Raw genomic sequence first — 56,137 nt, 5'->3', positions numbered from 1 at the left:
GATCGGCGCCTTCTACCTGTTCACCCTGGTGCTCGGCTACGGCGCGGCCGCGATCGTGGGACCGGACCGCATCCTCGGCGCGGCCGGCGGGCAGAACGCCGCGGCACCGCTGCTGGCCTTCGAACTGGGCGGAGTCGTCCTACTGGGCATTATCTCGGCGGTGGCGTTCGCGACGATTCTCGCTGTGGTCGCCGGTCTCACCATCACGGCGTCGGCCTCGTTCGCGCACGATATCTACGCCAATGTCATCCGGCACGGCAAGGCCGACGATGCCGCACAGGTCCGGGTCTCCCGGATCACCGCGGTGGTGATCGGGATCCTGGCCATCGCGCTGGGCATCCTGGCCAACGGCCAGAACATCGCCTTCCTGGTGGCACTGGCCTTCGCGGTCGCGGCCTCGGCGAATCTGCCGACGATCCTGTACTCGCTGTTCTGGCGGCGTTTCAACACCACCGGCGCCCTGTTCAGCATGTACGGCGGGCTGATCTCCACGGTGGTGCTCATCGTGTTCTCCCCGGCGGTTTCCGGCTCCTCGACGGCGATGCTGCCGGACCTCGATTTCGACTGGTTCCCACTGTCCAACCCGGGGATCGTGTCCATTCCGCTGGCGTTCGTGCTCGGTATCGTCGGCACCTACCTCGGTGGCAAGGACACCGAGGACCCGGTGAAGGCCGCGGAAATGGAGGTGCGGGCGCTGACCGGCGTCGGCGCCGAGAAAGCGGTCGCGCACTGAAATCTCCTACCCGGATGCCGCGGCGGCGTCCGGGTAGGGCAGTTCTCGGTGCAGGCCGGCCGGTCCCCGCTCTGTGAGGGTGAGCGGGGCCCGGCCGTTCCGCTTCACGGCCTGATTCCGGGCCGGAATTTGGGCACCCGCATACTCACTTTCGTCCCGGCTCCGGGGGCGGTGTCCACGACCAGCCCGTAATCGTTTCCGAACGCGGCGCGCAGCCGGTCGTCCACGTTTGCCAGGCCGATATGCGCGCCCTCCGCGGATACGGCTCCGGCCGCGTCCAGCGACCAGGACCGCAGCAGGTCGGGGTCCATCCCGGCGCCGTCGTCCTCCACACTCAGCACACAGTCGGTACCGGTGTCGAGCGCTTCGATGGTGACCGTGCCGCCGCCGGGCGTGGCCGCCAGGCCGTGCCGCACGGCGTTCTCCACCAGCGGCTGCAATGCCAAGAAGGGCAGCGTCACACCGAGCACCTCGGGAGCGATCCGCAGGCGCACCTGTAGCGCCTGCCCGAACCGGGCGCGTTCGAGTTCGAGATACCGCTCGATATTGCTGAGTTCGTCGGCCAGCACCGTGTACTCCCCGGCGTCCCGGAACGAATACCGGGTGAAATCCGCGAAATCCAGGATGAGTTCGCGGGCCCGATCCGGGTCGGTACGCACGAACGAGGCGATGGTGTTGAGTGCGTTGTAGATGAAATGCGGGCTGATCTGTGCCCGTAGCGCGCGCACCTCGGCGCGGTCGAGCCGGGCGCGGGAGGCGTCGAGCTCGGCCAGTTCCAGCTGACCGCAGGCATATCGAGCGACTTCGGCCAGGGCGCCCAGCGCGCCGGGCCCGGGCCGGCTACCGGTGACCATCCCCAGCGCCCCCACGACGGTGCCGCTGTCGCTGAGCAACGGCTGGGTGACCAGGGTGCGTCCCGGATGATCGGTATCGGGCAGCTGCGCCAGCACGGGCCGCTGCGTCGCGACGGCTCGCCGGGCCGTACCGGTGAACTCGGCCGCCAGTATCTCGTGGGTGCCGTCCCAGGCGAGAAGTTCACCGTCGGGATCGCTGACCCCGAACCCCTCGGCCCCGACCAGCGCCCGCAGATGCGGCGCGGCCTCGTGTGCGGACTCCCGGGTGAGACCCCGGCGTAGCGGCCGGGCTGCCAGGGAGGCGGTGTGCAATGCCGTGTGCACGGCGCGTTCGGCGGGTGTGGTAACCATTCGCCGGGGTCGAGCCCAGATCAGCAGCGCCGCGGCGATGAGTACCGCCGCACCGGATACGGTGAGCAAGGTCGCGGTCATCGCTGTTCCCGTCCCGGCCGTCCCGCCGTTGTACCGATCGCCCGGTCCGCCGATCTTCCGCGCCGCCGCATCGGATATCACCGTGACTCGGACGAAATGCTACGAGCCGGCTCGCGGGCGTCCGCGGTGACCCGGCGCCGCCCAGACCCGAACGACCCAGCTCGTCCGTGATACGGCACGAGCCGGGTCGTCGGAAACCGGGGTGAACAGGCCCGCCGTCATCGATACGACCCGGCTCGCCGGTGTGGGCCGGCCATCGTCTCATGCTTCCCGCGGCAACCGCCATTGCCGCGAGAAACCTTCTCCGGAAGCGATGACCGGCCCGCACCGGCGAGCCGAGGTCTGGAACCCGGCATCGCGATCGCGCCGGGTAGGAGGTCGATGGACGGTCGGTCGGGGACGCCCGGTACGGTCATACCGAACGGTCCGGGTGCTCTCTGCGTGGGCCGGTGATCACCCCTGGTATTTCTCGACGACGAAGTCCACGGACCCCGATTCCGGAATATGGGCCGCGCCGACGGAGACGGTCGCGGTGAAGCGGCCGATTCCGGGATGGAACAGGGATGAGCGGCCGTCGTTCATCCAGTAGCCGGGACCGTTCGCGGTCCGGGTGGTCGACCCGGTTTCGCCGGTATCGAGGTTGCGCCAGTTCAGGGTGACCGGCAGGCTGCACGAACCGACGCCGAACATGATGGTCGAGACGGTGAACGACGCGTGCTCGGGATAGCCGGGGCCCTTGACCGAGGTGTCGACCTGGGCCACGCACGGTCCGTCGGTGAGGGAGTAGACGGTCTGGAACGAACCGCCGTCGGCCGCGGCGGGCGCGGCGGTGGCCACCAGCGTTCCCACTGCCAGTGCCGCGGCCGCGGGCAGCAGGAGAGCGGTAGTACGTGCTGTCATCGTTCACCTCGCTGGTCGATCGTGCGTTTGCGGGGGTCGATCATGGTGTGGTCATCCGCCGGACGGGACGCGGCACGACCCTACCAGTGACCGAGCGTGCCGGTGGCAGAATCGGTTTCCCGCGCCCGGCGTCCGGTGCGACACGCCCGGTCCCCGCGGGCACGCCCATCCCGCGCCGAACCGGTCGGACCGTGCGCATAAACTCGCTACACCAACCCCCGCCGAGCCATTGGGAGGAAGGACAGATCTTGGCCGCCTCGTCCGGATTCGTTCATCTGCACAACCACACCGAGTACTCGATGCTCGACGGTGCCGCCAAGATCTCACCGCTGTTCGCGGAGGCCGACCGTCTCGGGATGACCGCCGTGGGAATGACCGACCACGGCAACATGTACGGCGCGGCCGAGTTCTACAACTCGGCGAAGAAGGCCGGTATCAAGCCGATCATCGGGATCGAGGCCTATATCGCGCCCGGCTCCCGGTTCGACACCAAACGTATCCAGTGGGGCGATCCGAGCCAGAAGAGCGACGATGTCTCCGGCTCCGGCGCCTACACCCATATGACCATGGTCGCCGAGAACGCGACCGGCCTGCGGAATCTGTTCAAACTGTCCTCGCTGGCCAGTATCGAGGGCCAGCTCGGTAAATGGGCGCGGATGGACGAGGAGCTCATCGCCGCGCACGCCGAGGGCATCATCGCCACCACCGGCTGCCCGTCGGGGGAGGTACAGACCCGGCTGCGACTGGGGCACGAGCGCGAAGCGCTGGAGGCCGCCGCTAAATGGCAGGAGATCTTCGGCCGCGACAATTTCTTCCTCGAGGTGATGGACCACGGTCTGTCCATCGAGACGCGGGTCCGCCAGGGCCTGATCGAGGTCGGCCGGGCGCTCGACATCCCGCCGCTGGCCACCAACGACTGTCACTACGTCACCAAGGAACACGCGCGCAACCACGAGGCGCTGCTGTGCGTCCAGACCGGTAAGACCCTGTCCGATCCCACCCGGTTCAAATTCGACGGTGACGGCTACTTCCTGAAATCCGCCGGCGAGATGCGCGCGCTGTGGGATGCCGAAATACCCGGTGCCTGCGACAACACCGTCTGGATCGGGGAACGGGTCCAGTCCTACGCCGAGGTGTGGGAACACCGCGACCGGATGCCGGTCTTCCCGGTACCCGAGGGCGAGGATCAGTCCGGCTGGCTGCGCAAAGAGGTACACCGCGGCCTGGAACGGCGTTTCCCGAGCGGGGTGCCGCGTGAGTACACCGAACGCGCCGAATTCGAACTCGACGTGATCATCGAAATGGGTTTCCCGGCCTACTTCCTGGTGGTCGGTGACCTGATCAACCATGCCCGCGAGGTCGGTATCCGGGTCGGCCCCGGACGTGGGTCCGCGGCCGGATCGCTGGTCGCCTACGCGATGGGGATCACCAATATCGACCCCATCCCGCACGGGCTGCTGTTCGAGCGCTTCCTCAATCCCGAACGCGTCTCGATGCCCGATATCGATATCGACTTCGACGATCGCCGCCGCGGTGAGATGGTCCGCTACGCGACCGATCGCTGGGGGAGTGACCGGGTGGCCCAGGTCATCACCTTCGGCACCATTAAAACCAAGGCCGCCATCAAGGACTCCGCGCGTGTCCAGTTCGGCCAGCCCGGGTTCGCCATCGCCGACCAGATCTCCAAGGCGCTGCCGCCGCCGATCATGGCGAAGGATATTCCGCTGTCGGGGATCATGGACCCCGAACACGAGCGGTACAAGGAAGCGGCCGAGGTCCGCGATCTCATCGGCAGCAATCCCGATGTCGCGAAGATCTACGAAACCGCCCGCGGCCTCGAGGGCCTGATCCGCAATGCGGGCGTGCACGCCTGCGCGGTCATCATGTCGTCCGAGCCGCTGATGGACGCGATCCCGCTGTGGAAGCGGGCGCAGGACGGCGCCATCATCACCGGCTGGGACTATCCGTCGTGCGAGGCCATCGGCCTGCTGAAGATGGACTTCCTGGGCCTGCGAAATCTCACGGTCATCGGCGACGCGCTCGACAACATCTCGTCCAATCGCGGTATCGACCTCGATATGGACAATCTGCCGCTCGACGATCCCGCCACCTACGAATTGCTCTCGCGCGGGGACACTCTCGGCGTCTTCCAGCTCGACGGTAGCGCCATGCGCGATCTGCTGCGCCGGATGCAGCCCACCGGCTTCGAGGATATCGTCGCGGTGCTCGCGCTCTACCGCCCCGGCCCGATGGGCATGAACGCGCACAACGACTACGCCGACCGCAAGAACGGCCGTCAACAGGTCAAACCGATCCACCCGGAGCTGGAAGAGCCCCTGAAAGAGATCCTCGCCGATACCTTCGGCCTGATCGTCTATCAGGAGCAGATCATGCAGATCGCGCAGAAGGTCGCCGGGTATTCGCTCGGCCGAGCCGATATTCTCCGCCGCGCGATGGGTAAGAAGAAGGCCGAGGTACTCGAGGCCGAATTCGAAGGCTTCGAAGCCGGTATGCAATCCAACGGATTCTCCAAACCGGCGATCAAGGCATTGTGGGATACGATTCTTCCGTTCGCCGGATACGCGTTCAACAAATCGCATGCCGCCGGCTACGGGCTCGTCTCCTTCTGGACCGCCTATCTCAAGGCCAATTACAAGGCCGAATACATGGCGGGGCTGCTCACCTCGGTCGGTGACGACAAGGACAAGGCCGCGATCTATCTCTCGGATTGCCGCAAACTCGGAATCACCGTGCTGCCGCCCGATGTGAACGAATCGGAGACCAACTTCGCCTCGGTCGGCGCCGATATCCGGTTCGGGCTGGGCGCGGTGCGCAATGTCGGCCAGAACGTCGTCAATTCGATCATCAACGCCCGCACCGAGAAATCGAAGTTCACCGATTTCTCGGACTATCTGAACAAGATCGATACGGTGGCCTGCACCAAGAAGGTCACCGAATCGCTGATCAAGGCCGGCGCGTTCGACTCGCTGAATCATCCCCGCAAGGGCCTGCTGCTGGTGCACTCCGACGCGATCGACGCGGTCATGTCCACCAAGAAGGCCGAGGCCATCGGCCAGTTCGATCTGTTCGGCGGAATGGACGACGACAGCGGAGATTCGGTGGCGTCGGTATTCGATGTGAAGGTCCCCGACGAGGAGTGGGAGAGCAAACACCGCCTCGCCCTCGAGCGCGAGATGCTCGGCCTCTATGTGTCCGGCCATCCGCTCAACGGGGTCGATCATGTGCTCGCGGCCCAGGCCGACACCCAGATCCCCACCATCCTCGAGGGCGATATCAAGGACGGCACCCAGGTGACCGTCGGCGGCATCCTCGCCTCGGTGAATCGCCGGATCAACAAGAACGGTCTGGCGTGGGCCTCGTGCCAGATCGAGGATCTCACCGGTGGGATCGAGGTGCTGTTCTTCCCGCAGGCCTACTCCGTGTACGGCATGGATGTGGTGGAGGACGCCGTGGTGCTGGTGAAAGCTCGGGTCTCCATGCGCGACGACCGGATCTCACTCATCGCCAACGACCTGGCCGTACCGGATCTATCGGCGATCGGGGTCGCGAAACCGCTGGCGGTGACCATTTCCACCCGGATGTGCACCCCCGACAAGATCGGCGAGTTCAAGCGGGTGCTGTCGCGGCATCCGGGGACCTCGGATGTCCACATCCGGCATGTGGGTGCCCGGGAGAAGACGACTCTGCTCAAACTGGACGACAGTCTGCGGGTGGAGCCGTCGTCGGCGCTCATGGGTGACCTGAAGGCCCTGCTCGGCCCGGGCTGCCTGGCGAGCTGAGCGCGGCGGCGGTTGTCGCCGCCGCACGGCCTCTTCCCGGCAGGTCGAGCCGGGCGTTCGTCACAGGAAGGCGGAACCGGCGGGACCGCCGCTGAACGCTACTGCGCGGCCTGTTGCACTCCCGTGGAGTTGTTGTCGTCCTGAACGCCGAAGTCCGTCGCGACCGCGCCCACTCCGTCGCCCACCCCGTTCACCGCCTGCTGTAGCAGGTCGAGACCGGTGAGGCCTTCGGCGGCGGCCGGCGAATACTTACCGGCGAACTCCTGGCCGATCTCGTCGGCGCCCCAGCATTCGCCCTCCGCCTCGATAACCGCGCGCGCGGCCCGCACTGCGTCGGCGACCTTGTCCGCCACCCTGGTGATCGCGGGGCGGCTCGCCTGCAGGGCTTCCTCGTCGACCCGGATGGTGCTCATCGGCCGCCTTCCAGATAATCGCGGTTGCGGTAGAACTCGTCTTCTTCCTCCCGGCCCATCGGGGCGGCGGGCTCCGCCTCGGTGACGGGATCGGGAAAGAGTTCGCCGGTCAGCGTTTTGATACTCGGCATACCGGGGGCGATATCCGGCAGATCCGGGATTTCGCCCGCCATCTCCTGTATCGGCGCCCAGGCCTCCCGGGAGAGGTCGCCCGCCTGCCGGGCCGCCTGCTGCACCGCCTCGAGGATCGAACGGCCGAGTTTCTCCGGAGTGGACCGTTTGAACGCCTCGGGGGTGAGATGCACCTCCACCGGCACCCCCGCGGTGTTGGCATCGATCCGCACCAGGTTGTCCGCCGACCAGACGCTCACTGTGGTGGCCGCGAGCCGCTGCCGCACCTCCGCCATGGCTTCCCGCTGCCGCTCGAACGTACTCAGCAGCTGATCCACACTGTCGCGCAACATTCCGGTGGCCGCCCGGGTGGCCGCGCGGTCGTCACTGCTCATCGATCCCTCATTTCCACGGAACTCCCGCCCTACCCTTCGACGCGCCGCGATGCCGAACGGTTCCGGCGCACTCGTCCGAATTCGGTCGGGTCGAGATATATCACTGTGCCGCGCCCGGTTGCCGGGCGGCGACGGAGAACCAGCTTCCGCGAGAAGCTCAGGGGCTGACGACCACACCCAGCGACTGGGTATCGATGAACGCTGGTCCCCGCCCCCGGAATACCTCCAATACACGGATACCGAAACCCGCCGTTTCGAGGAGCGCGCGGATGTTCCTGTCCAGATGGCAGCCACCCGCGATGCGCTGCTGGAGCGGGTCGAGGCGGTGTTGCCAGCGCTGCACCGACGGATCGGGGGCCAGGCCGTGCTCGACGAAATGCAGAGTGCCGCCGGGCACCAGTACTCGCCGTATCTCGCCGAGCGCGGCCTCGATATCGGGGATGGTGCACATCGTCCAGGTCGACAGGGCGGTATCGACACTGCTGTCCGAGAACGGCAGCGACTGCCCGTCCAGGCCCGCGCGCTCGATCGGGACCCGCGATGCGGCGCGACGCGGGGCCGATAACTTCCAGCCGAGGTCCGCCGGTTCGACGGCGCTCACCGATACCGTCGCATCGGAGTAGAAGGGCACATTCAGTCCGGAGCCGAAGCCGAGTTCGACCACCCGCCCCGACAATCCGGCGCAGACCCGCTCGCGCAGCGGCTCGTTGGCCTTCATCCCGCAGGCCACGTTCACCAGACGCGGCACGAATCGATCGCGATAAATACCCACATCCTCCACTCTCGCACCGCTGACCAGCGAAAGCCATGGGGACTCACCCTGATCCGTTACTCTGGGGCAGAGCTAGGGAGGTCGCTCATGCCCATCAGGTTCCGCAAACGCCAGTCCTTCGGACCGCTGAAGCTGAATTACACCCAGTCGGGTCTGTCCTCGTGGAGTATCAAGATCGGCCCGTGGTCGTGGAACTCCCGGACCAAGAAGAACAGCGTCGATCTACCGGGGCCACTGAGCTGGCGCCAGCGTTGATCGGTCCGGTCGCGGTGCCCCGCGGCCGGAAACGGATCATCGGACCGGGCGCAGTTCGATCACTACACCGCCCTGCTGCCAGGTCTGGTAGATATCGGCCTTGTTCGGATTGCCCTCGGCATCGAAATCGATGCCGTTGTAGTCCGCGTTGGTCTTGTTGTCGCGGGCGATGATCTCGAACAGCCGCAGCACCTCGTCTGCTTCGGTGTGCACGATCGGGTCGAACTGCTCGGGACGCCCACCGCGGGTGATGGTGAGCGGGGTACCGCTCGCCAGATTCTTCACCCACGGGCGCTGTGCCGTACCGATCAGCAGCGTCTGTCCGTGCGCGGTGTAGGCGACCGGGATGTCGTATGTGTTCCCGGATTTGCGGCCCACCACGTGCAGGGTGGCCAGCCGTTTACCGACCACCCCCGACAGGCCCGGTATCCGTAGCAATGTGCGGACCATCCGGTTGGTCGCCCCCTGGGCCCGGCCGATGGGCCGGGGCCCGCTGGTGGTCGGTGTGCCGTAGGGGTTCGCCGCCGGGGAGTCCTCGCTCATGGTTCCAGTATCGTCGCGTCAGAGCACCTGGTCGAGAAACCTTCGCAGCCGCGGAGTTCCGGCCCTGTCGAACAGGGCGTCCGGGCTGCCGGATTCCACCACCAGCCCGCCGTCCATGAACACCACATGATCGGAAACGCTGCGGGCGAAACCCATCTCGTGGGTCACCACGATCATCGACATACCGCCCGCAGCCAGCTCCGACATCAGCGCGAGCACACCTTTGACCAGCTCCGGGTCCAGTGCGGAAGTGGCCTCGTCGAAGAACATGATGTCCGGTTTCATGGCCAGCGCCCGCGCGATCGCCACCCGCTGCTGCTGGCCGCCGGAGAGATTCGCGGGCCGGGAATCGGCCTTGCCGATGAGCCCCACCACCTCGAGCTGTTCCAGTGCCAGTGCGCGCGACTCTTCTTTGGACAGGCCGCGCAGTTTGCGCGGCCCCAGCGCGATATTGTCGGCCACCGTCCGATGCGGGAACAGATTGAACTGCTGGAACACCATTCCGATGCGCTGGCGGAGCCGGTCCGGGTTCTCGGTGAGCACCGACTCGCCGTCGAGCAGGATGTCACCGGAATCGGGTTCGTGCAGCCGGTTCAGCACCCGCAACAGGGTGGATTTCCCGGAACCCGACGGGCCGATCACCGTCGTGGTCTTCCCCGCGTCGACATGGACATCCACCCCGCGCAGGATCTGGTTGCCGCCCAGCCGCAGGTGCAGGCCGGTGCCGGTCAGTGAGGCGCTCATCGGTTACCCCCGGCCTTCGGTGATGGTGGCCTGTTCGACCGGGTCGATCGGCTGATCGGGCCGCCCGGTGCGCATCCGCCGGTCGATGTAGTTCACCAGATGGGTGAGCGGGATGGTCAGCAGCAGATAGACCAGACCGGCCGCCACCAGCGGCGACAGGTTGCCGGTCTGGGCATTGAGATCGCGGCCGACCGCGAACAGTTCGCGCTGGGTGGCGAGCAGGCCGAGGAAGTAGATCAGCGACGAATCCTTGATCAACGCGATGAACTGGTTCATCAACGCGGGCAGCACCCGGCGGACGCCCTGCGGGATCACCACCAGCGTCATCGCCTGCCGGTACCCGAAGCCGATCGCGCGTGCCGCCTCCAGCTGGCCCGGTTCCACCGATTGGATACCGGAGCGGAAGATCTCGCCGATATAGGCCGAGGCCAGCAGAGCCAGTGCCACCGCGCCGAGCCAGTAGGGGTTGTTGCCGGTGAGTCCGCTGACCACCGGGCCGATACCGAGGCCGATGAGCAGGATGATGACCACCGCGGGCAGACCGCGGAAGATATCGGTGTACACCCGGGCCGGCCAGCGCAGCCAGCGGGTGCGCGAGATACCGGCCACCGCGAGCAGCATGCCGATCACAGTGCCGAGCGCGCCGGAGACCAGGGCGAGGATCAGCGTATTGGGCAGCCCCGTCTTGAACAGGTCCGGTAGGGCCTGCCGGTAGAGCGACCAGTCGAAGAAGGTCTCGCGTAGCTGTTGCAGGGTCGATTTCGGTGCCTGCGCCGTCTGCTCCTGCGGTGCGCGTTCGGCGGCGATCGCGGCGAAATCCGGTAGTTGCGGGGCGGGCGCCGCCTTCGAACCGGGCTTCCAGCCGGGCGGCAGTTCCCGCGGCACCCAGTCGCTGTAGAGCCGGGCGTAGGTGCCGTCGGCGATCACCGCGTCCAGCCCGGAGTTGAGCGCGTCGATCAGCGGCTTGTTGTCCTTCGCGACCGCCCAGCCGGCGAAATTGTCCAGGCTGAACGAATTCTGTACCACCGAGGTCGCATCACCCGGCGCGATCGCGCCCTCGGCCTGCGCCGACGGGGCGACCCAGGCGTCCACCTGACCGGTTTTCACATTCGCGTAGGCGGTGTTGTAGTCGGGGAACTTCACCGGGTCCAAGCCCAGTTCGTTGACCACGTACTCGTCCTGAACCGTGCCCTGCACCACCGCGACCCGGGAACCGGGACCGAGATCGGCGAACCCGTGCACCGGGCTGCCGTCCTCGACGACCAGCGAGAAGTAGCCGAAATCGTAGCCGTTGGTGAAACCGACCATCTCACGCCGGGCGTCGGTGGTGGTGATATTGGACGAGCCGACATCGAACCGTTTGCCCGCGACCTGGGCCAGCAGCCCGGCGAACTCGGTCCCGGAGAACTCGACCCGCAGGCCGATCTTCGCGGCCACCGCACGCAGCAGCTCGTTGTCGAAGCCGGTGAAGGCGCCGGTGGAGTTCACGCAGATACTCGGCGGCGCGTCGGAGAGGGTGCCCACGCTGAGTACGCCCGGCTGGATCAGCCCCAGCCGGGAGATATCCACCGATCCCGGGGGCGCGGTGGATTCGGTGGTGAACCGGTCTTCTTTCCCGGCGCCCGGGGCGGTCAGGTTCGCCGGTGCCGCGGTGGCCGCCTGCGGTCCCGGTGGTGCGCACAGGTCACGGGTGGCGCTGTCACCGCCGCCGCCACTGCCGCACGCCGTCGCCAGCACGGCGACGGCGAGCAGTAGCGCGGCGAGCAGCGCACGGGCGCGCGGAACGGGCAGACCAGGCATGATCGACCACCCTAGCTTCCGGCCCGATCCGGGTCGGGAACCGGTCGGAGTGTGGCTACCCGGACCGGGTCACCCGGCTGCGAAGAAGGTGCGGGGCACCTCTACGAGCATCGTCTGCAATTGCTTGTCCTCGATGCCGCGATCGAGGACATAGGGAAAGACGTCGTCGAACAGGTGGGTGTAGTGCCACTGCGGCAGCACGGCCGCGCGGGTGGCCGGTTCCATCCAGTCGATATAACAGCTGGCGTCCTGCGAGAGCACCATGCGCTCGGCGTAGCCGCGGCGCACCATTTCGATGAGGGTGTCGGCGCGCGCCTCGAAGGTGGTCTCCAGGTTGATTCCGAAACGATCCATCCCCAGGACGAAACCGGCGTCCGCCAGCGCGGTCAGATAGTCCAGATCGGTGGTGTCGCCGCTGTGTCCCAGCACGATCCGGGTCGGGTCGACGCCCTCCTCGGCGCACATGACACGTTTGACCTCGAATCCGGTCCCCGATTCGGGGTGGGTGTGCACGGTGATCGGTACACCGGTCTCGTGATGGGCCCGGGCCACCGCCCGCATCACCCGTTCGACACCGGGCGTGAGTCCCTCCGCGTCGATCGCGCATTTGAGCATGCCCGCGCGGACACCGGTTCCGGCGATACCGTCGCGGATATCGCCGACGAACATATCCACCATCGGATCGGGTACCTGCGTGCCGACAAATGGGTCGAGCGCCGGACCCCGATAGTGGAAGAAGAACGGGACATCGTTGTAGGTGTAGAGACCGGTGGCCACGATCAGCTGCAGCGGAACCCGTTTCGCGATCTGCGCGATACGCGGGATATAGCGGCCCAAGCCCACCACCGTGGGGTCCACGATCGTGCGTACTCCGGCGTCGTAGGCGCTGGTCAGCTGCCGGACGGCGTCCTCGATCCGTTCGTCCTCCGAGCCCCATTCCTGCGAATAGTTCTGCTGTACATCGGAGCTGAGTACGAAGACGTGTTCGTGCATCAGCGTGACACCGAGGTCGGCGGTGTCGACGGTGCCGCGGACGGTCTGGATCGAGGGCACGGAGACTCCTGAAATGGGCAGCGCGCAGCGCGACGGCGCCGGCACGACGGATGGGATCGGATCCGCGAACCATCGGTGGTGAGCGCGGCGATACGGTTGCCGGTGAACCATCTACTCAGGTGGATGCCGGTTTCCGGGGATAACTGAACCCTACGGCGCGACCTGTGTGGCAGACCATATTCCGGCCGCATGAAAGCTCGGCCGGCATTTGTGCGCACAGCACAGTGCTCGCGGATCACACTGTCGTGCGGCGGTGATCGCGCTTCGGCGGGAGCCGGTTCAGCTCGGGGCCGTGTCCTTGCGCAGCACCGCGGTACCGAGCAGATGGGTCGCCTGCAGTGCCAGTCGCGGATACAGATCCGCACCAGGGGTATCCGTGCTCACGCCGATGAGGTCGAGTGCCTGCCGAACGCGGTATTGGACGGTATTGCGATGGATGGCCAGCCGGGTGGCGGCCGCGGCGTAACTGCGGTTCCCGGCGAGGAATACGCGCAGCGTTTCCCGCAGCCAGAGATTGCGCTCGTTGTCCACCGCCAGTTCGCCGAGTTGGTCGGCTACGAATTCGCGCAGCGTATCGATATCGTCGGCCAGCAGGGCGACGGCCGACACCTCGGGATAGGAGATCACCCGCGCGCCGTGCTCGCCGCTCAGCAGCGCGAGCCGGCGTACCCGGTCGGCCTGCTCGGCCGTCCGCCGGAATCCGGCTACGCCGGTGTTGTAGTCGCCGATGGCCACCCGAACCGGTAGCGCGCGATCGGACAACAGTCGTTCGATCGCCGCGCTGTCGACGTGCGGCTGCTGCGGTAGCGCGAACCACAACCGGGCCTCGTGTTCGTCCACCGGGATCAGCAGGGTCCCCTGTGCGCGCTCGAAGACGGTGGCCAGCGCCGTCCGGAGATGGTCGAAGACCTCCACCGAGGTGGCGGGATCGATATGTGGATCGGTCCAGGTACCGACCGCGAGATGGCCGCGGGACAGCGGGTACCGTAGCGCCTGCTCGGCGGCGTCGGTATCGCTGGTCGTGCCGTTGAGGAGCCGGGTGACCCACTGCTGACGCAAGCCGCCGCGGTTGCCGACCCAGCGGTCGCGTTCCTTCTCGTAGGCGGCACCGACCTGCTCGCAGACCCGATCGATATAGACCGAGGTGCGGTTGACGATATGCACGATCGCCGAGGTGGTGACCGGACCGCCGCCGCCGAATTCGATCGCATACCGCATCCCGGTGTCCAGGAACCCGGCCTGGCCCACCCGGTACGCCCGGATGAGCGCGGAGGCCGGGACATCGCGCTGGGCCAGTATCCGGGCGTACACGAGAGCCCGTTCCGGAGCCCGCACATCGTCCTCGGCGGCCTCGTTCTGCAGGAACTGCAGAACCTCCATCAGATTGTCCGTGGTGCCCGCTTCCATCAGTTCGCGCAGCCGCTCGTCCCGGTCCAGGATCGGCACCTGGGTGCGCATCAGGTGCGACAGTTCGTCGACGAACTGGTCCCGGTCCCGGAGGAATGTCTGCGCGACCAGTCCGACCACCTCTTCGGTGCTGTGCGGCACCTGCTGTTGTTCCACCGGATAATGATCGCGCGTGGGCGGAGCGGGCGCCGATCGGGCGCCGACCCGAGGGTGTGCGGGTTCTGTACCGGTGGCGCCGCGTAACCCGGTGCCGCGCCTGTCGCGGACCGATAGAGTCGGCGGACAGGCGGCCGGGCCGGTATACCGGGCAGCGCGCTCGTTGTTGGTGGATCGAATCGGTACAGGGGACTCCATGAAGATCGCCGCCGGCGCGCCCGGATGGTACGACGCATGCTCACCGGACGAACGCGCCGCCACGGTGGCGCTGGCCGTGTCCCGGTGGAAATGGGTGGTGGTGTGGTCGGGGATCACCGGCGCGGGCCTCGTCCTCGCCGTATTCGTGTTGATCGCCGGACTGCTCCCGTTGCGGTGGCCGCCGTCCGCGGTGCCGGGCGCGGTGCTCGCGGTGGCCCTGTGCTCCCTGGCGCTCGACCTGGCCGTACTCCTGGTGAACGGAATCGCGTGGCAGCGGGTCCGGCAGGTGTTCGCCGGTACCGCACCCGACGAGGTGGTGCGGCCCTTCCGCCGGCTGCGGTGGCTGCCCACCTCACTGATCTCGCTGTTCGGGACCGTCGCGATGCTGATGGTCGGGATCTATCCACTCGCCCGTTTCGGCGAGGCGGGCTTCGCGGGCATGTCCGTCGCCGACTGGTCGACCGCCGGGGTCGCGGTGCTCTGCGTGCTGTGCGGATTGTCGACCATGTGGTTGAAGGTCGTTCTGCGGCCGATCCACGCCGGACGGTAGCAGCCCGGCGCGGATCGGCCCGCGAGCCTCAGTTCAGCGGGCTGCGCCGTTCCAGCAGGACGGCGTCGCGCCAGCGTCCCTCCGACCGGCCGCTGCGCTCCCGGATCCCGACGGTGCGGAAGCCCGCCGCGTGGTGCAGCGAGATACCGACCCGGTCTTCCGGGAAGACGGTGGTCTGCAGGGCACGCAGCCCCGCGTCCTCGGCGGCCATGACCTGGCGCCGGAGCAGCGCGGTACCGATGCCGCGGCCTTCGAGCTCGTCGGCGACCATGACGCAGCTGTCGGCGACATCGCGATAGAACTCGTGACCCGAGACCGGGGTCAGCGCCGCCCAGCCCACGATCCGTCCGCGAGCCTCGGCGACCCAGCGGTGCCCGGGCAACCATTGGCGGTCCAGTGCGTCCCGGTCGGGTGCGTCGGCCGCGACGACGGTGGGGTAGGAGATCCCGCGGGCGGCGTAGATGGCGCGGACGGGCTCCCAGTCGGCGTCGGTCATCGCCCGGACGGTGACATCGCGGGGCAGATCGTCGGGGCAGGGTGGCTGAGGCGTGAGGATGCCCATCACCGCGTCCGCGGTATGCGGCAGTTCCGTGCAGCGGTGCGGGTTGACGGTGACGAGAGTGGCGGTGCCTTCTTTGTGTACTGTCACGAACCCGGCGTCGGTGAGTTTGCGGACATGATGGGAAACGGTGGGCTGTCCGATACCGAGCGCTTCGGCGATCTGCCCGATATGGATCCCGGCGGGGCTCGTGGCGACCTGGTGCAGTAACCGGACCCGTGTCGGGTCGGCCAGGCAGGAAAACCAGCCTGCGTAGACGGTCGCGTCGGCGACCGGGAGCGCGTCACCGCGCACCTGGTCCCGCACGACCGGCGGTTCCAAGGAGGTCATGTGGCCACTATATCGACGGAGGATATTCGATCCGAGAAAGTCGTCTTTCAGATGTTTATCCAGTGTCGTCGATATTGCCGCGCGCCGGTATCGGGGAGTTTCGGCGCTCGCGTATGGGCGCGAGCGCGGCGGAATGGGGTGGATATGCCGGAACAGGCCCGCGAGCGGGTAATCCGCGCGATATGGATCCGGGTTTCCGTCTGCGGAAGGGTGTGTCCGGGGTGGTGCGTCACCTGGTGTGACCGACTATTTCCGGGCCGAACCGAGCGGGGGAATTCTTTACCGATTTGTTTCCTGCCGCCGCCGGAATTTCCGCTGGAGTCCCTGAAGTGTCCGCATCGAATTCTCCGGACGACAGCTGTCCCGGACGATCGCATTCGGGTGTCGGCGCAGCGTTGGACGGACCGGTTCCCGGAGGCTGATCTCGGCAGGTACGGGCGGGGCCCGGCAGGATACCGTGCGGGACGGCATTGCCGTAAGTATCGGATGACCTTACTGTGTAAGGATGGGCAGCGTGGCTTATTCCGGCAACGCCGGAGCAGAATTCCGGCGGCTGACGGCCGCATTCACCCGGGTCTACGGCGGCCGGAAGGGCGTAGGTGCGGCGCTGGCGGTATACCGGCACGGGGAACCGATTCTCGATATCTGGACAGGGGAGTCCGCACCGGAGCGGCCCTGGACGCGCGATACCGGCGCGGTGGTGTTCTCCGCGACCAAAGGTATCGCGGCCACGGTCGTCCACCGGCTCGCCGATCGTGGACTCATCGACTACGACGCCCCGGTCTGCGAATACTGGCCCGAATTCGGCTGCAACAACAAGGACCGGATCACCGTCCGCCAGGTACTCACCCATTCGGCGGGCCTGTCCGGTGTCGGTGCGCTGGCCGCGCAGGGTGCCGAACTGCTCGACCACGAACTGATGGTCGAACGGCTGGCCGCCGCCGCCCCCGATCGGCTGCTCGGTGTGCCGGCCTATCACGCGATGACCTTCGGCTGGCTGCTCGCCGGTCTGGCCCGGGCGGTCACCGGGGCGAGTATGAAGGACCTGTTCCAGCGGGAGGTCGCGATTCCCCTGGGTACCGATGGCGTCCACCTGGGCCGGCCGCCCGCCGGTTCGGTCACCGTGGCGGCCGAGAGTTTCGGTACGGGATTCTCTTTCGCGGGTACCCCGCGCGGTTCGCGGCTGGTCGCGCTGCTCCAGGCCATCCCCGGCGCGCTGGGTGTCAGCAGCCGGTCCCTGTTCATACCGGGTGCGGAGGCCATCCTGACCGGTCCGAACCCGCCGCTGCTGGACAGCGAGATGCCGGCCGCCAACGGTGTGTGCAGCGCCAACGGCCTGGCCGCGGTGTACGAACCGCTGGCCTGCAACGGTCTCGCCGGTGGCCGGCGGTACCTGTCCGGCGCGGCCGTGCAGGCAATCCGCCGGATCGAGCGATACCGGCCGGACACCGGACTCTTCCTCTATATGGGACCCCTGTGGCATCTGGGGTACCACGCGATGCCCACCGTCGGCGCACCGCGCGGCTTCGGCCATATCGGCCTGGGCGGCGCGTTCGGCTGGTCGGATCCCGACAGCGGTATCTCGCTCGGTTTCGTGCACAACCGGCTCGCCATGGAGACCCTGGCCGTGGACCAGTCGGCGTTCGCCTGGCTGTTGCCGCTGGTCATGTCCGGGGCCCGGTCGGCGTCCCGGATCGGCCGCGGCACACCTCGGGAGGCCGCGGCCTGATCACTCAGGTCAGATAGCGGTAGGCAGGGGAGCTCGGTTCGAGCCGCTCGCACTGGATGGGCGAGTGAGCGATCCGGTCCAGCAGCGGTTGCAGGCCGGTGCGTTCGCCCAGTTCGATACCGACCAGTGCGGCGCCGATCTCCCGGTTGTTGCGTTTGACGTATTCGAACAGGGTGATGTCGTCGTCGGGACCGAGCACCTCGTCGAGGAACCGCCGCAGCGCGCCGGGTTCCTGCGGGAAGTCCACCAGGAAATAGTGTTTGAGGCCTTGGTGGACCAGGGAACGTTCGATGACCTCGCCGTAGCGGGACACATCGTTGTTCCCGCCCGAGACCAGGCAGACGACGGTGGAACCGGGTTCGGGTGGCGATTCCAGCAGCGCGGTGACCGCGAGCGCGCCCGCGGGTTCGGCGATGATCCCCTCGTTCTGGTAGAGCTCCAGCATGGCGGTGCACACGGCCCCCTCGTCCACCCGCAACAGGTGGAAGGCGCCGGCCCCGCCGGGGAGATCGGTCGAGATGAGCAGCGGCAGCGAACCGTGCGACACCACTCGCCCGCCGAAACCGGCGACCGCGTCGTAGGGGACCCGGCCGATCCGGCGCACCGCGGCGCCGTCGACGAACGGGTCGACTTCGGGCAGGGTGACCGGTCCGCCCGCGACCAGTGCCGCGGTCATCGAGGCCGCGCCGGCGGGCTCGACCGCGAGGATCGCGGTCTCCGGCGCGCGTTCACGCAGGTAGGTGCCGATTCCGGCGAGGCATCCGCCGCCGCCGACCGGGACCACCACCAGATCCGGCGCGGTGTCGAGCTGGTCGAGGATCTCCGCGGCGATGGTGCCCTGACCCGCGGCGGTGCGGGTGTCGTCGAACGGGGGCACCATTGTGGCGCCGGTGCGCCGCACATCGTCGTCGGCGGCCGCGGCGGCGGCGTCGAAGGTCTCGCCGACCGCGATCAGCTCCACGAATTCGCCGCCGTGTACGCGGATACGGTCGCGCTTCTGCTTGGGGGTGGTGGTGGGGACGTAGATACGGCCGGTGATGCCCATGGCCCGGCAGGCGAACGCCACGCCCTGGGCGTGGTTACCGGCGCTCGCGGCGACCACGCCGGCCGCGCGTTCGGAATCGCTGAGCTGGACCACCAGGTTGTATGCGCCGCGCAACTTGTAGGAGCGCACGACGGTGAGGTCCTCGCGTTTGAGGTACACCTGGGCCCCGGTCAGCTGGGACAGGCGCGGGCATAGTTGTAGTGGGGTGGGCTCGATAATGTCGGTGATGCGTTTGGCTGCGGCGTCGATCTCGTCCGCGGTCAACGCGGGACGGGCTTCTGGCAGGTGAGTGAGCACATCGGACACCCGCTCCATGCTGCCACCCACCGCTGCCGGAGCATGCGGCGGGTGGCCGTGTCCTGCGTTTTCTTTCATTTCGGCGGTATGGAACCGGGCCGCCGGGACCACGCCCGGCCCGGAACCGTCAGCGCGGGGTGAGAACGAAGACCGGGATCTGGCGATCGGTCTTGAGCTGATAGTCGGCATAGGGCGGGTAGGCGGCGACGGCCCGTGTCCACCAGAGCGCCTTCTCCTCGCCGAAGACCTCGCGGGCGGTGTAGTCCGAGGTGGTGGTGCCGTCCTGCAACTCCACATGGGGCTGGGCGACCACGTTGTGATACCAGACGGGGTGCTTCGGGGCGCCGCCCAGCGACGCGACGACGGCGTATTCGCCGTCGTGCTCGACCCGCATGAGCGCGGTCTTGCGGAGTTTGCCGGTCTTGTTGCCGACGGTGGTCAGCACGATCACCGCCATTCCCTGCATGGTGGTGCCCTTGGTACCGCCGGACTGCTCGATCTTCTCGGCCTGCTCGCGGGCCCAGGCTGATGTGGACGGTGCGTACTCTCCAGTCAATGGCATATCGGCAAAACGTCCCGGGCGGGCCCGCTTGTTCCCGGGAATACCCGGCCGGGCGGGGGCTCGCCGGTTCGCGCCGGGCTCATCCGGTGAGTCCGGGCATCGGAGTACGCGCGTGGGAAGACAAAAGTTCGATGGACCGAACACTGTGTCCACGGGTAGCCTGAACATATGACCGCATCCCATCTCGCCGCTCCGCGTGACGCCGTTCGCGCCGCGGCGGTTGTCGATATCGCGGGGTCGCGCTGGCCGGTGTACAAGCTGGAGGCGCTGATCGCGGGGCTGCTGGTCTTCCTGGTCCCGGCGCTGGTCCTGGGTTCGGTGCAGACCGGGGTGCTCCTGGGCGCGGCCGTGGGCGCGCTGCTGTGGACCGCCGGCCGGTGGCGCGCGGCGCAACGGTAGCCGCCGAGACCGTCCGCCGCGCCGTCGGGAGCGGTGCCGCGTGGCCGCTTTCCCGTACTAGTCTGGGCCGAGTTGAACACACGTCCACTTGGTTCCGGATCGAGGATCCGGGTCCCCGAGGTACACGCGAGCCGATTCATGACCGATCGAGTACATGCCTTCACCGACGACGCGCTGGGCGAACACGATGCGGTGGCCCTGGCCGCGCTGGTCCGCGACGGCGCCGTGAGTCCGGACGAGCTGACCCGTGCGGCGCTGGCCCGGGCGGATGTGGTGAACCCCCGATTGAACGCGATCGCCCACCGGTGCCCGAGCCCCCGCCCGGCTCCGGCCGAGGGCGGTGTGTGGTTCGGCGTACCGACCTTCGTCAAGGACAACGCGGATGTGGCCGGCCTGCCGAGCTGTTACGGCAGCGCGGCGATCACCGCCCATCCCGCCGGTAAGGACGACCGGTTCACGGCACAACTGCTGAGTACCGGGCTGACGGTGCTGGGTAAGAGCACCATGCCCGAATTCGGGTTCACCTCCACCACCGAATTCGAGAACGGCGACCCCACCCGCAACCCGTGGGATACCGGCTACACGGTCGGTGGTTCCTCGGGCGGTTCGGCCGCGCTGGTCGCCGCCGGTGTGGTCCCGGTGGCGCACGGCAACGACGGCGGCGGATCACTGCGTATTCCGGCGGCCATCGCGGGACTGGTATCGCTGAAGCCCAGCCGCTTCCGGCACCTGGACAATGCGCAGGCGCGGCAGTTGCCGATCAAGCTCGTTTCCGAGGGGGTGCTGTCCCGGTCGGTCCGCGATCAGGCGGCCTACTATGCCGCTGTCGAAACCTATTGGCGCAACCCGAAACTCCCGCCCATCGGCACTGTCGAGGGCCCGTCCACGCGGAAACTGCGGATCGGTCTGCTGACCACGGCGGCCAACGGTTCGGAACCCGATGCCGCGACCCTGGCGGCGGTCACCGTGACCGCGAAGGTCTTGGCGGATGCGGGCCATACGATCGAGCCGATGACCTCGCCTGTCCCGGCGGGCCTCGTCGCCGATTTCCTGCTGTACTGGGGATTCCTGGCACAGATGTCGGGGGTCACCGGGAAACTGAGTCACGGCCGCTCCTTCGACGCCGCCCGGCTCGAGACCTTCACCAAGGGACTTGCCGCATCCTTCCGCCGGCGTCTGTTCGCCACCCCGGGCGCGTTGTACCGGCTGAACCGCGCCCGCGCCGACTACGACGCGGTGCTCACCCGCTACGACGCGATCCTGTCGCCGGTGCTCACCCACACCACGCCCGAGATCGGTTATCTGAATCCGGGAGTGCCGTTCGCCGAATCGATCGAGCGGGTCACCAATTTCGTGGGCTATACGCCGATCAACAATGTCACCGGTTCACCGTCCATCGCCGTACCGGCCGGGCTCACCGAGGCCGGTCTGCCGGTCGGGGTCATGCTCAGCGGGGCCTACGGCGGTGAGCGCACCCTGCTGGAGCTGGGTTTCCTGCTGGAGGCGCAGACCCCGTTCCCGCGGATCGCCGCCGCTGCGACCGGTTCCTGACCGGCGCCGGGTCAGCGGACCAGTAGCGCGACCGGAAGCCGGGCGAACAGTTTCTCGGTGCGTGCGCGGTTCTGGAACGTATGCCCGGTGAGGCGATCGGTCCAGGATCCGCCGGACAGTTCGATATAGGTGTCACCCCAGCCGGTTTCGCCGATCGCGACACTGTGCCGGGTGACGGCCACGATGATCTCGGGCTCCGCGCCGACCCGGCCGCGGGCGAAGGCGACCAGTTTGTCGGCGTGTTCGCCGTGCCCGAACACCGGGCCGTAGGTGCCGCCGACGAAACATTCCGGGCGTTCCCGGCGCAACCACAGCGCGTAGGCGACCAGCCACATCTTGGCCGCGCCCGTGATGTCCAGCGGCGGAGTGGTGGTGAGGGTGTGCAGCGTCCCCGCCCGGGATCCGAAATCGATCGGCCGGCGATTGTCCGGGTCGACCAGCGAATCCTCCCAGACCTCGCAGCCCTGGTAGATATCCGGTATTCCCGGCGCGCACAGTTGCAGCAGCTTCTGCGCCAGCGAATCCGACCACGCGTGCGGGGCGAGGTCGTGAGCGAGGTCGGTGAGCTGGCGGCCGACCGGTCCGTCGATCACCTGATCGAGCCAGGCGTGCACCGCGTTCTCGAATTCGGCATCCGGTTCCTCCCAAGAGGTGTGTTCCCCGGATTCGCGCATCGCCTTTTCGGCGAAACGGTGCACCCGGTCGCGCAACCCGGGCACCGAGGGTGCCGGGCGGCCGTCGGCCGGCCACATCCCGAACATGTTCTGCAGCAGGAACAGCGCGGTGGCACCGTCGGGCGGCGGAAGCTTCTCCAGCCACAGCGTCACCGCCCGCGCCCACATCCGCGGCACCTGCGACAGCACCCCGATCCGGGCCCGCACATCCTCCCCGCGTTTGGTGTCGTGGGTGGACAGGGTGGTCATCGAGGCGGGCCAGCGGCGGGCCCGCGAGGCGTTGGCGAGATGGAATTCGTTGACCGAGCGGCCGAAACGGGCCGGGTTGCCACCGATCTCCTGGAGCGATACCAGCCGCACCGCGCGATAGAACAGAATGTCCTCCACGGCTTTCGCGCCGATCGCGGTGCTCACCTGATGGAACCGGGTCCACGCGGGTCCGCCGGCCACCAATGCCGTCACCAGGACCGCCAGCGGTACCCGCAGTTCGGCGTTGCGCTTCTCCACCTCGGCGACCACCGCGCTGATCATGCCGGCCAGCGGGGTGTAGTCGGCCCGGGCGACCGGCAGGAACGACAGCACCTCGATGGTGGCGTTGGTGAGTGCCATGGTGTCGAAATCCTCGGCGCCCGCATCGGCTTTGATCGCGGCGACCAGGCGCCGCATCTCCGGGACGAGAATGCTCTCGGCCACCGCGCGTTTGATGCGGTGCTCCTTCTCGCCGACCCACACTCGGTCGCTGCCGTGGCCGGTGATGTGGCGGGACAGTTCGGTGAGGATCTGCTCGCCGGCGGGTTCGAGCAGGACTCCGCCGAAATCGGCGATGCCGTCGTACCCGGTGGTCCCGTCGATCGGCAGGGTCGGGTCCAGGGGTTCCCGGTTGGCGAGGGTCTTCTCCACCAGCAGCAGCCGGTTGGGGCCGATCAGCTGCCGCAGGCGCTGCAGGTATCCGGCCGGATCGGCGAGACCGTCGGGATGGTCGACTCGGACGCCGTCGATCAGATCGTGCTCGCACCAGGCCGCCAGTTCGCGGTGGGTGGCCTCGAAGACCAGCGGGTCCTGCTGACGCAGCGCGGCCAGGCCGCTGACCGACAGGAAACGGCGGTAGCCGCAGATCCCGGATTTCCAGCTCACCAGCCGATAGTGCTGTTTGTCGTGGATACGCAGCGCGTTGTCGCCGTCGGTGCCGGGGGCGATGGGAAAACGTAGTTCGTGCAGGGCCAGCAGCGGTTCGGGCCCGGATCGGTCGACGGTGAGTGCGGCCGGGTCGTTGGCACTGCGCAGGACCGGTAGCGCCAGACGGCCGCCCACTCCGTTACCCGGACTCCAGTCGATATCGAAGAACGAGGCGAACTGGGACTTGCGACCGTACTGCAGCACATGCCACCACCACAGGTTCTGCTGCGGATCGGCGACCCCGACGTGGTTGGGGACGAGATCCATGATCAGGCCCATCCCGCGGTTGTGGACCTCGTCGGCGAGCGCCTTGAGGCCGAGCGGGCCGCCCAGGGCAGCGGAGACGGTGGTCGGATCGGTGACATCGTAACCGTGGGTGGAGCCGCGCGCGGCCGTCATCACGGGGGAGAGGTAGATATGCGAGACACCCAGTTGCTGAAGGTATTCGGCGATGCCCGCGGCCTGGGCGAAGGTGAGTCCGTCCGGGCGCAGCTGTAGCCGGTAGGTGCTGCGGACCGGAGTGACACGCGGGTTGCGGTGGAAGCTCGACGGGTCTGCGGGCATACGTTTCTCGGTCGGGTCCTGAGGAGCGCGGCGGGCGGGGAGGGCGCCGGGTCCGGCAGCGCGGGTGCTGGGACCGGCCGGTCAGCGTGGATGCTCGGCATCGCCGGATGACCAGGTGCTACTCGGCTACGGCACCGGCGGTGCCACTTCCTCGTGCGGCGAGTCGGACGCGTGCATGGACATGACACTAGCGCCAATCCCGCGCGCGGATACCAGGGGTCGCCGGTGGTTCATTCAGTTCGAGTCCGCCGGAGCGGTCCAGCGGTTCGCGTAACCGGTTCGCCGGGCGATTGCGGCGAGCCCGCCGAGAACGGTGCGCTGGAGCCGGGCGGGGATTCCGGCGAGGTATCCGTCCTGCATCTCCCAGAGCAAGGCGAGTGCCAGCGGGTTGCGCGGAACTCCGGAGCGGGTGGTGGCGCCCGCGCGGTCCAGGGCACTCCACAACGTGAACATTTCCAGATGGCGCAGCGGTGGGCGGATCTCGTGGTCGAGCACCGTATCGGGCGCCTCGCTGCGGAACTCGTGCACGGTACGGGCAGCCGCGCGCACGGTATCGCCGGGGCCGGCCGTGATCTCGCGGCCGTCGATCCGGAATGCGAGTGCGCCCTGCCGCACGGTCCATGCCTCGGTGAGTACGGGATGCCAGTGCGGACCCGCCTGCCTGCCCGGGGCGGGCAGTTCGTGCCGGAGTCGCAGATAGGGGCCGTCGATGTCGGTGCCCTCGTCGAGCACGGTCACGCGGTGGCCGTTACGGAAGGTGATGACTCGGTTTGTCATTGCTCAATTAGAAAGGTTACCTTCCTAATATGTCAACGCCCCCGCTCTCGCTGCTGAAACTGCTCACGCTGGCTACCCGGGCCGTCGAATCCGAGCTGAACGACGAGCTGCGCGCGCGGCTGCCCGGTGAGCTGCGGCCCGCGCACTATGCGGTGTTCCGGTACCTGGAACCGTCGGGATCGCGGGTGGGGGAATTGGCCGAAGCCGCGAGGATGACACAGCAGTCGATGGGCGAACTGGTGAGTCAGCTCGAGCAGGCCGGATTGGTGCGTAGGCAGGTCGACCCCCGGGATCGGCGCGCCCGGCTGGTGGTGTGCACCGAGGCGGGGCGTTCGGCCCTCGGGCTGGCCGGGGAGCGGATCACGCGGATCGAGGACCGGATCCGGGCGGACGTGGGGGAAGCTGGTGTGAGGGAGTTGCGGCGGCTTCTGGTCCGGGTGACGGCGGTGCTGGGAGGGCAGCCGGAGCCGGCCGCGGCATCGCCGGACGCGTAGAAGTCGTGCGCCCGGGCCGATTCGTCCCTGCCGTGGAACTCGTCCGGCCGGGGTTGGTAACTTGAACGGTGTTCAAGGTTTCGTGTGGCCGGGTCCGGCCGCACTATGACGTGGAGGACCGCCGTGCTCGTCGCGCCCGCAGAACTCACCGCCGCGCAGATCTCCGAACTCGACGCGCGCTACGTATGGCACCCCTACGGCGGCTTTCCGCCCAGCACCGAACCCCTCGTTGTCACCGCGGCCGCGGGCACCCGTCTGACGCTGGCCGACGGGCGGGAACTGGTCGACGGGATGAGTTCGTGGTGGGCCGCTGTACACGGTTACCGCCACCCCGTGCTCGACGAGGCACTGCTGGCCCAATCCCGCCGGATGAGCCATGTGATGTTCGGCGGGCTCACCCACGAACCGGCCGCCCGGCTGTGCGAACTGCTGGTGCGGCACACCCCCGACGGGCTCGACCGGGTTTTCCTCTGTGATTCCGGTTCGGTCGCCGTGGAGGTCGCGGTGAAGATGTGCCTGCAGTACTGGCGGTCGGTGGGCCGCCCCGGTAAACGACGCCTCCTCACCTGGCGCGGCGGATACCACGGCGATACCTTCACGCCGATGAGCGTGTGCGATCCCGAAGGCGGGATGCACGCGCTGTGGACCGATGTGCTGACCGAACAGGTCTTCGTCCCCGCGCCGCCCCGCGACTATCACGATGATTACGTCCGGGAACTGGAGCACGCGGTGGCGCGGCACGCGTCGGAACTGGCGGCGATCGTGGTGGAACCGGTGGTCCAAGGGGCCGGGGGGATGCGCTGGCACGACCCCCGCTACCTGGCCGATCTGCGGCGCCTGTGCGACGAGCATCAGGTCCTGCTGGTATTCGACGAGATCGCGACCGGGTTCGGGCGTACCGGCACCCTCTTCGCCGCCGAACAGGCGCTGGTGGCGCCGGATGTCATATGTGTGGGCAAGGCGCTCACCGGCGGGTACATGACGCTGGCCGCCGCCCTGTGCACGACCGAGATCGCCGAGACGATCAGCGCCGCGCACGGTGGTCTCATGCACGGACCGACCTTCATGGGCAATCCGCTGGCCTGCGCCGTCGCGGTCGCCTCGGTGGAACTGCTGCTGTCACGGGACTGGCGCGGTGAGGTGGCGCGGATCGGTGCCGAATTGCGGGCGGGTCTGGCACCGGCGCGGGATATCCCGGGCGTCACCGAAGTGCGCGTACTCGGCGGTATCGGGGTGATCGAACTGGACCGTCCGGTGGATATGCGCGCGGCGACAGAAGCCGCCGTCGGCGCGGGCGCCTGGATCCGGCCGTTCCGCAACCTGATCTACGCGATGCCGCCGTATATCAGCGATACCGCCGATATCGCGACTGTCACCACCGCCATGGTCGCGGCGGCTCGCACCGGTTCCTGAACGGCGAAAGGCACTGTCCCGATGCCGGGTGGCACCGGGACAGTGCCGTAGCGGCACCGGGACCGATCAGCGCGGCTCGGTCGACGAGATCAGCGTGACTCGGCCGACGACGGGGATTCGTCGTCCCTCGCACCCGTTTCGGCGAAAGCCCGGGCGTAGCGGGTGCCGGCGATGAGCAGCAGCACACCGACCACGAGGAAGGCGGTCACCCGGATGAGGCCGTCGAGGGTGGCCAGGTCGAACAGGAACAGCTTCGCCAGTGCGGCGGCGGTGACCAGCAGACCGGACCCGAGCGCGACCTTGGCCGCCGTCGGTGTCTCCGCGCTCAGCGAACGCAGACCGTAGAGCAGGGCGGCCAGTGCCCCGGCCATCCAGACGATGGTGGCGATACTGTGCCCGATGACGAATCCGTCGGCGTTATCGGCGAGCACCCCCAGCGATACCGTCGCGGCGGTGACCAGATACAACGCGGCGGCGCCGGCCCCGATCCACAGCACCGAGCTGCGAGTGTCGGCGGCGGAACCTCCGGGACGCCGCGGTGCGGCGGGGCCGGCGAGCCGGCCCGACCCCCACAGTGCCACCACGACCATCCCGAGTCCGGCGATGGCCGAGGCCGCGGTGCCGGCCGAGAGTTCGCGGACGGCGATCCATTCGGTGGCAAGGGTGCCCGGTCCGGCGACCCCGAGGAACGCGAGCCCGCCCAGCGCGGCGTGTCCGGCGCCCAGTGCCGCCGCCACCCGACTGCGGGTGCGGCCCGCGATCGCCAGGTAGCAACCGGCGACGAGGAACAGCCCCAGCGGGAGGGTGGCCGCGGTGGTCACACCCCAGCAGGTTTCCAGCAGGGCGAAGGAACCGGCGACGGCCGCGACGATGGCGGTGTGGCCCGGGATACGGGCCGTATCGCGCACTTTCGGTAGCAGCGGGGTCGCGGCGAGGGCCAGCAAGATCACCGCGTACACGGACGAGATCACCGTCGCGGCCGGTCGGTCGAACAGCGCGGGCGCGGCGAGCAGCGGCGTGGTGGCGAGTGCGAAGGTGAGGGTGGCGACGATATCGCCGGGGCGGTGCCGCACCACGACGAGGGTTCCCGCCAGACCCACCACGGCGACCGCGACCGCCGCCATCAGCACCAGCACCGACCGGCCCGGGTCGTCGGCGCCGATCGCCGCGGCGACCACGGCGATCTGGGTGGCGAGTACCGGTGGAACCGTGCGCACGAGGTGCAGGAACGGCCAGTCGTGCCGGTATTGCACCGGTACACAGGCCAGCTGGAGCACGATGAGGAACGCGAGCAGCGAGAGCTCGGTACTGACGAACGGGGCCAGGACCGCGGCTCCGGCGACGACGAGTACCGCCAGGGCCTGGGACCGCCACTGCACCGCCAGCCCGACTCCGGCGGCCGCGACCCCGAGCGCGACGGCGAACCCCGGAACCGGGTGCAGCCAGTCGTAGATCGTGGTCGTCGCGACCACGTCCAGGTAGGCGCCCGCGAAACCGGTCGCGGCCAAGGCGATTCCGCCGACCCGGCCGCCGGTGCGCCGGAACACCCGGATCCCGGATCCGACGAGGATCGCCGAGAACACGGCCCCGGCGACGACCCGCGGGACCGGCCCGAAGATACCGGCCTGGGCGGCCAGAACCAGCAGCATCACGACACCGATGAGGGTCACCGCCACACCCGCGACCGCGAGCACCCGGCTGATCACGCCTTCGCGTTGCCACCACGGCGTGCGGGGGACGGACAGGCGGGTGGGGCCGCGGCGGGGAGGTCCCGGTGGGGGCGCGGGCTGGTTCCGATATATCGGGTATGCACCGGCATATCTGCCGTGCGGGCGCGGCGGCGGGACCGGCCAGGACAGCTGAGGGGTGGTGTGCGCCGGGACACCCCAGGGGGCTGGTGCGGGATGCGCCGGTGCCGGAGCTCCAGATGCGGTGGGGTGATCCGCGGGCCCGCTCACCCGCACACCGGGCGTCCCCGCCACGTCCGGTGTGGCGGGCTGGGGAACGGGCTCCCGCGCCGCGGATTCGGGGGTCGCCCGGGTCACGCTGCCGGGCGCGACCGTCGGTGCGGCCTCCGCGTCCGATTGCGCCGGGGCCGCCGCGCGTACCTGCCGATGCAGGACCTCCAGATCACGGCCCAGAGTGCTCAGCTGACCGCCGAGCGCGGTGAAATCTCCGGCGATCGTGGTGAACTCGCCGGACAGGCGGGCGACCAGTGCCGGATCGATCGAAGTCGTCATATATCGATGGTCGGCGGCGAGCGGGTCGCGAGGATGAGTAGGACTACTCGGACCACGGCCGGGATCTACCCGATTTCGGGCGCCGACGGCACCGCGCTACTCGTCGAGGCCCTGCTCGATCACATAGCGGGTGAGTTCGACCCGGTTGGCGAGCTGGAGTTTGCGCAGCGTGGCCTGCACATGGTTCTCGACCGTCCGGTGACTCAGATCCAACCGGGTGGCGATCTGCCTGGCGGACAGGCCTTTTGCCACCAAACGCAGGACCTCTGTCTCCCGGTCGGTGAGCGCGGGCCGATGCGGCTCGCCGGGATCGGCCGGGGCGGTGGCCATCCGGCGGTACTCACCCAGGACGAGCCCGGCGAGCCCGGGCGTGAACACCGCCTGCCCGGCGGCGGTCGCCCGGACCGCGGCGACGAGTTCGGCGGCGGAGGCGCTCTTGACCAGATACCCGGACGCCCCGGCCTTCACCGCGTCCAGCACATCGTCGCGTTCACCCGACGCCGAGAGCACCAGTATCCGGCTCTCCGGGGATACCCGCAGCACGTCGGCGGTGGCCAGCGCACCGTTGCCGTCGGGCAGTTGCATATCCATCAGCACCACCTGTGGCCGGGTGGCGGCGGCCCGGCGGGCGGCGGCCGTGGCGTTCTCGGCAGTGGCGGCCACCCGGAAACCGGCTTCGGTGAGATCGCGGGCCACCCCTTCCCGCCAGATCGGGTGGTCGTCGACCACCATCACCGAAATCGTCTCTGTCGCCTCATCGGCCACGCCGCCGCTCCTTCCGCGTTCGGGCGCCGCTCCCATACTGCCAGAACCGCCGGTCTCGCCGAGGTCGTGACCACCGCCGACCGGCCGGGGCCGATCAACTGCGGGGTATGCGGAACTCCCATTCGGTGCCCTCGGCCACCGCTGCCGCGGTGAGGAGTTCGGCGGTGCCGCCCAGGGCGGCGATCCGGCCGGTGATGGACCGCGACACCCCCATCCGGCCCTCGTTCTCCGCCTCGGTGAGCCGGCCGGGCGCGATACCGATACCGTCGTCGCGCACACTCACGATCAGTTCCGTTCCGGTGTCCTCGAGCAGGACGAAGGCCCGGGCTTCGGGGCCCGCGTGCAGTTCCACATTGGTGAGGGCGGCCGCTACGGCCGCGGCGATCTCATCGGCGGTCCAGCGGCCGAGCCGCACCGGTTCGCCGGGCGTCGAGACCACCACATCCGGCGCGGCGTATGCGGTGAGCAGCGGACGCAGGTCGATGGTGCTGGTGTCGGCCGAGGCCGGGGCGCCCTGTTCGGAGATGAGGCGCCGCAGCGCGATCTCCTGCTCCCCGGCCCGCTCGGCCAGTTCGGTGGCCGGACCACCGATCGCGTTCCCTCGCCGCTTGATGTAGGAGAGGATCTGCAGTACACCGTCGTGCACTTGGCGGGCCAGCCGTTCCCGCTCTTCGGCGGCCGCGGTGAGGCGTACCGCGCGCTGGAGTTGTTCCTGGGCGCGTCGCGCGGTATTCGCGGCCAGGCCCAGGGCCAATCCCACCGAGACCAGCACCGGTGCGGTGGCATCGGCCCAGACGTCCTGCCCCCATTGCTGCCGCATGGTGATGATCGCGGCCGCGACGACCAGCCCCGAGGCGATCCCCGCTACGGGCCCGCGCAGGATCGCGGCCGAGATCACCGCGTTCGCCGACCACATGGTGGTGGGCAGGGGTTGATGCCCGTGATACCAGCTGTAGTCGGCGACCAGCGGTGTCGCCGCGATCAGGCCGAGGACCACGAGGTGGTCGCCGACGACCACCAGCGTCCGCGTCCGCGTGGTATCGGGGGTGTGCCACTGGGCGAGCAGCAGCGCGGAGAGCCCGGACCAGAGCACCATGATCGCGATGAAAGCCCAGCTCAGCCGCTGATTCTCGTAATACTGCACCGAGGCGATCTGCTGACCCACCGCGTACAGCAGAGTGACCAGCCGGAAGGCCTGCACCGCGCGCCACAGCGGCGCGGTCGCGGCGTCGGCCGGATCGGGTTCGGTCGGCCGGTGCGGGCGCATGCGGTGCCTTCCTGGTCTGCTCCTGGTGGGAGAACCGGGGCACCAATCTATCGCCCGGGGGTATCAGCCTATGGAGCGAACGCGGTGGCCGGTGGGCGGATCTCCGGTCCGACGCACGGCCATCCGAGATACCGTCCGGCCCAGCGCCGGTCGAACCATGCCGGGGCGGCGGCCCGGAAGCGTCCCGGGCTCCATGAACCCGCACCCGCCGGAATCGAGCCGACCAGTGCGGCGCCGGTGACCCGCGGCAGATCGGCGCGGTTGGTCCGCATCGCCAGATCGGGCTGGTCGGGCCACGATCCGATGACCAGGCCGGCGCATTCCACCCCGGCCTGCCGGAGCGCCCAGGTGGTGAGTTCGGTGTGGTTGAGTGTGCCGAGGCCGGGTGCGGCGACGACCAGCACCGGCGCCGACAGTTCCCGGGCGAGGTCGAGGAGGGTGAATTCGCCCAGGCGGACCAGCAGCCCACCGGCGCCCTCGACCAATACCAGATCGGCCGATCCGAGACCCGCTATCGCGGTACTGATTTCGGACAGCCTGAGCAGCGGGGCGCCGCACCGGCGGGCGGCGGTATCGGGGGCCAGCGGTTCGGGGTAGCGGGCCGGTTCGACGGTCCGGGTCACCCCGGCGAGCGCGGTCACGACGGCGAGGTCACCGGGCTCGCCCGCGGCCACACCGGTCTGGGCCGGTTTGCATACGGCGACCTCGCGACCGGCGGCGCGGGCCACTGCGGCCAGGGCGGCAGTGGTGACGGTTTTGCCGACCTCGGTGGAGGTTCCGGTGACCAAGAGGGGGGTCATACCGGTACCGCCCCGATGCTGCGGGCTCGGGCGAGGACCGGTGTCAGGACGGAGTCGATAACGGTGAGGTCGGCGGCCGACAGGTCGGCGCGCGCGGTGATCCGTAACCGCGAGGTGCCCTCGGGGACGGAAGGAGGCCGGAAGCAGCCGACTTCGAGACCTTGTGCGCGACAGGCCGCGGCGGCTTCGTAGGCGACCCGCGGATCGCCCAGTATCACTGGTACGACCGCGGAATCGGGGGTGGGAACGCCGGCGATCCGAGCGATTTCGGCCGCCCGGTCGAGTACCCGCCGTGGGAGTCCCCGGTCCCGACGCAGGATCCGTAGCGCGGCGCGGGCCGCACCCACGGCGGCGGGCGCGAGACCCGTATCGAAGATCATCGTGCGGGCGGTATCGATCAGGTGTGCGCGCACTCGTTCGGCACCCAGGACCACGCCGCCCTGGGCGGCGAGGGCTTTCGACAGGGTGGCGGTCACGACCACGTCGGGTTCTCCGGCCAGACCCGTCTCATGGACGAGCCCGCGCCCGCCGGTTCCGCGAACCCCCAGCCCGTGGGCTTCGTCGATCAGCAGTACCGCCCCGTGTGCGCGGGTCACCCGGTGGAGTTCGGCCAGCGGCGCGAGATCACCGTCGGCGCTGAACACCGAATCGGTGAGGACCAGTGCGCGCTCCTCGCCCCGGGTCGCCAAAACCCGGCGCACCGCGGCGATATCGCGGTGCGGGGCGATCTCCACCCGGGCACGGGAGAGCCGGCAGGCGTCCACGAGCGAGGCATGACAGCCGGCGTCGGAGACGATCAGCGAACCCCGGCCGGCGAGGGCGGTGACCGCACCCAGATTGGCGGCATAGCCGGAGGCGAAAACCAGCCCGGCCGCGAATCCGGTGAATTCGGCGAGTTCGGCCTCCAGTAGTTCGTGTTCGGTGGTGGTACCGGTGACCAGCCGTGAACCGGTGGACCCCGCGCCCCACCGGTGCACGGCCTCGATCGCGCCCGCGATCACCTCGGGGTGCCGGGTCAGTCCGAGGTAGTCGTTGGAGGCCAGATCCAGGCTTGTCGCCGCTGCCGCCCGCGGACGTAGCCGGCGCCGCAATCCGGCGGTCACGCGCGCGGCGGCGCGGTCGTCGAGCCAGGCCAGTGGATCGGAGGTCACGTGGGAACCATACTTGAACGGTGTTCAAGGTTGCGCACAGCGTCCGGATCGATGGTGGACTCCGGCCGGTCCGTCAGCGGATATCGGCGCCGAGCCGGTGCCGGATACCGGCGGTGAACAGCTGTAGGCCGAAGTCGAAGCGGGCCGTCGGATCGTCGGATTCGACGAGGGTTCCGGAGTCTGCGGCGAGGGCGCCGGCGGAGTCCATCTGCATCCGGGATTGTTCGTCGACGGTATGCCCGAGCACGTAGTACAGCAGCGTGTACGCGGCGAGTTCGGCCTCGTCGCGGGGGATGCCGGCGCGGATGACGGCGGCGGCGAGGCGTTCCCGGCCCTTGCTGGTGGTCAGCCGGGAGGCGTAAGTGGCCGAGACCAGTTCCGCGCCGTCGCGATAGGTGAGCAGGCAGTCGCGCAACCGGTGGGCGAGCTCGGTGAGCGCTCCCGCCCAGTCGCCGGCGCCGACCGGCTGTTCCATGGGTGCGAGGATCCGGTCGGCCACCGCGCCGAGCAGGGCCTGTTTGTTCGGGAAATGCCAGTACAGCGCACCCGGCTGGACCTTCAGCGCCCCGGCGAGGCGGCGCATGGTGAGGTCGGCCAGACCGTACTGGTCGAGGATGGTGACGGCGCCGTCCACGACGTCGTCCCGGTGTAGCTGCACGGTGCTGTCCTCCCGATCCGGCTGCGGTTCCTCTTGACGCTACCCCAGCCTGAACGCTGTTCAAGCTTTGGCGCTACCCTGTCTTGAACACCGTTCAAGTTCTGTGTTCCGCGAAGGCCGGGACCAGGAAAAATCCGCCGGACGAAGGGATTCGCCAGTGAACCGGGCACCCGTCATGAACGCCGCTACCGCCGTGACCGCCGAGGACGTACTCGCCGTGGCACGGGAGCAGGTACTCGACCGGGGGACCGGCCTGTCCCGGGAGCAGACGCTCGCCGTCCTGCGCCTCGGCGACGACCGCCTCGAAGAACTGCTCGAACTCGCCCACGAGGTGCGGATGAAGTGGTGCGGTCCCGAGGTGGAGGTCGAGGGCATCATCAGCCTCAAGACCGGCGGTTGCCCGGAGGACTGCCATTTCTGCTCCCAATCGGGTCTGTTCCAATCGCCCGTACGCGCGGCCTGGCTGGATATCCCGAGCCTGGTGGAGGCGGCCAAACAGACCGCCAAGACCGGCGCCACCGAATTCTGCATCGTCGCCGCGGTGCGCGGTCCCGACGAACGGTTGATGGCGCAGGTCGCCGCGGGCGTCGAAGCGATCCGCAACGAGGTCGACATCCAGGTCGCCTGCTCGCTGGGCATGCTCACACAGGATCAGGTCGACCAGCTGGCGGCGATGGGTGTGCACCGCTACAACCACAACCTGGAAACCGCGCGGTCCTACTTCCCGAACGTGGTCACCACGCACAGTTGGGAAGAACGCTGGAACACCCTGCGGATGGTGCGCGCGGCCGGGATGGAGGTCTGCTGCGGCGGCATCCTCGGTATGGGCGAGACGCTGGAACAGCGTGCCGAATTCGCCGCGGATCTGGCCGGACTCGATCCCGACGAGGTTCCGCTGAACTTCCTGAACCCGCGCCCCGGCACCCCCTTCGGCGATCTGGAGGTCCTGCCGGTCGGCGACGCATTGCGCGCAGTCGCGGCATTCCGGCTCGCGCTGCCCCGCACCCTGCTGAGGTTCGCCGGCGGCCGCGAGATCACACTCGGCGATCTCGGCGCCCGCAAGGGCATTCTCGGTGGGATCAACGCGGTGATCGTGGGCAACTACCTCACCACGCTCGGGCGCCCCGCCGAAAAGGATCTGGACCTGCTGGGCGAGCTCGAGATGCCCATCAAGGCACTCAACGAGACATTCTGATCGGCGACGTCAGCCGGGGAAAGGCCGATCCCGTGAGTACTGTCGGCGATATGGACGCGCGCTACAACCCGTTCACGGGCCGGCCTGTTGTGCCCGGGCTCGACGAACCGACCGCCCGAGCCGTGGAACTGGGACTGGAACCGCCGCGGTTCTGCGCACACTGTGGCCGCCGCATGGTCGTACAGATCGACCCCGACGGCTGGTGGGCGAAATGCTCGCGGCATCCGATGATCGACTCCGCGAGCCTGGAGAGGCGGTAGTGATGCCCGGTCGGAGTCGGGCCGGGACGCGTCGCGAGTTGCGCGCCGCCCTCGTACTACTGTTCGCGACGGTGCTGGTGAGCCTGCTCGTCGGGGCACTGTGGGGTCTGCTGGCGCCCACCGAACGGGTGCTGGTCGTCGAACCGGGCCGCGGCGCCGCCCTGGTCGGGGAGAGCCTGCACCGATTCGACGCGACGGCGCTGTTCGCCGGGGCAGGTGCGGTCACCGGCTTCCTGTCCGCGGTCGCCGCGTGGCGGTGGCGCCGGATGCGCGGTCCCATCCAGTGCGCGGGCCTGCTGCTCGGTTCGGCGGCCGGCGCCTGGGTGATGGCGTGGATCGGGGATCTGGTGGTCACCTGGGACAATCCGCGGCCGGATGATCCGCCGGTCGGCCGGATCGTCGCGCTGCCCGTGGAGTTGGGAAGTCAGTTCGCGCTGGTGGTCCAGCCGTTGCTGGCCGGGCTGGTGATCCTGATCCTGGCCGGGCTCAGTCCGGCGGAGGATCTCGGGACCGGCTTCGCGAGCCCGTTCGGTGACTCGCGGCCCCAGCCCTACGCCGACCCCGAGCGCGTAGACGCGCCGTACCAACCGGTTCCGCCCGGCCCGGCGCCCACCGGCGACCCGGCCCGAGCCGGTGCGCCCGCCGGGCCCGGCGGGCATGCCGCCGGAGATTCGCCCGAGGCCCCTCCGAGCTCATCGGCCTGAAGGCCGGTCGAACCGAAGGCCCCGCCGAGTCGATGGCGAGCCGAGGCTCGATCCGATGGTCGCCGGATCGGGCGGTGCCCCCGCCGATTCCGCGAACCCTGCCGGAGTCCCGGTGGATGGGCCCGCGTCGCGCTCGAGCGCGCGAGTCGGTACCGACGGTCGTAAGCTGGGCGAATTCGACTGGAGGACAGGGAGATGACGTCGTGGGGTTCACCAGCGCGCTCGTGGTCGAGGAGATCGATGGGACGTTCTGGAGGGTCCGGGAGCCGCTGGGTTACGCGGGCGCGGACGAGCATTTCGAGGTACCCGTCGGATTCCGTACCGATTTCGCCTCGGTACCGCGGCCGGTGGTGTGGCTGATACCCCGCTACGGCGTGTACACGCGGGCGGCGATTCTGCACGACTATCTGCTGCGCTCGGAACTGGTGAGCAAGGTCGACGCCGACGGGCTGTTCCGGCGGGCCCTGCGCGAATGCGCGGTCTCGCTGCCGCGCCGCTGGATGATGTGGACCGCGGTGCGTTTCGGCAGCCGATTGCGGGGGGCGTCCCCGGCGGCCCTGGCCGTGTTCGCCGTGCTCGCGGTGTTCTCCATTCTGTTCTTGCTGATCCCCACGGTGACCGTCACAGTGTTCCTGCTGCTGTTCTGGGTGATAGAGCTGATCGCCTGGCCGCTGGATCGCTCGGCTCGGCGGCAGGGGACGCAACAGGTACCGCGGCCCGAGCTGCGGACCTGATCGTGGCCCGGCGGGGATACGCGGCTTCTCACGTGGCCGGGTCCCGGTCGGACGCGAGGCTGTAGTGCGGCGGACTCGGCCTTTCTCGCGCGGGGCGGGCCTGTCAGGCGCGGGGCCGTAGTGCGGCGAACTCGTCGGTGACGCGCAGGCCGGAATCGCTGAATCGGTACACCGAGGCGGGCCGCCCGCCCGCGCGGCCGGGGGCGGCGGTGTCGCCGGTGGGGGTGATGACCCTGCGCCGGGTCAGGACGCGTTGCAGGTTCGTGGTATCGACATCGTATCCCAGTGCGGCGCAATAGATTTCCCGCAGAGTCGACATGGTGAACCGATCCGGCGCCAGGGCGAACGAGATATTGGTATAGGAGAGTTTCGCGGCCAGGCGTGCGCGGGCGTGCTCGACGACTGTGCCGTGATCGAACGACATCTCCGGTAGCGCGGCGACCCGGTGCCAGGCGGTGTCGTCGGGTAGGTGCGGGTCGGCGGTGAGCGGGACCAGGCCCAGGTAGGCAGACGCGATCCGGCGTGGTCCGGGGATGCGGTCGGGGGCGCTGAACACCGATAGTTGCTCGAGGTGGTCCACTTCGCGGACGTCCACCTTCTCGGCCAGCTGCCGGCGGGCCGAGGCGTCGAGGTCCTCGTCGTTGCGTAGCCGGCCGCCGGGGAGCGACCAGGTGCCGTGCTGGGGATCCAGGGCGCGTTGCCAGAGCAGGACCGCGAGTTCCCGCTGCCGACGCCGGCCGCCGGCGCTCGCACCGCCCTCACCTGCGGTATTGCCGGTGGGGAAGCGGCGAACCTGGAACACCGCGGTGAGCGATTCATGGATGGTGCTAAACTGGTCCACGTTTTCGATCATAAGTCGAAAACCTGGTTGAGTGCGAATCGGCAGAGGCGCCGATCGCGCGGAGGAAGGAGCGACCATGGCGACGATGGGAGCAGAATTGGCCCCGGCGCCGGGTACCGCACTGCGGGAGCGGATCACCGACGGGCCGTCGGGCTATACGGGGGTCGAGGCGACACCGGAGTGGGCGGCCGAGGTGAAACGCCTTGCGCGGCAGCGCAACGCCACCATTCTCGCGCACAATTACCAGCTGCCCGAGATCCAGGATGTGGCCGACCACGTCGGGGATTCGCTGGCGCTGTCCCGGATCGCGGCCGAGGCGCCCGAGGAGACGATCGTCTTCTGTGGTGTGCACTTCATGGCCGAAACCGCGAAGATCCTGAGCCCGGAGAAAACCGTGCTGATCCCCGACGAGCGCGCGGGCTGCTCGCTGGCGGATTCGATCACGGCCGCGGAACTGCGCGAATGGAAGGCCGAGCACCCGGGGGCGGTGGTGGTGTCCTATGTGAACACCACGGCCGCGGTGAAGGGTCTCACCGATATCTGCTGCACCTCCTCGAACGCCGTGGACGTGGTCGCCTCGATCGACCCGGACCGCGAGGTGCTGTTCCTGCCCGACCAGTTCCTCGGCGCGCATGTGAAGCGCGAGACCGGTCGCGAGAACATCCACATCTGGATGGGCGAATGCCATGTGCACGCCGGGATCAACGGCGACGAACTCAACGCGCAGGCCCGCGCGCACCCGGACGCCGAACTCTTCGTGCACCCCGAATGCGGCTGCGCCACCTCCGCGTTGTACCTGGCCGGTGAGGGCGAATTCCCGGCCGACCGGGTGCACATCCTGTCGACCGGCGGCATGATCGACGCCGCCCGTGCCGCGAAATCCAGCCAGGTACTGGTCGCGACCGAAATCGGCATGCTGCACCAGTTGCGCAAGGCCGCCCCGGGTATCGATTTCCAGGCGGTCAACGACCGCGCGGCCTGCAAGTACATGAAGATGATCACCCCGGCCGCACTGTTGCGCTGCCTGGAGGAGAACCGCGACGAGGTGCACGTCGACCCGGATACCGCGGCGCTGGCCCGGCATTCGGTGCAGCGGATGATCGAGATCGGCAACCCCGGCGGCGGGGAATGACGCCGGTCCGGATGTGACACCGGTTCGACCGGCGTGGAGTACGTGATGATCGATGAATCGGATCGGATGTGGGAGGCCCGCGCCGACCTGGTCGTGATCGGCGGCGGGGTCGCCGGGCTCACCGCGGCCCGGGCGGCCGCGCGGGCCGGATTGCGGGTGCTGATCCTGAGCAAGGGTGGACCGGCCGATACCGCCACCCAATACGCGCAGGGCGGTATCGCCGTCGTAGCGCCGCATGGGGATTCGGTGGAATCCCATGTCGCCGACACACTCGCCGCGGGTGGCGGCCTGTGCGAGCCCGACGCGGTGCGCTCGATCGTCGAGGGCGGCCCGGATGCGGTGGCCGCCCTCACCGACCTGGGCGCGGTGTTCGACCTCGGCCGGGACGGGGAGGTCTCGCGGACCCGGGAGGGCGGGCACAGCACCCGCCGCATCATCCACGCCGGGGGTGATGCCACCGGTGCGGAGGTACAGCGGGCGTTGTCGGCGGCCGGGTTGCCGGTGCTTTTCGGGACCGCGGTACTCGAAGTCGTTACCGATACCTCCGGGGTCCAGGGTGTCGTCGCGGTCTCCGATGGCGGTATCGGCCTGGTACACGCTCCCGCGGTGCTGCTCGCCACCGGCGGTTTCGGGCAGCTGTACGCGTTGAGCACCAATCCGGCCGGAGCGACGGCCGACGGTGTGGCGCTGGCGTTGTGGGCGGGTGCGGCGGTGGCGGATCTGGAATTCGTGCAGTTCCATCCCACTGTTCTCTACACGCCCGACGGTTTCGGACGGCAGCCGCTGATCAGCGAGGCGGTCCGCGGCGAGGGCGCGCGCCTGGTGGACTCGCGGGGTGATTCGGTGACCGCGGGGATACACCCACGCGGTGATCTGGCGCCCCGGGACGTGGTGTCGCGGGCCATCGCGGCCCGGATGCGGCTGCTCGGCGACGACCATGTGTACCTGGATGCCCGGGAGATTCCCGAATTCGCCCGGCGTTTCCCGACGATCACCATGTCCTGCCGCGCGGCGGGGATCGACCCCCGCCGCGAATTGATCCCCGTCGCGCCCGCGGCGCACTATCAATGCGGCGGTGTGCTCACCGATCTGCAAGGGCGAACCGGCGTGCCAGGGCTGTATGCGGCCGGAGAGGTCGCGCGCACCGGGTTGCACGGAGCCAACCGATTGGCCTCCAACAGCCTGCTCGAGGGTCTGGTGATGGGCGAGCGGGCCGGGCTCGCGGCGATCGAGCGACTGGGTGAACCGGCGAATATCGCGGGTGGGTCCGGAACGGTCCGGCCCGCGCTCGCCCGCAGCGTGCTCCAGCAGACCATGACCGATCACGCCTCGGTCGTCCGTGACGGTGCCGGTCTGGCGCGAGCGGCCCGGATACTCGATACCGCGAGTGCCGGGGAATCGCCCGATGCGGGCGTCGACGTTCCCGCGCGCCGGGCCGCGGCGAGTCTCATCGCCCGATTCGAGGACGCCGCGCTCACCGTGACGGCACGGGCACTGCTGCTGGCGGCGCGGGTGCGCACGGAGAGCCGCGGCTGCCACACCCGCTCGGATCATCCGCGCCCGGCGCGGAGCATGGCACGGGCGACCGTGGTGCGACTCGACGACGGTGGCGTGCCGCGAGTGATCGCGGAACCGACTCCGATGCCGGCATCGTCGTGAAATCGAAGGGCGTGGACGCGCATCACCGGCCCGGTACCGGGCCCGGCCGGTCCGTCGTCCGATAACGAAGCGATCCCCACGATCCTGTCCGTGGGGATTCGGAAAGTGAGGAGTAGGCAATGACGTTGGATCCCGGCCTGGATCTCGAGGAAGTTCGCGGTGTCATCCGTACCGCACTGGACGAGGATCTGCGGTACGGGCCCGATATCACCACCACGGCCACTGTCCCCGCGGACGCGGTGGTGAAGGCCGCGGTGGTGGCCCGGCAGCCCGGCACGGTCGCCGGAATCGATATCGGGCTTCTCGTACTGGACGAGGTGATCGGGGCCGGCAGCTACGAGGTCACCGAACGGGTACCCGACGGCACCCGGATCGCGCCGGGGGAGACGGTCCTCGGCCTGATGGCGCCGACCCGTGGTCTGCTGACCGCCGAACGCACCATGCTCAACCTGATGTGTCACCTGTCGGGAATCGCCAGCACCACCGCCGCCTGGGTGGACGCGGTCGACGGCACCGATTGCCGTATCCGGGACAGCCGCAAAACCCTGCCCGGCCTGCGCGCCCTGCAGAAGTACGCGGTGCGTGCGGGCGGCGGGGTGAACCATCGGATGGGCCTGGGCGATGCCGCGCTGATCAAGGACAACCACGTCGTCGCCGCGGGTTCGGTGGTCGCGGCGCTGCGCGCGGTGCGCGCGGCCGCGCCGGATATCGACTGCGAGGTGGAGGTCGACGATCTCGCCCAGCTCGATGCCGTACTGGGCGAGGACGTCCAACTGGTCCTGCTCGACAACTTCCCGCTCTGGCAGACCCAGGCCGCGGTCCAGCGCCGCAACGCCACCGCTCCCGGGACGAAACTGGAATCCTCCGGTGGTCTCACCCTCGACATGGCCGCCGGTTACGCGCGGACCGGGGTCGATTATCTGGCCGTCGGAGCCCTGACCCACTCGGTCCGGGTACTCGACCTCGGTCTCGATATGTAGCGCGCGAACAGCGGCCTCGTCGGAACATCCGTGAGGCCCGGGCGGTTGCCTGTGTCGGACCCGGACGAAAGAGGATGTTCATGTCGAAGCCGGCGGATGCCGCTTATCACTGGAACGGCGACGCACTCGATCTGGACGCGTACCTGGCGCGGATCGGATACAGCGGCCCACGCACTCCCACGCTGTCGGTACTGCGCGACCTGGTCGCCGCGCACACCACCGCCGTACCGTTCGAGAACCTGGAGGCGGTGCTGGGGCGTCCGGTCCCGCTGGACCTGGAAACCTTGCAGGACAAACTGATCCGGCGGCGGCGCGGTGGCTACTGCTACGAGAACGTCGTTGTGTTCGCGGCGGCGCTGGAGCGTTTCGGGTTCGGGGTCACCGGATTGTCCGGCCGGGTCACCATGGGGTCCGGCGGTCTACGTCCGGCGACCCACGCGCTGCTGCGGATCACCGTCGCCGATGACGACCGGGTGTGGCTCGCGGATGTGGGCTTCGGCGCCGGGCCGTCCGAACCCTATGCCCTCGTCGACGAGCCGGACGAGTTCCTCCTCGGCGGCTGGCGGTTCCGGCTGGAACGCTCCCGGGGAGAGCTCGGCGCCGACCAGTGGGTACTACATCAGTTCGCGGGCGCCGGCTGGGTCGACCGCTACACGTTCACTCTGGATCCGCAGTACCGGATCGACTACGAGGTGGGCAACCATTTCGTCGCCACCTCACCGCGCTCGCCGTTCACCCAGCGTCCGTTCGTCCAGCGTTTTCTGCCCGGAGTGCACCACACACTGGACGGTCGCACCCTGACCACCGAGTTCCCCGACGGTTCCAGCCGGTCACGCGAGCTGGAACTGTCCGAGGTACCGAAAACGCTGTCCGAGGTATTCGATATCGAACTCTCCGGCGATGATCTCGCGGCGCTCGTCCGCGCGCCGTGGGCAACGACATGAATCACCTGCCGTCCCATGGGCCCGGCTGCCGGGTCGGTTCTCGGCACGGTCATCTGGGCCGAACAAGTTCTCGCCCGCCCGTCCGTTCGAGGAGGTCGAGCATCGGCCGGGCCGGTTGTCTACCGCTTCGTAGGTGGCGCCAACGATCGGTTGGTAGATTGTCGCTATGAAGTCCGCGCACCGGGGAGCCCCGGCCAGACTCCGTTCCTTGCCCACCCGGCTGATCAGCCAGACCGCGCTGCTGGCGGACCGGGCCACCGAACAGGCCCTGGCCGACACCGGATCGCGCAGATACCACTACGCGGTGCTCACCACCCTCCGGGAAGGCGGCCCGGCGAGCCAGGCCGAACTCGGGCGCCGTACCGGAATAGACCGCAGCGATATCGTGGCGGTACTGAACGAACTGGTGGCACGGGGGTTCGCGGACCGGACAGCGGATCCCGACGACCGCCGTCGCAATATCGTCACCCTCGCCGAGCCGGGTGCTCAGCATCTCGCCGAATTGGATCGCAGGCTGGACCAGGCGCAGGACGGATTGCTCGCCGCCCTGTCCGGCGCCGAGCGCCGCACCCTGGTCGCCCTGCTGACGCGGATACTGGACGATCACACCGGTGGCTGATCGCCGGGCGGACACCTGCGGTGTCCTGCGCAAGGGAGGCCGCGACCACTATCTGTTCGCTCCGGCGTCGCCGATGCTCTCGACCGCGGGCTTGCCCGGGACCAGCTTTCTCCGCGCACCCGGGCGACCGGAATCAGTCGGAGTCGCGGGCGCGGTACGGCCGCGCCCCACCGGGCAGTCTCGCGGCGGGAGCGCTGCAGCTCGAGCTGGCCAAGAACCATCTGATGACGCGCAACTGGGACGGAAGCGGGCCGCGTCACCCGGCAGGTGCGCCACAACCCGAATTCGGGTACCGGACGATCCAGCTGGGGAGCGGTATCGAGTTCACGCCGTCAGTTCCCGCTCCAGAGGCGTCCGGAAGCGGGGGATCGGACGTACCGCACCGAACCAGCCGGCGGCGCGTTCGGCCTCGGTCGCGACCAGCGCCGTGGCCTCGGCACCGATGTCCTCCAGGATCCGGGTCACGATCTCGCCGTCCTTGCGCTGGGCCCAACCGCCCACGATCCGGCCTTCGTACCAGATACTCGGCCCGATATTGCCGTTGCGGTCGAACAGCCGCGGCTGATGTTCACCCAGATACCAGGAGCGTGCCTGCCAGCCCATCGGAGTCGGGTCCAGTGCGGGGAGGAGTGCGGCCCACGGTGGCGGATCGGCCACCGGCTCGAGATCGTCGGCCAGAAGCAGACCCTCGATACCGTCGAGATCGACCTCGACGGTATCGATCCCGGTGAGTGCCTTGCGTACCTGGCCCAGCGTCCACCCGGTCCACCATTTGATATCGCCTATCGGCGCGGGCCCGAAGGTGTGCAACCAGGCCCGGACGAGTTCGGTACGGGCCGGCTCGATCCCGATATCGCCGAGGGGAGCGGGGAGCCAGGATTCCACCGGCGCCCACGAATACCGACTGCTCGACCAGGTGCCGTTCGGCCGGGCCCGTACGATCCGGCCCTCGGTACCGAGCAGCACCAGTACCCAGCTGGTGATATTCGTCGGCCGCGAGTACGACTTCTCCGGCGCGGTATCGATCTGCGTGCGCAGTTCGGGAACGTCCTTGCTCAACTGGGCCCCGGTGGCGCTGCCCCGTACCAGCAACGCCCGATGCGTGCGATCGGCGACCTCGGCGAGCCAGCCCGGGGCGTCACCGTCGCCGATCCCCGCCTGCTCCAGGAACCGTGCGTAGGTCCGGCGCTGTTTGGCCGCGAGATCGGCGCCGCAGGAGGCGTGCAGCAGGGGCACCAGATCGGCCGGTGCGACGAACATGGTGCGCCGCATCGCCAGCATCCGCACCAGCGACCGGTCCTCGTACAAGGCCTGCTCCACCTGCGCGGGACCGAGGCCGTGACCCCGCGCCGCCACGGACAAATGCACAGTGGCCGGATCGGTGGCGTGCAGCACCACCATCGACCGCGTGATCTCGGCCGGATCGGCGCTGCGGTACGCGCCGGCGAGCCGGTGCCGGACGCCGATCCGGGCGCGGCGCTGCGCGATACTGATCGAATGCATGGCCCGGATGCTATCGGCGGGATCCGACACCCCCGGCCGGTCCGGCCGGGTTCCTGCGAATGTGGCCCGCGCCGTGGAATATTCGAAGGATGAGCAGACGCGCAGTGAGCTTCCTGGCCGGGGTGCTGTTACCGGCATTGACGGCGACGCTGCTGGCCGGGGCGCCCGCCGCCGCGACCCAGGCGTGCGCTGTCCAGACGCGCCCGATCTCGGTACCGGCCGGTGGTGAGCAGGCCACCGGCCTGGTCTACGAACCGCACGGGTGCGCGATCGGCAATGCGCTGATCGTGGCCGCGCACGGGCACAAAGGGTCCGCGACCCAGTACTCCGAGTACCTGACCTCGATCGCCACGCGCACCGGGACCCCGGTCGTATCGATGGATATGCGGGGTAGTGCCCGGTGGCGCACCGGGGAGTGGAACCTGTGGGCCGGGTGGCAGGATCTGGTCGCCGCGACCCAGTGGTACAAGGGTTCGCATCCCGGTGTCGCGCGCACCATCTTGTGGGGCTGGAGCCAAGGGGCGATGACCTCGGGCTTGGCCGCCGCCTACGGCCCGGCCGGGCTGTTCGACTACTGGGTGGACACCTTCGGCCCGTCGGATCTGTTCACCCACTGGTCGGGTCCGGCCGCCGACTATCCCGCCCTCCAGGCCCAGATCCAGCGGGATGCCGGTGGTTGTGTCCCGGTCGTCTGCCCGCTCGCCTACGCCGAACGGTCCCCGGCGCTGCAGGCCGGCCGGATGAGTATCCGGCACGCCTTCCTGATCCACGGCACCGCCGACGAGGTGGTGCCGTACACGGCCAGTACCCAGATGCGGGCCGCGCTGATGCTCGCCGGTAAACCCAGCACGCTGTACTCCATCGTCAGCGGGCGCACCTTGAGGGGAGTGGTCGAACCCGGGCGCCACAATGTCGGCCCGGCCCTGTTCGAGGCCGGCTGTGTGGTGGAGCGTCTGGCGCTGGGCACCGAACCACTCGACGGGAACCGCGACTATGTGGTCGATGTGGCCCGGGGCATCGTGGCCGCGCCCCCGCCGCCGCCGAACGCCAAATGCGCCGCATAGCCGGCCTCGGAGGTCAGGCGACCGAGTAGCCGCCATCGATACCGATCACCTGACCTGTCACCCACGAATCCGGTCGCGCGAGCGCGGCCACCCAGGGCGCGATATCTTCGGGGCGACCGCGGGTGCCCAGCGGGATCCCGGCGGTCTCCTGCGCTTTCAGCTGTTCGATTTCGGTGCCGGACAGGCCCATCCGGTCCAGCGCCTCGCTCTGGGTGGGCCCGGGCGCCACCGCGTTGACCCGGATGCCGTGCGGGGCGAGTTCCAGCGCCCAACTGCGGGTGAGTTGTTCGACCGCGGCCTTACCGGCGCCGTAGTGGCTGATTCCCGGCGCGGGCCGGGAGCCGAAGGTGCTGGAGATATTGACCACCGCGCCACCGCGCACCCGCAGATACGGCAGCGCCGCCTGCGTCACCAGGGTCGGGCCCAGCACATTGGTGGACCACATGCGCAGGGCGTCGCCGGGGTCGATCTCGCCGAGCGGGGCCGGTATGCCGAATCCCGCATTGTTGACGACCAGGTCCAGCCGATTGTTCTCGCCGGCGGCCGCGGTGACCATCGCCTCGGCATCGGCTTGTACAGCGACATCTCCGATATGTATGCGGATACCCGGGTGGCGTTCGGATGTCTGTGCGAGCGCGGCGCGGCGCCGGCCGGTGATCACGACCTCCATGCCGTGACCGGCGAGTTCTGCCGCGACCGCCGCGCCGATACCGGAGCCGCCACCGGTGACCAGGGCAGTCATCCCGGTGAGGTCGCCGGGTGGACCCGGACGGGTGACGATGGACGCGGACGCGGTCGAAGGGGAATCAGTAGCCATGGTTCCGACGCTAAACATTGACACGGGTGTCATGAGCAAATCAGGAGGCGTTGTGCGTATCGGTGAACTGTCCCTGCGGACCGGAGCTAGCCGCCGCTCGCTGCGCTACTACGAACAGAACCGGTTGCTGCGTTCCCGGCGGACCGCCAACGGGTGGCGCGACTACGACGAAGCCGATGTCCATCGCGTCCGCCGGATCGCCGAACTGCTCGGCCACGGCCTGACCGTCGACGGTATCCGGCAACTGGAAGCATGCCTGGACCAGCACGATCCGGCCGAATGTGATGACCCCGCGCGTGCGGTCGAGGTCTATCGAGCCCGGCTCGCGGTATTGGACGAGCGGCTCGATCGCCTCCGCGAGCACCGCGACAGCCTGTGGGATTCGCTCGGCCGGATCGAGTCCGGTGCGGCGGAGCCGGCACCGGCCGGCGGGCCACCGGTCGACCTGGTACCCGCCGCGGATCAGACCGGCCGGTGAGACCGCGCGGTGCGGATATTCCGTACCGTGGCCCGTCTGCGGGATCAGAGCGATTTCACCCAGTTGGAGAGCAGTTGGGCGCCGGCGTCACCCGATTTCTCCGGATGGAACTGCGTCGCCGAGAGGGCACCGTTCTCCACCGCGGCCAGGAACCGGCCGGTGCCGTACTCACACCAGGTCAGCCGGGGTGCGGCGAGGTGATCGCTGGGCGGCAGGTCCCAGGTGCGGGCGGCGTAGGTGTGCACGAAATAGAACCGGGTGGTGGGGTCCATCCCGGCGAAGAGCACGCTGTCCGCGGGAGCGGAGACGGTGTTCCAGCCCATATGCGGCAGCACCGGTGCCTCGAGTTTGTCGACGGTACCCGGCCACTCGCCACAACCGTCGGTCTCCACCCCGAACTCCACGCCGCGGTCGAACAGGATCTGCATACCGACACAGATACCCAGTACCGGCCGTCCGCCGGCCAGCCGCTGACCGATGATCCGTTCCCCGCGCACCGCGCGCAGCCCGGCCATACAGGCGGCGAAGGCGCCCACTCCGGGTACCACCAGACCGTCGGCGGCGAGCGCGACCTCGGGGTCGGCGGTCACCTCGACCCGCGCACCGGCCCGGACCAGCGCCCGTTCGGCGGAATGCAGATTGCCGGACCCATAGTCCAGTAGAACTACTGAGCTCACAGCGTTTCCTCCATGGGCGGTACATCCGGCCTGCGGAGGCCCGAGCCGAGGCGGCGCAGCACGATGCTTCCTTCATGAGCAGTGCATGTGCGCGCCGAGGCCGCAGCGTTGGCGGAAACATCGAAGCACCGCAGCATCACAGTGCTCCCTCCGTACAGAATTGATGCGGTCCGCGGAGGCCGCAGCGAAGGCGGAGGTATCGCAGCATCACAGTGCTCCCTTGGTCGACGGCACACCCTGGACCCGCGGGTCGGGTTCCACGGCGGCGCGCAGCGCACGGGCGACCGCCTTGTACTCCGCTTCGGTCACATGATGCTGGTCGCGGCCGTAGAGCACGCGGACGTGCAGCGCGATCCGGGCATTGAGGGCGATCGATTCGAAGACGTGGCGGTTGAGCACCGTCGAATACGGTGCACCTGGATCGTTACGGCCCCGGACCGGGGCGCCGGGGATCACGGCGTGCAGCAGATGGTCCGGTTCGCCGGTATGTACGCAGTAGGGCCGCCCGGAGACGTCCACGGCGGCGTGCGCCAGGGTCTCGTCCATCGGGATGTAGGCGTCGCCGAACCGGCGGATGCCCTTCTTGTCACCGAGTGCCTGCCCGAGTGCCTGACCGAAAACGATCGCGGTGTCCTCGACGGTGTGGTGCGCCTCGATCTCGATATCGCCGTCGGCCCGGACGGTCAGGTCGAAACTGGCGTGGGCGCCGAGCGCGGTGAGCATATGGTCGTAGAACGGGACACCGGTCGAGATATCGGTCTTCCCGGTGCCGTCCAGGTTCAGATCCACCACGATGCTGGATTCCTTGGTGGTGCGCTCCACCCGCGCGGTTCGGTTCATACTCACTTCCGTCTCGGTGCTCAGCTGTGCGCTGTCGGTTCGGTAGCGGCCAGTTTCGCGCTGACCCGCAGGAATTCGTCGTTCTCGGCGGCCAGTCCGATGGTGGCGCGCAGATAACCGGCGATCCCGACATCGCGGATCAGCACACCCTCGTCCAGGTAGTGCTGCCAGGCACGTGCGGTGTTCTCGAACTTGCCGAACAGCAGGAAGTTCGCGTCGCTGGGGACCACCTCGTACCCCATGCCGGTCAGCGCGCCGGCGACCCGATCGCGCTGGGCGGCCAGTTCGGCGACACTGCCCAGGGTTTCGTCGGCATGCCGCAGCGCGGCCCGAGCCGCGGCCTGGGTCACCACCGAGAGGTGGTACGGCAGTCGCACCAGCAGCAGCGCGTCGATGACCGCGGGGGCCGCGACGAGATAGCCGAGGCGGCCACCCGCGAACGCGAACGCCTTGCTCATCGTCCGGCTGACCACCAGTTTCGCCGGGTAGTGGTCGATCAGGCCGATAGCGCTCGGAGCCGGCGAGAACTCGGCGTAGGCCTCGTCCACGATGACGATTCCGGGTGCCGCGTCGAGGATCCGGGCCAGGTCGCCGGGCGCGATACTGTGCCCGGTGGGATTGTTCGGGCTGGTCACGAACACCACATCGGGCCGGCGTTCGGCGATGGCGGCCAGGGCGGCGTCGATATCGATAGCGAAATCGGCGCCCCGCTTCGCCTCGACCCATTCGGTATCGATGCCCTCGGAGATGATCGGATGCATCGAATACGACGGGACGAAGCCCAGGGCTCGGCGGCCGGGCCCGCCGAACGCCTGCAGCAACTGCTGCAGGATCTCGTTGGATCCGTTTGCTGCCCACACATTGGCCGTATCCACCGCGAACCCGGTCTGCCGGGTGAGGTAGGCCGCGAGATCGGTGCGCAGCGCGACCGCGTCGCGGTCCGGGTAGCGGTGCAGATCGGCGGCCGCGGCCCGTACGGCCTCGGCCACATCGTCGACCAGCGCCCGGCTCGGCGGATGCGGGTTCTCGTTGGTGTTGAGCTGGATCGGAACGCTGAGTTGCGGTGCGCCGTACGGAGATTTGCCCCGCAGGTTCTCCCGCAGCGGTAGCGCGTCGAGCCCGATGGCGGATCCGGGGATGGCGATCGCAGCGGTTGCAGTGGTCTCTTCGGAGTCGGGAATTGTCACGACAGCGCCTCGAAACGCGCGCGGACGGCCTGACCGTGCGCGGGCAGATCCTCGGCATCGGCCAGCGCGACCACATGTCCGGCCACATCTTTCAGCGCCGATTCGCTGTACTCCACCACGTGGATACCCCGCAGGAACGTCTGCACGCTGAGGCCCGACGAGTGCCGGGCGCATCCGGCCGTGGGCAGGACGTGATTGGAGCCGGCGCAGTAGTCGCCGAGGCTCACCGGGGCGTAGGGACCCACGAAGATCGCGCCCGCGCTGCGTACCCGCGCGGCCACGTCCGCGGCGTCCGCGGTCTGGATCTCGAGGTGTTCGGCGGCATAGGCGTTGACCACCCGCAGGCCCTGATCGATATCGTCGACCAGCACGGTTCCCGACTGGGTACCGGCCAGCGCGGTGGTGACCCGCTCGGCATGCTTCACCAGGGTCAACTGCGCGGTGAGCGCAGCGTCCACGGCATCGGCCAGTTCGGGGCTGTCGGTCACCAGCACACTGGCGGCGAGCACATCGTGCTCGGCCTGGCTGATGAGGTCCGCCGCCACATGCACCGGATCGGCGGTGGCGTCGGCCAGTACGGCGATCTCGGTCGGGCCCGCCTCGGCATCTATCCCGACCAGGCCGCGGCACAGTCGTTTGGCGGCGGTGACATAGATATTGCCGGGACCGGTGATCAGATCGACCGGCAGCAGGTCGGCGCCGTCGGTATCGGTACCGCCGTAGGACAGCAGCGCGACGGCCTGCGCACCGCCGACCGCCCATACTTCCTCGACGCCCAGCAGCCGGGCGGCGGCCAGGATGGTCGGATGCGGGAGCCCGCCGAACTGCTGCTGCGGGGGCGAGGCCACCACCAGCGAGTCCACCCCGGCGGCCTGGGCCGGGACCACGTTCATCACGACACTGGACGGATACACCGCGTTACCGCCGGGTACGTACAAGCCGACCCGCTCCACCGGGACCCAGCGTTCGGTCACGGTCCCGCCCGGCACCACCTCGGTGGTGGTATCGGTACGCCGCTGGTCGGCGTGCACCACACGGGTCCGTTCGATCGCGACCTCGAGCGCGGCGCGTACCGCCGGATCGAGCTCGGCCAGGGCCGCGGCCAGCCGGTCCGCCGGGACACGGACGGATTCCGGGGTGACCCCGTCGAATTTCGCGCCGAATTCCAGCGCGGCGGCCGCTCCCCGGTCCCGAACGGCCTCGACCATGGGCCGCACCTGATGGAGTACCGAGTCCACATCGACCCCGCCGCGCGGCAGCGCGGTGCGCAACTGCGCGGTAGTGGGAGTGCGACCGCGTAGATCGACGCGGGCGAGCTCGATACGGGATGTCATGGTGGTTCCGGTCCTTGTCTTCGGCCTGGGTACATCAGCACAAGGTGCCGTTCCAGCGTAATAGGTGCTGTTGAGCGGAGACCATTCGCAGCCTGCGTACGGCCGGTGCGTATGCGGCGTATGCCCGGCGGGGCCCGGCGGCAGTCCGCGCAGGGCCGGAGCGAATGCGGAGATGAGTCTATCGGGCCGTTACCACCGCATATCCGGGTGTGCGGTGATCAGGAGGTCCTTGTATAGATGAAATCGAGCACGTGATCCCAGCTGCGCGGGTCCAGTTCGGAGTCCGAGCGCTCCCAGGTGGCGCGGAATGTGTTTCCCGTCTCGTCCAGATTCCCGGTGAACCGCTGGGAGTGGCCGGGCGCATCGCGCCACACCCGCCACAGCGGTCCGTCGAAGGCGCCCTGGTAGATGCGGTGCTCGCCGTATTGGTCGTAGTGCATGATGACGAGGTGCTCCTGGTGCAGATCGTCGGCGCCGACCAGCCACGTCCAGCTGACCCCGGGATCCGGGACCGTGTAGCGGACCACCAGGAACCGCGCATCGGGCATCCACCCGATCGTCGTATGCCCGGTGATATCGGGGTGCAGGTTCGTGGTCGTCGTCCATTCACCGACCATCCTGGCCATCGCCTCCAGTGCCGATTCGGTCATCTGCGCGTCTCCCATCGATGGGACGAACTCGAATGTTCAGCTGCAGCGGCGACGCAGGTCCGGGACCCCGTCGCCCTCGAGCCCGTCGAGGACCACCGGACGGTCCACCATCGCCAACGCTAGCGCCTCACCCGGCCCCCGTACCGGAGGACCGGATCCCTTGACCCAGTCGGAATCTGTCGCGGCGAACTGTAACCCCTTCGTATACCGCCGGGGGCGGGCGAACGGGTCGGGCCGGTAGAGGACCGCACGCAGCCGACCGGCAGTCAGCGGGTATCGCTGTCGATCAGCAGGTTTCCGCCGGAACTGATGATCCGCAGCGTCGGATTGCTGGTCTGCCCGCCGTAGCTGAGGTTGTTCACCCGCATATCCACCGAACCGTCGGGATTGTTGCCCTTGTACGCCTCGATACGGCTGAAGTTCTGCACGGTCCGTGTCGACCAGTACTGCTGGAACTCCTGCTGACTGCCGTACACCTGCTGCGCGGCCGGTGTGAGCAGCGACCACGAACCGCTGGGATCGAGATAGAACTGCTCGATCATCTGGCCGGCCTGCACCCATTCGACCGAGCCGGTGCTGGTCGTGGATCCGAGCGCGGGGCTGTCCGCGGCGGGGATATCGGGCGAGTTCGAGACGGTGGCGCTGGTCGAGGTGTCCGCCTGCGCCGAGCCGCTGTCCCCGGAATCGGAAGAATTGAAGAACAGCACCCCGCCGACGACGGCGGCACCGGCGATACCGCCGATGAGCACCGCGCGTTTGACCCCGCCGTTGCCGCCGGACTTCCGCGCGACCGGCTGGGCGCTCGTGGGCGGATGGTTCGCCGCTCGGCGTGGCGAGCGTGACTCCTGGCCGTTACGGCCCGCCGACCGTGATTCCGGCCGGCGCCGCGGCGGGGCGTCCTCGGCCGGGCTGCCGTACCGGCCGGGCGCCGGCGATTCCATCGTGCTGACCGCGGCGCCTCCGTGGCCGTTGCGGTCGTGGCCGTTGCGGTCGAAGGCTTCGCGCGCCGGAACGAACCCGGCGTGCTCGGAGGCGGCGCTGTCGTAGCCCGCGAAACGGGCCAGTGCTTCCCGGGCCTCGCGCATACTCGGCCGGTCCCGCGGATCGGAGCTGAGCAGGTCCAGCACGAAATCGGTAGCGGGCCCGGCGTTCTGCGGTTCGCTCACCTGGCCGTTGGCCGCCGCGTAGAGAACTTTGAGTGGATTGCCGGAGCCGAAGGGCGGTTCGCCCTCCAGGGCGTGGAAAAGCGTGGCGCCGAGAGCGAACACATCCGCGGCGGGCGTCGGATCGGCGCCGCGCGCCACCTCCGGCGCCAGATACGCGGCCGTACCGCAGATCAGGCCGGTTTCGGTGAGGGTGACATCGCCGGTGGCCCGGGAGATACCGAAATCGGTGATCTTGACGGTGCCGTGATCGTCGAGCAATACGTTGCCCGGTTTCACGTCGCGGTGCACGATGCCCGCCTGATGCGCCGCGATGAGCGCCGAGGCCACCTGTTCACCGACCCGCGCCACCTGCGCCAGTGGTAGCGGTCCCTGCGCCGACAGCACCATCGCCAGGCTGCGGGATTTCATGTACTCCATCACCAGACACGGATCGCCGCCGTGTTCGGTGATATCGAAGACCACAATGGCGTTCGGATGCTGGAACCGGGCCGCGTTGCGGGCCTCCCGGGTCGCGCGTTGCCGGAGCACATCGCGCTCGGCGGGCGGCAGACTGGGTTTGATATGGATCTGCTTGATCGCCACCGACCGTTGCAGACGCTCGTCGACAGCACGCCAGACCACGCCTGTGCCGCCGCTACCAATCTGCTCGACCAGGCGGTAGTGATCCGCGATCAACTGACCGGTATCGATGGCGCCTACTCCGAACCTTCTCGAAATCGTGACATGCCGCGTCCTTGACCACTCACGCGTCCGGGACGAGTGTAGCGGGCACCTCGACCGCCCCAGTGGGTGATGTCACCTTAACCGGCGCCCGGTCGTAGGGATGCAGCGGCTGGGTGATTGCCGGTGGCCGCGGGCGCGCGTCGCGGCGAACAGCCGGCAACCGGGTGTGTCGCGGCATTCCTTCCGACCGCGCGCGGACTGCGGATGGGCCTCGCCCGACCGCACCTACTAGGCTGTTCCGAGTGAGTCTTGTGCTGCTGCCCGCTGTCGATGTCGCCAATGGAGAGGCCGTCCGCCTGGTACAGGGCGCGGCGGGCAGCGAAACCAGTTACGGTTCGCCCCGCGACGCGGCGCTCGCCTGGCAGGAGTCGGGAGCGCAATGGGTGCATCTGGTCGATCTGGACGCGGCATTCGGCCGCGGGTCCAATCGTGAACTGCTCGCCGCGGTCGTCGGTGAACTGGATGTGGCCGTCGAACTGTCCGGTGGTATCCGCGACGACGAATCGCTGAAAGCCGCCATGGCCACCGGTTGCGCCCGGGTGAATCTCGGGACCGCCGCCCTGGAGGACCCACAGTGGTGCGCCCGGGCCATCGCGGAGTACGGCGAGCGGGTCGCGGTCGGCCTGGATGTGCAGAAGGTCGACGGGGAGTACCGGCTGCGCGGGCGCGGCTGGGTCAGCGACGGCGGCGATCTGTGGGAGGTGCTCGAACGGCTGGAGCGCGACGGCTGCTCCCGCTACGTCGTCACCGATGTCACCAAGGACGGCACCCTCACCGGACCGAATCTGGATCTGCTGCGTGAGGTGTGTATGGCCACCGAGGCGCCGGTGATCGCCTCCGGCGGGGTCTCGGCCCTGGCCGACCTGACCGCGATCGCCGAACTGGTGCCCGATGGTGTGGAGGGCGCGATCGTGGGCAAAGCCCTGTACGCGGGCCGGTTCACCCTCCCCGAGGCGCTGGCCGCCGTCCGTTGAACCACGAAGATCGGGGGCCGAGGCGATGACCGGGGCAGAGACCGAGCTGGCCACCCTGATGGCCACCGCCGCCGAAGTCCTCGACGGTGTGAGCGACCGTTTCCTCGAGGGCCGGGGCGCACCCAGCGCGGTGGCCAAGGGGTCGCGGGATTTCGCGACCGAACTGGATCTCGAACTCGAACGCACCATTTCCGGCCATCTCCTGGATCGGACCGGTATCGAGGTGCACGGTGAGGAATTCGGCGGGCCCGCGCTCACCAGCGGCACCGCCTGGGTCCTGGATCCCATCGACGGCACCTTCAACTATTCGAACGGGCATCCGCTCACCGGCACGCTGCTGGCGCTGGTCCGCGACGGTGAACCGGTCCTGGGCCTCGCCTGGTTCCCGCCATTGGGGCGCCGGTACGCCGCGGTAACGGGTGGGCCGCTACTACTCGACGGAAAACCGCAGCCGCCATTGGCTCCGGCCGTGCTCGACGAGGCCATGATCGGTTTCGGCGCCTTCAATATCGAATCCACCGGTCGCGTGCCGGGACTGTTCCGGCACCGGGTGCTCGGCACACTCAGCGCGCTGTCGTCGCGGGTGCGGATGCACGGGTCCACCGGAATCGATCTCGCCTTCACGGCGGAGGGCACCCTCGGTGGGGCGATCGTCTTCGGGCACCACCCGTGGGACAACGCCGCGGGCGTGCTCATGGTGCGCTGTGCGGGCGGTGTGGTCACCGACCTCGAGGGTGTGGACTGGAATATCGAATCCGGTTCGGTGCTGGCCGCCGCACCGGGCGTACACGCCGAACTGCTCGATATGATCGCCGCGACCCGGGGCAGCGGATACACCGCCGTCTCCGACCGGATGGATACGGCCGCGCCGTACGGCGAGGAGAGGAATCCATAATGCTCGCTACTCGGGTAATTCCTTGTTTGGACGTGGATTCCGGGCGCGTGGTCAAGGGCGTCAACTTCCAGAACCTGCGCGATGCCGGGGACCCCGTGCAACTCGCCGCGGCCTACGACGCCCAGGGCGCCGACGAACTCACCTTCCTCGACGTGAGCGCCTCCAGCGGCGATCGCGGCACCATGCTCGATGTGGTGACCCGCACCGCCGAACAGATCTTCATCCCGCTCACCGTCGGCGGCGGAGTTCGCACCGTCGAGGATGTGGATCGGCTGCTGCGCGCGGGGGCCGACAAAGTCTCGGTCAATACCGCCGCGATCGCGCGCCCCGAGGTGCTGCACGAGATGTCGCAGCGGTTCGGCTCCCAGTGCATCGTGCTGTCGGTGGATGCCCGCACCGTGCCGGACGGAGAGCCCGGGACCCCCTCGGGCTGGGAGGTCACCACCCACGGTGGCCGGCGCGGCACCGGAATCGATGCGGTCGAATGGGCGATCCGCGGCGCCGAACTCGGGGTGGGGGAGATCCTGCTCAACTCGATGGACGCCGACGGCACCAAAACCGGTTTCGATCTCCGGATGATCGAAACGGTGCGGGCCGCGGTCTCGATTCCGGTGATCGCCTCGGGCGGTGCCGGGGCGGTGGAGCATTTCGCTCCGGCTGTGCGGGCGGGCGCGGACGCCGTGCTCGCCGCCAGCGTCTTCCACTTCGGCGATCTGACCATCCCGCAGGTCAAGGACGCCATGCGCGCGGCAGATCTGGTGGTGCGGTGATGGATCAGATCCTCGATCCGGCGATCGCGGCCCGGCTCAAACGCAACGAGGCGGGTCTGGTGGCCGCTGTCGCCCAGGAACGATCGACCGGCGATGTGCTGATGATGGCCTGGATGGACGACGAGGCTCTGGCCCGCACTCTGGCCACCCGGCGCGCCACCTACTACTCGCGATCCCGGCAGCAGTACTGGGTGAAGGGGGAGACCTCCGGGCATACGCAATACGTGCACGAGGTCCGGCTGGACTGCGACGGGGACACCGTGCTGCTCGTTGTCGATCAGGAGGGCGCCGCCTGCCACACCGGTACTCATACGTGCTTCGACACCGATGTGCTGCTGGCGGCGGAGTAGTTCTGCGGCTAGTGTTCCGCGCCTGAAATACGTTGCCTAATTGTAGGATTTGGCGGTGGCGAGGACGGGGCGGC

The 56,137-nt window shown here is 68.8% G+C and carries 55 protein-coding genes (1 of these 55 cut by a window edge); 25 read left to right on the top strand and 30 right to left on the bottom strand.

Features of this window, described 5'->3' with window-relative positions:
- Positions 1–733, top strand: the 3' portion of a protein-coding gene (locus IEY68_RS08995) for a monocarboxylic acid transporter (RefSeq protein ID WP_062998290.1). The gene continues 902 nt to the left of window position 1, outside the view; only the last 733 of its 1,635 coding nucleotides appear in the window; its start codon lies beyond the left edge, outside the window; the stop codon is at positions 731–733.
- A 104-nt stretch (positions 734–837) separates the two neighbouring features.
- On the opposite strand, the gene IEY68_RS08990 is transcribed toward IEY68_RS08995, so the two are convergent.
- Together IEY68_RS08990 and IEY68_RS08985 are read right to left on the bottom strand one after the other, a co-directional pair.
- Positions 838–2,019, bottom strand: coding sequence for a sensor histidine kinase (locus IEY68_RS08990; RefSeq protein WP_062998313.1), 1,182 nt, complete (start codon positions 2,017–2,019; stop codon positions 838–840).
- A 453-nt stretch (positions 2,020–2,472) separates the two neighbouring features.
- On the bottom strand, positions 2,473–2,919 hold the full coding sequence (locus IEY68_RS08985) for a hypothetical protein (protein WP_062998288.1): 447 nt from the start codon (positions 2,917–2,919) through the stop codon (positions 2,473–2,475).
- Positions 2,920–3,167: 248 nt separating this feature from the next.
- Between IEY68_RS08985 and dnaE the strand changes: the two genes are divergently transcribed.
- Complete coding sequence (dnaE, locus tag IEY68_RS08980; RefSeq protein ID WP_189094174.1) at positions 3,168–6,719, top strand: DNA polymerase III subunit alpha; 3,552 nt, start codon at positions 3,168–3,170, stop codon at positions 6,717–6,719.
- 98 nt (positions 6,720–6,817) lie between these two features.
- Here dnaE and IEY68_RS08975 read toward each other — a convergent pair whose 3' ends face one another.
- The 3 genes from IEY68_RS08975 to IEY68_RS08965 form a co-directional block, all read right to left on the bottom strand.
- On the bottom strand, positions 6,818–7,132 hold the full coding sequence (locus IEY68_RS08975) for a hypothetical protein (RefSeq protein ID WP_062998286.1): 315 nt from the start codon (positions 7,130–7,132) through the stop codon (positions 6,818–6,820).
- Positions 7,129–7,638, bottom strand: coding sequence for a YbaB/EbfC family nucleoid-associated protein (locus IEY68_RS08970; RefSeq protein ID WP_062998284.1), 510 nt, complete (start codon positions 7,636–7,638; stop codon positions 7,129–7,131). Before IEY68_RS08970 ends, IEY68_RS08975 begins: the two co-directional genes overlap by 4 nt.
- 157 nt (positions 7,639–7,795) lie before the next feature.
- Positions 7,796–8,410 carry a class I SAM-dependent methyltransferase gene (locus IEY68_RS08965; protein WP_062998310.1) on the bottom strand — a complete coding sequence of 205 codons (615 nt, stop codon included), beginning with the start codon at positions 8,408–8,410 and terminating at the stop codon, positions 7,796–7,798.
- An 87-nt stretch (positions 8,411–8,497) separates the two neighbouring features.
- Here IEY68_RS08965 and IEY68_RS08960 point away from each other — a divergent pair, with 87 nt between their 5' ends.
- On the top strand, positions 8,498–8,665 hold the full coding sequence (locus IEY68_RS08960; RefSeq protein ID WP_081877120.1) for a DUF4236 domain-containing protein: 168 nt from the start codon (positions 8,498–8,500) through the stop codon (positions 8,663–8,665).
- A 36-nt stretch (positions 8,666–8,701) separates the two neighbouring features.
- Here IEY68_RS08960 and IEY68_RS08955 read toward each other — a convergent pair whose 3' ends face one another.
- The 5 genes from IEY68_RS08955 to IEY68_RS08935 all read right to left on the bottom strand — a co-directional run bounded on the left by IEY68_RS08955 (position 8,702) and on the right by IEY68_RS08935 (position 14,368).
- A complete protein-coding gene (locus IEY68_RS08955; protein WP_062998282.1) occupies positions 8,702–9,208 on the bottom strand; it encodes a PNPOx family protein in 507 nt (168 codons plus the stop codon).
- An 18-nt stretch (positions 9,209–9,226) separates the two neighbouring features.
- Positions 9,227–9,952 (bottom strand): amino acid ABC transporter ATP-binding protein, encoded by a 726-nt coding sequence (locus IEY68_RS08950; RefSeq protein ID WP_062998280.1) that lies wholly within the window; start codon positions 9,950–9,952, stop codon positions 9,227–9,229.
- Between the two features lie 3 nt (positions 9,953–9,955).
- Positions 9,956–11,752 carry an ABC transporter substrate-binding protein/permease gene (locus IEY68_RS08945; protein ID WP_062998275.1) on the bottom strand — a complete coding sequence of 599 codons (1,797 nt, stop codon included), beginning with the start codon at positions 11,750–11,752 and terminating at the stop codon, positions 9,956–9,958.
- Positions 11,753–11,821: 69 nt separating this feature from the next.
- Positions 11,822–12,805, bottom strand: coding sequence for a phosphotriesterase family protein (locus IEY68_RS08940; RefSeq protein ID WP_189094173.1), 984 nt, complete (start codon positions 12,803–12,805; stop codon positions 11,822–11,824).
- A gap of 279 nt (positions 12,806–13,084) precedes the next feature.
- A complete protein-coding gene (locus IEY68_RS08935) occupies positions 13,085–14,368 on the bottom strand; it encodes a PucR family transcriptional regulator (RefSeq protein WP_062998273.1) in 1,284 nt (427 codons plus the stop codon).
- 196 nt (positions 14,369–14,564) lie between these two features.
- Here IEY68_RS08935 and IEY68_RS08930 point away from each other — a divergent pair, with 196 nt between their 5' ends.
- The gene (locus IEY68_RS08930; protein WP_062998271.1) at positions 14,565–15,116 is read left to right on the top strand and encodes a hypothetical protein; all 552 of its coding nucleotides are present in this window, start codon (positions 14,565–14,567) and stop codon (positions 15,114–15,116) included.
- A gap of 28 nt (positions 15,117–15,144) precedes the next feature.
- On the opposite strand, the gene IEY68_RS08925 is transcribed toward IEY68_RS08930, so the two are convergent.
- Positions 15,145–16,005, bottom strand: a complete 861-nt coding sequence (locus tag IEY68_RS08925; RefSeq protein ID WP_062998269.1) for a helix-turn-helix domain-containing GNAT family N-acetyltransferase — start codon at positions 16,003–16,005, stop codon at positions 15,145–15,147.
- 505 nt (positions 16,006–16,510) lie between these two features.
- Here IEY68_RS08925 and IEY68_RS08920 point away from each other — a divergent pair.
- Positions 16,511–17,734 carry a serine hydrolase domain-containing protein gene (locus tag IEY68_RS08920; RefSeq protein WP_062998264.1) on the top strand — a complete coding sequence of 408 codons (1,224 nt, stop codon included), beginning with the start codon at positions 16,511–16,513 and terminating at the stop codon, positions 17,732–17,734.
- A gap of 4 nt (positions 17,735–17,738) precedes the next feature.
- On the opposite strand, the gene ilvA is transcribed toward IEY68_RS08920, so the two are convergent.
- Together ilvA and IEY68_RS08910 are read right to left on the bottom strand one after the other, a co-directional pair.
- A complete protein-coding gene (gene ilvA / locus IEY68_RS08915; RefSeq protein ID WP_062998262.1) occupies positions 17,739–19,094 on the bottom strand; it encodes a threonine ammonia-lyase IlvA in 1,356 nt (451 codons plus the stop codon).
- Positions 19,095–19,203: 109 nt separating this feature from the next.
- Positions 19,204–19,638, bottom strand: coding sequence for a nitroreductase family deazaflavin-dependent oxidoreductase (locus IEY68_RS08910; protein ID WP_062998260.1), 435 nt, complete (start codon positions 19,636–19,638; stop codon positions 19,204–19,206).
- 168 nt (positions 19,639–19,806) lie between these two features.
- Between IEY68_RS08910 and IEY68_RS08905 the strand changes: the two genes are divergently transcribed.
- Both IEY68_RS08905 and IEY68_RS08900 read left to right on the top strand, forming a co-directional pair.
- The gene (locus tag IEY68_RS08905) at positions 19,807–20,037 is read left to right on the top strand and encodes a hypothetical protein (RefSeq protein WP_062998258.1); all 231 of its coding nucleotides are present in this window, start codon (positions 19,807–19,809) and stop codon (positions 20,035–20,037) included.
- 138 nt (positions 20,038–20,175) lie between these two features.
- Positions 20,176–21,588, top strand: coding sequence for an amidase (locus IEY68_RS08900; RefSeq protein WP_062998256.1), 1,413 nt, complete (start codon positions 20,176–20,178; stop codon positions 21,586–21,588).
- An 11-nt stretch (positions 21,589–21,599) separates the two neighbouring features.
- On the opposite strand, the gene treY is transcribed toward IEY68_RS08900, so the two are convergent.
- Both treY and IEY68_RS08890 read right to left on the bottom strand, forming a co-directional pair.
- Positions 21,600–24,002: a malto-oligosyltrehalose synthase gene (gene treY, locus IEY68_RS08895; protein ID WP_062998254.1), complete on the bottom strand. Its 2,403-nt coding sequence runs from the start codon at positions 24,000–24,002 to the stop codon at positions 21,600–21,602.
- Positions 24,003–24,236: 234 nt separating this feature from the next.
- On the bottom strand, positions 24,237–24,779 hold the full coding sequence (locus IEY68_RS08890; RefSeq protein ID WP_062998252.1) for a cupin domain-containing protein: 543 nt from the start codon (positions 24,777–24,779) through the stop codon (positions 24,237–24,239).
- Positions 24,780–24,808: 29 nt separating this feature from the next.
- Between IEY68_RS08890 and IEY68_RS08885 the strand changes: the two genes are divergently transcribed.
- Entirely contained in the window at positions 24,809–25,273 is a 465-nt protein-coding gene (locus IEY68_RS08885) for a MarR family winged helix-turn-helix transcriptional regulator (protein ID WP_062998250.1), read from the top strand.
- A 105-nt stretch (positions 25,274–25,378) separates the two neighbouring features.
- Positions 25,379–26,686 carry an adenosylmethionine--8-amino-7-oxononanoate transaminase gene (locus tag IEY68_RS08880; protein WP_062998248.1) on the top strand — a complete coding sequence of 436 codons (1,308 nt, stop codon included), beginning with the start codon at positions 25,379–25,381 and terminating at the stop codon, positions 26,684–26,686.
- Between the two features lie 89 nt (positions 26,687–26,775).
- Here IEY68_RS08880 and IEY68_RS08875 read toward each other — a convergent pair whose 3' ends face one another.
- From IEY68_RS08875 to IEY68_RS08850, 6 genes are all read right to left on the bottom strand, one after another.
- Entirely contained in the window at positions 26,776–28,926 is a 2,151-nt protein-coding gene (locus tag IEY68_RS08875; RefSeq protein WP_062998245.1) for a DUF2339 domain-containing protein, read from the bottom strand.
- A 96-nt stretch (positions 28,927–29,022) separates the two neighbouring features.
- On the bottom strand, positions 29,023–29,727 hold the full coding sequence (locus tag IEY68_RS08870) for a response regulator (RefSeq protein WP_189094172.1): 705 nt from the start codon (positions 29,725–29,727) through the stop codon (positions 29,023–29,025).
- A 58-nt stretch (positions 29,728–29,785) separates the two neighbouring features.
- Positions 29,786–30,958, bottom strand: coding sequence for a MacS family sensor histidine kinase (gene macS, locus IEY68_RS08865; RefSeq protein ID WP_062998241.1), 1,173 nt, complete (start codon positions 30,956–30,958; stop codon positions 29,786–29,788).
- A gap of 68 nt (positions 30,959–31,026) precedes the next feature.
- Positions 31,027–31,758, bottom strand: coding sequence for a dethiobiotin synthase (bioD, locus tag IEY68_RS08860; protein ID WP_062998239.1), 732 nt, complete (start codon positions 31,756–31,758; stop codon positions 31,027–31,029).
- Positions 31,755–32,909, bottom strand: coding sequence for an 8-amino-7-oxononanoate synthase (locus IEY68_RS08855; protein ID WP_062998237.1), 1,155 nt, complete (start codon positions 32,907–32,909; stop codon positions 31,755–31,757). The genes bioD and IEY68_RS08855 overlap by 4 nt, the downstream gene beginning before the upstream one ends.
- A gap of 73 nt (positions 32,910–32,982) precedes the next feature.
- On the bottom strand, positions 32,983–33,567 hold the full coding sequence (locus IEY68_RS08850) for a TetR/AcrR family transcriptional regulator C-terminal domain-containing protein (RefSeq protein ID WP_062998235.1): 585 nt from the start codon (positions 33,565–33,567) through the stop codon (positions 32,983–32,985).
- Positions 33,568–33,742: 175 nt separating this feature from the next.
- Here IEY68_RS08850 and bioB point away from each other — a divergent pair, with 175 nt between their 5' ends.
- The 4 genes from bioB to IEY68_RS08830 all read left to right on the top strand — a co-directional run bounded on the left by bioB (position 33,743) and on the right by IEY68_RS08830 (position 36,460).
- Positions 33,743–34,762, top strand: a complete 1,020-nt coding sequence (bioB, locus tag IEY68_RS08845; RefSeq protein ID WP_062998233.1) for a biotin synthase BioB — start codon at positions 33,743–33,745, stop codon at positions 34,760–34,762.
- 50 nt (positions 34,763–34,812) lie between these two features.
- Complete coding sequence (gene bsaP, locus IEY68_RS08840) at positions 34,813–35,022, top strand: biotin synthase auxiliary protein BsaP (RefSeq protein WP_062998306.1); 210 nt, start codon at positions 34,813–34,815, stop codon at positions 35,020–35,022.
- Positions 35,023–35,024: 2 nt separating this feature from the next.
- The gene (locus IEY68_RS08835) at positions 35,025–35,726 is read left to right on the top strand and encodes a DUF2567 domain-containing protein (protein ID WP_063916301.1); all 702 of its coding nucleotides are present in this window, start codon (positions 35,025–35,027) and stop codon (positions 35,724–35,726) included.
- Positions 35,727–35,929: 203 nt separating this feature from the next.
- A complete protein-coding gene (locus tag IEY68_RS08830; RefSeq protein WP_058856669.1) occupies positions 35,930–36,460 on the top strand; it encodes a DUF1353 domain-containing protein in 531 nt (176 codons plus the stop codon).
- Between the two features lie 103 nt (positions 36,461–36,563).
- Here the strand turns inward: IEY68_RS08830 and IEY68_RS08825 are convergent, their stop codons facing one another.
- A complete protein-coding gene (locus IEY68_RS08825) occupies positions 36,564–37,313 on the bottom strand; it encodes an NUDIX hydrolase (protein ID WP_058856668.1) in 750 nt (249 codons plus the stop codon).
- Between the two features lie 64 nt (positions 37,314–37,377).
- Here IEY68_RS08825 and nadA point away from each other — a divergent pair, with 64 nt between their 5' ends.
- From nadA to IEY68_RS08800, 5 genes are all read left to right on the top strand, one after another.
- Positions 37,378–38,433, top strand: coding sequence for a quinolinate synthase NadA (nadA, locus tag IEY68_RS08820; RefSeq protein WP_058856676.1), 1,056 nt, complete (start codon positions 37,378–37,380; stop codon positions 38,431–38,433).
- 45 nt (positions 38,434–38,478) lie between these two features.
- Positions 38,479–40,092, top strand: coding sequence for an L-aspartate oxidase (locus IEY68_RS08815; protein WP_058856675.1), 1,614 nt, complete (start codon positions 38,479–38,481; stop codon positions 40,090–40,092).
- A gap of 119 nt (positions 40,093–40,211) precedes the next feature.
- Complete coding sequence (gene nadC, locus IEY68_RS08810) at positions 40,212–41,072, top strand: carboxylating nicotinate-nucleotide diphosphorylase (protein WP_058856667.1); 861 nt, start codon at positions 40,212–40,214, stop codon at positions 41,070–41,072.
- Positions 41,073–41,152: 80 nt separating this feature from the next.
- Positions 41,153–42,016 (top strand): arylamine N-acetyltransferase family protein, encoded by an 864-nt coding sequence (locus IEY68_RS08805; RefSeq protein ID WP_058856674.1) that lies wholly within the window; start codon positions 41,153–41,155, stop codon positions 42,014–42,016.
- 166 nt (positions 42,017–42,182) lie between these two features.
- Entirely contained in the window at positions 42,183–42,635 is a 453-nt protein-coding gene (locus IEY68_RS08800) for a MarR family winged helix-turn-helix transcriptional regulator (RefSeq protein WP_058856666.1), read from the top strand.
- Between the two features lie 324 nt (positions 42,636–42,959).
- Here the strand turns inward: IEY68_RS08800 and IEY68_RS08795 are convergent, their stop codons facing one another.
- Positions 42,960–44,138 (bottom strand): winged helix DNA-binding domain-containing protein, encoded by a 1,179-nt coding sequence (locus IEY68_RS08795; protein ID WP_058856673.1) that lies wholly within the window; start codon positions 44,136–44,138, stop codon positions 42,960–42,962.
- 89 nt (positions 44,139–44,227) lie between these two features.
- On the opposite strand from IEY68_RS08795, the gene IEY68_RS08790 reads away from it, so the two are divergent.
- The gene (locus IEY68_RS08790; protein WP_058856665.1) at positions 44,228–45,202 is read left to right on the top strand and encodes an alpha/beta hydrolase family protein; all 975 of its coding nucleotides are present in this window, start codon (positions 44,228–44,230) and stop codon (positions 45,200–45,202) included.
- A gap of 13 nt (positions 45,203–45,215) precedes the next feature.
- On the opposite strand, the gene IEY68_RS08785 is transcribed toward IEY68_RS08790, so the two are convergent.
- On the bottom strand, positions 45,216–46,019 hold the full coding sequence (locus IEY68_RS08785; protein ID WP_082681615.1) for an SDR family NAD(P)-dependent oxidoreductase: 804 nt from the start codon (positions 46,017–46,019) through the stop codon (positions 45,216–45,218).
- Positions 46,020–46,050: 31 nt separating this feature from the next.
- Here IEY68_RS08785 and IEY68_RS08780 point away from each other — a divergent pair, with 31 nt between their 5' ends.
- On the top strand, positions 46,051–46,497 hold the full coding sequence (locus IEY68_RS08780; RefSeq protein ID WP_063916300.1) for a MerR family transcriptional regulator: 447 nt from the start codon (positions 46,051–46,053) through the stop codon (positions 46,495–46,497).
- A 44-nt stretch (positions 46,498–46,541) separates the two neighbouring features.
- Here IEY68_RS08780 and hisH read toward each other — a convergent pair whose 3' ends face one another.
- From hisH to IEY68_RS08750, 6 genes are all read right to left on the bottom strand, one after another.
- On the bottom strand, positions 46,542–47,174 hold the full coding sequence (hisH, locus tag IEY68_RS08775) for an imidazole glycerol phosphate synthase subunit HisH (protein WP_058856662.1): 633 nt from the start codon (positions 47,172–47,174) through the stop codon (positions 46,542–46,544).
- A gap of 207 nt (positions 47,175–47,381) precedes the next feature.
- Positions 47,382–48,014, bottom strand: coding sequence for an imidazoleglycerol-phosphate dehydratase HisB (gene hisB / locus IEY68_RS08770; protein WP_058856672.1), 633 nt, complete (start codon positions 48,012–48,014; stop codon positions 47,382–47,384).
- Between the two features lie 20 nt (positions 48,015–48,034).
- The gene (locus IEY68_RS08765; RefSeq protein ID WP_058856671.1) at positions 48,035–49,159 is read right to left on the bottom strand and encodes a histidinol-phosphate transaminase; all 1,125 of its coding nucleotides are present in this window, start codon (positions 49,157–49,159) and stop codon (positions 48,035–48,037) included.
- Between the two features lie 38 nt (positions 49,160–49,197).
- A complete protein-coding gene (gene hisD, locus IEY68_RS08760; RefSeq protein ID WP_058856661.1) occupies positions 49,198–50,535 on the bottom strand; it encodes a histidinol dehydrogenase in 1,338 nt (445 codons plus the stop codon).
- A gap of 218 nt (positions 50,536–50,753) precedes the next feature.
- Positions 50,754–51,185 (bottom strand): hypothetical protein, encoded by a 432-nt coding sequence (locus IEY68_RS08755; protein ID WP_058856660.1) that lies wholly within the window; start codon positions 51,183–51,185, stop codon positions 50,754–50,756.
- A 266-nt stretch (positions 51,186–51,451) separates the two neighbouring features.
- Positions 51,452–52,972: a serine/threonine-protein kinase gene (locus tag IEY68_RS08750; RefSeq protein WP_229718713.1), complete on the bottom strand. Its 1,521-nt coding sequence runs from the start codon at positions 52,970–52,972 to the stop codon at positions 51,452–51,454.
- Here IEY68_RS08750 and IEY68_RS36065 point away from each other — a divergent pair.
- The 5 genes from IEY68_RS36065 (at position 52,913) to hisI (ending at position 56,063) form a co-directional block, all read left to right on the top strand.
- Entirely contained in the window at positions 52,913–53,089 is a 177-nt protein-coding gene (locus tag IEY68_RS36065; RefSeq protein ID WP_229718726.1) for a hypothetical protein, read from the top strand. The genes IEY68_RS08750 and IEY68_RS36065 overlap by 60 nt on opposite strands.
- 227 nt (positions 53,090–53,316) lie before the next feature.
- Entirely contained in the window at positions 53,317–54,048 is a 732-nt protein-coding gene (gene priA, locus IEY68_RS08745) for a bifunctional 1-(5-phosphoribosyl)-5-((5-phosphoribosylamino)methylideneamino)imidazole-4-carboxamide isomerase/phosphoribosylanthranilate isomerase PriA (RefSeq protein ID WP_058856659.1), read from the top strand.
- 25 nt (positions 54,049–54,073) lie between these two features.
- The gene (locus IEY68_RS08740) at positions 54,074–54,943 is read left to right on the top strand and encodes an inositol monophosphatase family protein (protein WP_082681614.1); all 870 of its coding nucleotides are present in this window, start codon (positions 54,074–54,076) and stop codon (positions 54,941–54,943) included.
- The gene (hisF, locus tag IEY68_RS08735) at positions 54,940–55,713 is read left to right on the top strand and encodes an imidazole glycerol phosphate synthase subunit HisF (RefSeq protein WP_058856670.1); all 774 of its coding nucleotides are present in this window, start codon (positions 54,940–54,942) and stop codon (positions 55,711–55,713) included. The genes IEY68_RS08740 and hisF overlap by 4 nt, the downstream gene beginning before the upstream one ends.
- Positions 55,713–56,063, top strand: coding sequence for a phosphoribosyl-AMP cyclohydrolase (hisI, locus tag IEY68_RS08730; RefSeq protein WP_058856658.1), 351 nt, complete (start codon positions 55,713–55,715; stop codon positions 56,061–56,063). Before hisF ends, hisI begins: the two co-directional genes overlap by 1 nt.
- The last annotated feature ends 74 nt before the right edge of the window (positions 56,064–56,137 follow it).

The organism is Nocardia jinanensis (assembly GCF_014645735.1).
GTDB lineage: Bacteria > Actinomycetota > Actinomycetes > Mycobacteriales > Mycobacteriaceae > Nocardia > Nocardia jinanensis.
Note: the sequence above shows the minus strand (reverse complement) of the source record. Positions and strands in the feature narration are given on the sequence as shown.

Bases quoted from the DNA above. Each gene is read 5' to 3' on its own strand.
- IEY68_RS08990 (WP_062998313.1), bottom strand. From the start codon at position 2,019: ATGACCGCGACCTTGCTCACCGTATCCGGTGCGGCGGTACTCATCGCC.
- IEY68_RS08985 (WP_062998288.1), bottom strand. From the start codon at position 2,919: ATGACAGCACGTACTACCGCTCTCCTGCTGCCCGCGGCCGCGGCACTG.
- IEY68_RS08975 (WP_062998286.1), bottom strand. From the start codon at position 7,132: ATGAGCACCATCCGGGTCGACGAGGAAGCCCTGCAGGCGAGCCGCCCC.
- IEY68_RS08970 (WP_062998284.1), bottom strand. From the start codon at position 7,638: ATGAGCAGTGACGACCGCGCGGCCACCCGGGCGGCCACCGGAATGTTG.
- IEY68_RS08960 (WP_081877120.1), top strand. From the start codon at position 8,498: ATGCCCATCAGGTTCCGCAAACGCCAGTCCTTCGGACCGCTGAAGCTG.
- IEY68_RS08955 (WP_062998282.1), bottom strand. From the start codon at position 9,208: ATGAGCGAGGACTCCCCGGCGGCGAACCCCTACGGCACACCGACCACC.
- IEY68_RS08950 (WP_062998280.1), bottom strand. From the start codon at position 9,952: ATGAGCGCCTCACTGACCGGCACCGGCCTGCACCTGCGGCTGGGCGGC.
- IEY68_RS08945 (WP_062998275.1), bottom strand. From the start codon at position 11,752: ATGCCTGGTCTGCCCGTTCCGCGCGCCCGTGCGCTGCTCGCCGCGCTA.
- IEY68_RS08930 (WP_062998271.1), top strand. From the start codon at position 14,565: ATGAAGATCGCCGCCGGCGCGCCCGGATGGTACGACGCATGCTCACCG.
- IEY68_RS08925 (WP_062998269.1), bottom strand. From the start codon at position 16,005: ATGACCTCCTTGGAACCGCCGGTCGTGCGGGACCAGGTGCGCGGTGAC.
- IEY68_RS08920 (WP_062998264.1), top strand. From the start codon at position 16,511: ATGGGCAGCGTGGCTTATTCCGGCAACGCCGGAGCAGAATTCCGGCGG.
- ilvA (WP_062998262.1), bottom strand. From the start codon at position 19,094: ATGGAGCGGGTGTCCGATGTGCTCACTCACCTGCCAGAAGCCCGTCCC.
- IEY68_RS08910 (WP_062998260.1), bottom strand. From the start codon at position 19,638: ATGCCATTGACTGGAGAGTACGCACCGTCCACATCAGCCTGGGCCCGC.
- IEY68_RS08905 (WP_062998258.1), top strand. From the start codon at position 19,807: ATGACCGCATCCCATCTCGCCGCTCCGCGTGACGCCGTTCGCGCCGCG.
- IEY68_RS08900 (WP_062998256.1), top strand. From the start codon at position 20,176: ATGACCGATCGAGTACATGCCTTCACCGACGACGCGCTGGGCGAACAC.
- treY (WP_062998254.1), bottom strand. From the start codon at position 24,002: ATGCCCGCAGACCCGTCGAGCTTCCACCGCAACCCGCGTGTCACTCCG.
- IEY68_RS08890 (WP_062998252.1), bottom strand. From the start codon at position 24,779: ATGACAAACCGAGTCATCACCTTCCGTAACGGCCACCGCGTGACCGTG.
- IEY68_RS08885 (WP_062998250.1), top strand. From the start codon at position 24,809: ATGTCAACGCCCCCGCTCTCGCTGCTGAAACTGCTCACGCTGGCTACC.
- IEY68_RS08880 (WP_062998248.1), top strand. From the start codon at position 25,379: ATGACGTGGAGGACCGCCGTGCTCGTCGCGCCCGCAGAACTCACCGCC.
- IEY68_RS08875 (WP_062998245.1), bottom strand. From the start codon at position 28,926: ATGACGACTTCGATCGATCCGGCACTGGTCGCCCGCCTGTCCGGCGAG.
- IEY68_RS08870 (WP_189094172.1), bottom strand. From the start codon at position 29,727: ATGGGAGCGGCGCCCGAACGCGGAAGGAGCGGCGGCGTGGCCGATGAG.
- macS (WP_062998241.1), bottom strand. From the start codon at position 30,958: ATGCGCCCGCACCGGCCGACCGAACCCGATCCGGCCGACGCCGCGACC.
- bioD (WP_062998239.1), bottom strand. From the start codon at position 31,758: ATGACCCCCCTCTTGGTCACCGGAACCTCCACCGAGGTCGGCAAAACC.
- bioB (WP_062998233.1), top strand. From the start codon at position 33,743: ATGAACGCCGCTACCGCCGTGACCGCCGAGGACGTACTCGCCGTGGCA.
- bsaP (WP_062998306.1), top strand. From the start codon at position 34,813: ATGGACGCGCGCTACAACCCGTTCACGGGCCGGCCTGTTGTGCCCGGG.
- IEY68_RS08835 (WP_063916301.1), top strand. From the start codon at position 35,025: ATGCCCGGTCGGAGTCGGGCCGGGACGCGTCGCGAGTTGCGCGCCGCC.
- IEY68_RS08825 (WP_058856668.1), bottom strand. From the start codon at position 37,313: ATGATCGAAAACGTGGACCAGTTTAGCACCATCCATGAATCGCTCACC.
- nadA (WP_058856676.1), top strand. From the start codon at position 37,378: ATGGCGACGATGGGAGCAGAATTGGCCCCGGCGCCGGGTACCGCACTG.
- IEY68_RS08815 (WP_058856675.1), top strand. From the start codon at position 38,479: ATGATCGATGAATCGGATCGGATGTGGGAGGCCCGCGCCGACCTGGTC.
- nadC (WP_058856667.1), top strand. From the start codon at position 40,212: ATGACGTTGGATCCCGGCCTGGATCTCGAGGAAGTTCGCGGTGTCATC.
- IEY68_RS08805 (WP_058856674.1), top strand. From the start codon at position 41,153: ATGTCGAAGCCGGCGGATGCCGCTTATCACTGGAACGGCGACGCACTC.
- IEY68_RS08800 (WP_058856666.1), top strand. From the start codon at position 42,183: ATGAAGTCCGCGCACCGGGGAGCCCCGGCCAGACTCCGTTCCTTGCCC.
- IEY68_RS08795 (WP_058856673.1), bottom strand. From the start codon at position 44,138: ATGCATTCGATCAGTATCGCGCAGCGCCGCGCCCGGATCGGCGTCCGG.
- IEY68_RS08790 (WP_058856665.1), top strand. From the start codon at position 44,228: ATGAGCAGACGCGCAGTGAGCTTCCTGGCCGGGGTGCTGTTACCGGCA.
- IEY68_RS08785 (WP_082681615.1), bottom strand. From the start codon at position 46,019: ATGGCTACTGATTCCCCTTCGACCGCGTCCGCGTCCATCGTCACCCGT.
- IEY68_RS08780 (WP_063916300.1), top strand. From the start codon at position 46,051: ATGAGCAAATCAGGAGGCGTTGTGCGTATCGGTGAACTGTCCCTGCGG.
- hisB (WP_058856672.1), bottom strand. From the start codon at position 48,014: ATGAACCGAACCGCGCGGGTGGAGCGCACCACCAAGGAATCCAGCATC.
- hisD (WP_058856661.1), bottom strand. From the start codon at position 50,535: ATGACATCCCGTATCGAGCTCGCCCGCGTCGATCTACGCGGTCGCACT.
- IEY68_RS08755 (WP_058856660.1), bottom strand. From the start codon at position 51,185: ATGACCGAATCGGCACTGGAGGCGATGGCCAGGATGGTCGGTGAATGG.
- IEY68_RS36065 (WP_229718726.1), top strand. From the start codon at position 52,913: ATGGATCTGCTTGATCGCCACCGACCGTTGCAGACGCTCGTCGACAGC.
- IEY68_RS08740 (WP_082681614.1), top strand. From the start codon at position 54,074: ATGACCGGGGCAGAGACCGAGCTGGCCACCCTGATGGCCACCGCCGCC.
- hisI (WP_058856658.1), top strand. From the start codon at position 55,713: ATGGATCAGATCCTCGATCCGGCGATCGCGGCCCGGCTCAAACGCAAC.